This is a genomic window from Cupriavidus sp. 22TCCZM01-5 (assembly GCF_057798915.1).
In genome coordinates this window covers 1-57,671 of record NZ_JBYOJR010000012.1, presented here as the reverse complement: position 1 = coordinate 57,671, position 57,671 = coordinate 1, and the positions used below count along the sequence as shown (strand labels likewise).

The following is a 57,671-nucleotide window of genomic DNA, read 5'->3' as shown; positions in this document are numbered from 1 at the left end:
GTCTCATGCATGCGCGTGAAGTGTTCGTACAGGAAGGAGATATTGCCCTGGTCATTGAGCTGCAGCAGCGTCTCGCGCGCCAGCGCTTCAGGCGTGGCGTCGTCCTGCAGCAGCTCGGGCACGACAAAGCGCCCGGACAGGATATTGGGCAAGCCCACGTAAGGCAGGTAGCCTTGTCGCTTCATGATCTGCGCGGTAAGCCAGGGCACCTTGTACGAGATCACCATGGGTTTCTTGTAGAGCGCAGCTTCCAGCGTCGCGGTACCGCTGGCCAGCAGCACCACATCAGCCGCCTCCATGGCCAGGTGCGAGTTGCCGTCGACAATCGTCAGCCGAAGCTCCGGGTACTGCTGGTGCAGGCTCTCCACGATGGCACGCAACGGGGCGCTCGCCGCCGGAAGCACGAATGCCAGGTTCGGGTCCATGCGCTGCATCCGTGCCATGGCGGCAAAGAATGTGGCACCGAGATTGCGCACCTCGGACTGCCGGCTGCCCGGCAGCACCGCTACCACACGGTGGCCGCCCGGCAGGCCCAATGCCGCGCGCGCGCCTGCGATATCGGGCACCATCGGAATCACGTCGGCCAGCGGATGGCCGACATAGGTGGCCGGGATGCCAGCCTTGGCATAGATCTCGGGCTCGAACGGAAACAGGCAGAGAATATGGTCGACCGCGCGCGCGATGGTGCGGATGCGCCCGCCCCGCCATGCCCAGATCGACGGACTGACAAAATGGACCACCGGAATCCCGGCACGGCGCAGCGGCACCTCGAGCCCGAAATTGAAGTCCGGCGCGTCCACGCCGATGAAACACATCGGCGGATTCGCCAGCAGCGAATCACGGACGGCGCGGCGCGTCGCCAGGATCTCGCGCAGCGAACCCAGAACCTCGACGTATCCATTGACCGACAGCGTCTCCATCGGCCAGTGCGAAACAAAGCCCTCCGACATCATGCGCTTGCCGCCAATGCCGGCATAGCTGACCGTATCGCCCAGCCGGGCCTTGAGTCCGCCCAGCATCAACGATGCCAGCAGGTCGCCCGATGCTTCGCCAGCCACCATGGCAATGGTGCCACGCTGACTGGCATTGGTTCCGGTACCGGCGGGCAGCGAGCCCCGAATCGCGGCGTCGACCATGTCCGGGCCAGTCTCAGCGTACGATGCCGCGCTGGGTCGCGGCAATGAAGTCGAGGAACGCCCGCAGCGGTTCGGCGGCGCTCGCGTCGGCCTGGGCCAGCAGGCCGCCGATTTCATTGCGCGCGTCGTCGAAGCTGAGATCCGACTTGTACAGCAGCTTGTAAGCCTGGCGCAGCGCTGCAATCTGCGCGGCGTCGAAGCCGCGGCGGCGCAGGCCTTCCACATTGATGCCGTGCGGCGTGGCCTTGTTGCCGCTCTTGTCGCTGGCCGCGATCACAAACGGGGGCACGTCCTGCACCAGGGCCGACGCGCCGCCCAGCATGGCATGGGCACCGATGCGCACGAACTGGTGCACGCCGCTCATGCCGCCAAGAATGGCCCAGTCGCCCACTTCCACGTGGCCGGCGATCTGTGCGTTGCTGGAGAACACCGTGTGGTTGCCCACCGTGCAGTCATGCGCGATGTGCACGTAGGCCATGATCCAGTTGTCGCTGCCGATCGTGGTCACGCCGCGGTCCTGCACCGTGCCGGTGTGGATCGTGGTGAATTCACGGATCGTGTTGCGATCGCCGATGTCGAGTCGTGTCGGCTCGTTGCGGTACTTCATGTCCTGCGGCACGCCGCCCACCGATGCGTAGGGCCCGATATTATTGCCCTCGCCGACCGTGGTATGGCCCTCCACCGTGGAGTGTGCGCCAATCTTGGTGCCGCTGCCGATCCGCACATTCGGGCCGACAATGGAAAACGGGCCAACGGTCACGTCGGCCGCAAGTTCTGCTTTCGGGTCGACCAGTGCGGTGGGATGGATTTGCGTCATACGTCCTGTCCTGTTGGTCTGGTGTCTGGGGGCCGGGAGCGGGGCCGCCCCGGCCCAGGCGTGGCGGCAGATAGCCGCCGTGCCCGCGGACCTGCCGCGGGCGGGTGGACTCAGGCGTCAGCCTGCTTGACGGTGCACATCAGCTCCGCCTCGCATGCCACCTTCTCGTCCACCGTGGCGAACGCCTTGAACTTCCAGATGCCGCGGATATAGCGTTCCACGGTCACGTTCATATGCAGCTGGTCGCCCGGGTAGACGACCTGCTTGAAGCGCGCGCCGTCGATGCCCACAAAGTAGTACAGCGCGCCTTCCTTGCGCTCCATGTCGGCGCCAAAGGTCAGCAGGCCGGCCGACTGCGCCAGCGCTTCCAGGATCATCACGCCGGGCATCACCGGCTGCTCGGGAAAATGCCCCTGGAAGAACGGCTCGTTGATAGTGACGTTCTTCAGCGTCTTGATCCGCTTCTGCGGTTCGAATTCCAGCACGCGGTCCACCAGCAGCATCGGATAGCGATGCGGCAACAGCTTGAGGATCTGGCGGATGTCGATTTCGGCGGCGATCATGATGATTCTCTTAGTCTTGTGAGGTTTGGGTCCCGGCTGACTGGCCGCGCAGGCGGCGCTCCAGTTGCATGACGCGTTCACGCAGCCTGGTCAGGCCACGCACGATCGCGGCGTTGCGTTCCCATTCGCCATGCGGCAGGAACGGGAACACGCTGGTGAAGTGGCCACCGGGCTTGGTAATGGATTTGGTGATCGAGGTCCCGCCCGACACCGTGGTGCGATCGGCAATCGTCAGGTGCCCCGAGAAATTCGCGGCACCGCCGATCACGCAGAAGCGCCCGATGCGCGTGCTGCCCGAGACCGCGGCACAGCCTGCAATCACCGTATGCGCGCCGACCCGCACGTTGTGCGCGATCTGGACCTGGTTGTCGATCTTGCAGCCGTCTTCGATCACGGTATCGGCCATCGCGCCGCGGTCGATAGCGGTATTGGCGCCGACTTCGACATCGTTGCCAAGTACTGCCCGGCCGGTTTGCGGAATCTTCACGTACTCGACGCCGGCGGGACCGATGTCCGGCGCAAAGCCGAACCCATCGGCACCGATCACGACGCCGCTGTGCAGGATCGCGCGCGCGCCGACCACGCAATGGTGGTAGATCGAGACGTTGGCGTAGATCAGCGAATCGTCGCCGATCTCCGCGTTGGCGCCGACGAAGCTGTTGGCCAGGATACGCACGCGCTCGCCAATGCGCGCCCCGGATTCGATGACCACGTTCGGCCCGATAAAGCACGAAGCCGGAACGGTAACGCCCTGGGCAATACTGGCGCGCGGGTCGATGCCCGTGCGCGCGTCGCTATTGGCCTTGTCAAAGCGCTGCGCGATCCGGGCGAAGCAAACATAGGGATTGCGTGCCACGAGCCAGTTGCGGCCATCGGCCTGCCCTTCGGCGCGGATGCGCTCCAGGTCCGGTGCCGACACGATCACCGCGCTTGCCTTGGAAGCCAGCGCCTGCAAAAGGTAGAGCGGATTGGAGAGAAACGAGAGTTCGCCGGGACCGGCCTGGTCCAGCGGAGCCAGGCCGACGATCGCGAGGTCGGGATCACCCACAACCTGCGCGCCGTTCTCGGTGGCGAGCTGCCCCAGTGTGGGTGTCTGCATGGCGGTACTTCCTAAAAAAAAACGGACAGCGGCTTACTTGCCGCCAGCGTTCAGCGCCTTCATCACGTCGTCGGTGATGTCGATGCGCGGGTTCACATACACCGCTTCCTGCACGATCAGGTCGTACTTGCGCTGCTCGGCAAGCGAGCGGATCACCCGGTTGGCGCGCTCGAGCACCTGGGCCAGTTCCTCATTGCGGCGCTGGTTCAGGTCCTCGCGGAACTCGCGTTGCTTGCGCTGGAACTCGCGGTCCAGGTCCGCGACTTCACGCTGACGACGCTGGCGGTCGGAATCGGCCAGCACGGCCGTGTCCTTGTCCAGCTTGTCGGCCATGCTCTTGATCTTCTGGGCCATGTCCTGCAGTTCGCGGTCGCGCTTGGAGAACTCTTGCTCCAGCTTGACCTGCGCAGCCTTGGCGGGCTGCGAATCGCGCAGGATGCGCTCGGAATTCACGGCGGCAATACGGGCTTCCTGGGCCGTGGCCGGTGCCGCGGCGCACAGTGCCGCAGCGGCCACGGCGGCGGCGCTCAGGGTCTTGACCAATTTAGATTTTGTATTCATGAAACAGATCCTTTTACAGAATCAGAACGCGGTGCCAATCTGGAACTGGAAGCGCTGAACCTTGTCGGTTACATCCTTCTTCAGCGGGAAGCCCATGCTGATCTTGAGCGGGCCGATCGGCGACAGCCACGACATGCCGAAACCGGTGGAGTACTTCAGCTCGCTGAACGACAGCGGCGCGCCTTCCTGGTAGACGTTACCGAAGTCAAAGAAGGTGAACAGGCGCAGCGTGCGGTCCACGCCCGAACCCGGCAGCGGGAAGATGAATTCCACGTTACCGATCATCTTGGACGCACCACCCACCGGGTTGCCGTTCTGGTCCTTCGGGCCCAGCGTGCTGGTCTGGTAGCCGCGCACCGAACCGATACCGCCGGCGTAGAAGTACTTGTACACCGGGAACGGCGTATTGCCATAGCCGTGGCCATAGGCGACTTCACCGTTAAGCGCGAGCGTAAAGGCCTTCGAAAGCGGATAGAAGTACTGCTGCTGCACGCTGGCACGGTAGTACTGCACGTCCCCGCCCGGGATCCCGACTTCCAGGTTCGCCTGGGTGTAGGGGCCCTTGGTCGGAACCAGCGCCGAGTCACGGCGGTCACGCGCCCAGCCGATCGTGAACGGGAAGTTGTTGATCGGCGAGGCCGTGCCCACGGTCTGTCCGGCCGGGAGCTTGTTGATGTCGTGAAGGAACTTCACGTACTGGCTCGGCGTATTCGGCGAGACCGAGATACGGGTCCATTCGTAGCCGATGCCGAAGAACACGGTGTCGACTTCCGAGAACGGCACGCCGAACTTGAAGCCGCCACCGGCCGTTTCGATCTTGTAGTCCTGGTCGCCGGTGTAGTACAGCGGGCGGGACGTACGGTAGTAGATATCGGTCGAGCGGCTGATGCCGTCCACCGTGAAGTACGGGTCGTACTGCGTCAGCGCGATGGTACGGAAAGACTTGGCCGTGTTCACGTCCAGACCCAGGCTGGTGCCCGAGCCGAACACGTTGTCCTGGCGCAGGCCTGCCTGCAGCACGAGCTTGTCCGTGGACGAGAAGCCCACGCCCAGGCTGATCTGGCCGGTCGGCTTTTCGGTCACATTGACGTTCACATCGACCTGGTCAGGCGCGCCCGGCACGTCTTCCGTGGTGATGTTGGTGTCGGTGAAGTAGCCCGTGCGGTTGATACGCGCCTGCGACTGCTGCAGCTTTTCGCTGTCGAACCAGGAGCTTTCCATCTGGCGCATTTCACGGCGCACCACTTCGTCGCGGGTCTTGCTGTTGCCAACCACATTGACGCGGCGCACGTACACACGGCGGCCCGGGTCGACCATCAGCGTCAGCGCGACTTCGCGCTTTTCCTGGTCGATCTGCGGCTGCGGGTTGATCGTGGTGAACGCATAACCATAGGTGCCGAGCAGGTCGGTAATGGACTTGGTGCTAGCCGTCAGCTTCTCGGACGAGAAAATATCGCCCTTCTTCAGCTGCAGCAGCTTTTCCATTTCCTCCTGCTTGCCGAGCAGTTCGCCGGCCAGGCGGATATCGGACACCTTGTACTGCTCGCCTTCCTTGATGTTCAGCGTCAGGTAGATGTCCTTCTTGTCCGGCGTGATCGACACCTGGGTCGACTCGATGGAGAATTCCAGGTAGCCGCGGTTCAGGTAGTACGAGCGCAGCGCTTCCAGGTCAGCCGTGAGCTTCTGCTTGGAGTAGAGGTCGTTCTTGGTGTACCAGGACAGCCAGTTCGGCGTGGACAGCTGCATCTCGTCGCGCAGCGTGCTTTCCTTGAATGCCTTGTTGCCGACGATATTGATCTGCTTGATCTTGGCGACCGGGCCTTCTTCCACGTTGAACACCACCGACACGCGGTTGCGGTCCACCGGCGTCACCGTGGTCTGCACGTCGGCCGCATAATAGCCACGGGCCACGTACTGGCGCTTGAGTTCCTGCTCGGCCTTGTCGATCAGGGCCTTGTCGTAGTAGCGCGCTTCGGCAACGCCCACGGCTCGCAGCGAGCGGCGCAGCGTGTCCTTGTCGAATTCCTTGATGCCGACGAATTCGAGCTGCGAAATGGCCGGGCGCTCTTCCACCTGGACGACCAGCACGCCGTCTTCGGCGCGGATCTGCACGTCCTTGAAGAAGCCGGTGTTGTACAGGGCGCGGATGGCATCGGCACCCTTGTCGTCGGTGAACGTCTCGCCGACGCGGACGGGAAGGTAGCCAAAGACCGTACCCGGTTCCACGCGTTGCAGGCCCTCAACGCGGATGTCCTTGACAACGAACGGATCGGCGGCCCAGCCCGCCGGGCTCCAGGCCGAAATAATGGCACTCGCGAGCAAGCCCAGCGAGATGCGCTTATGTCTGATCAACTTTGATCCCCTCTTTGATTCCATCCAGGATTGCGCTCCGATGCTTCGTGGGACTGCGCCTGTCAATAGCATCCCGGGGCGACGGTGTCGGCAACACGATCGCCCTGTTTGCCGATATCTGTCCCTAGCCATTGGCCAGGAACATCCGGCTGACGTCATTGAACAAAGCGAGCGAAGTCAGGAGCAAGATGCAGGCGATGCCTACCTTCTGCAGCATTGCCTGCCAGTGGTCTGGGACGGGCCTGCCAGTCAAAAATTCCACGCAATAATACAGCAAATGCCCCCCATCCAGAACCGGAATAGGTAACAAATTCAGCACGCCGAGGCTGACGCTGACCAGCGCCAGGAAGCTGACGAAGGCCTGCACCCCGAGGTGGGCGGCACGTCCCGCGTAGTCCGCGACGGTCAGCGGGCCGCTCAGATTCTGTAGCGAGGCCTGTCCGACCAGCATCTTGCCGAGCAGCTTCAGCGAAAGGACGCTGGTGCTCCAGACTTGCCCGGCAGCGCGGGCCAGGGCCTGTGCCGGCGCATAGCGCACGGTTTCCATCTGCACCGCCTGGCTGAGCGCGGCGCCAAGCTTGCCAGCCGGCGCCGTTCCCGGGGCCTCGCCCTCGCGGGGACGCGCGCTGTCGAGCGTTACCGGAATATCCAGGCGCTGGCCGCTGCGCTCGATGCCCAGCGACACGCGCTGGCCCGGCTGTGCACGCACCGCCTTGATGAGCTCCGTCGCCTGGGTGAGTGGCGCGCCCTGCCATGCCACCACCCGATCGCCCGGCTTCAGGCCGGCTCGTTCCGCGGCGGAACCGGGCAGGACTTCGGTGATCGTCACGGGGCCGCCCTTCAGCGACAGGCCCAGCACGGCAAGTGGATCCAGCTCAGGATTGCTGCCGGTACTGGGCAGCCGAGCCAGCGTCAGGTCGCGCTCGCGGCCGTCTGCACCGCGCACGCGCAGCACGGCCCGCGCATCCCCAAAGCCTTCGGCGAATACCGCCATGCGCAGCTCGTTCCAGGAACGCACGGCTTCTTCGCGCCCGTTGGCCTCCAGCGACAGCACCCGATCGCCTTCGCGCACGCCCGCTTGGGCAGCCATGGTCCCGCTTGCGGGGGCGGCAAGGATCGGCGCGGGCTCACGCATTCCGCCGGCAAATAGAGCGAAGTACAGGACGATCGCCAGTGCGAAATTGGCCAGCGGCCCCGCAGCGACAATGACAAAGCGCTTGGCCACGGGCTGCCGGTTGAAAGCGCGCGGCAGCTCGGCCGGGTCGATCGGCGCATCATGCGCGGGATCCCGCTCGCGCTCGTCCAGCATCTTGACGTAGCCGCCCAGCGGAATGGCAGCGACGGTCCATTCCGTGCGGTCTCTTCCCTTGGAAATCCAGCGCAGCAGCGGCCGGCCGAAGCCGATCGAGAACCGCAGCACCTTGACTCCGCAAGCGCGCGCGGCAAGGTAGTGGCCCATCTCGTGCACGAAGATCAGTACGCAGAGGGCGACGACAAAGGCGATTACGGTTTGCATGGCAGGGTCGTCAGGAAAGTTGGCCGGGCTGGCGTTGGCCAGGCCGCGCGGCCGGCCGCCCCTTCATGGGCGTCGACCGCCGCGGCACTGCCATTGTCGCAGATGCCACTGACCGCGCCGTCAGCGCGGGGTCCTTGTTGTCAGTTCCTGCAGACATGCGCGAGCTGCCTGTCGCGCCCTGTGGTCCGCATCCAGCACGCTTTCCAGCGAATCGGCCACGCTGTTAGGTGTACTTTCCAGCACGTTGCCAACCACCCGTGCGATGTCGGTAAACCGGATGCTGCCCTCGAGGAATGCCTCGACAGCCACCTCATTGGCGGCGTTCAGCACCGCAGGCGCCACGCCGCCCGCGCGCAGTGCGTCGAAGGCTAGCGCCAGACACGGGAAACGCGCCAGGTCGGGCTTCTCGAAAGTCAGGGCACCGGCCAGTGCCAGGTCCAACGGGGAAACGCCGGCATCGATCCGCTCGGGGTAGGCCAGGCCATAGGCGATCGGCGTGCGCATGTCCGGATTCCCCAACTGCGCGAGCACCGAACCGTCCCGGTAGGCAACCATCGAGTGCACGATGCTTTGTGGATGAATCAGCACTTCGATATGCTCGGCCGGCGCCGCGAACAGCCAGTGGGCCTCGATCACCTCTAGGCCCTTGTTCATCATGGTTGCCGAGTCCACGGAGATCTTGCGACCCATGACCCAGTTGGGATGGGCGCAGGCCTGGTCGGGGGTGATGTCATGCAGCGTCGACGGATCACGCGTACGGAACGGACCGCCCGACGCAGTCAGCACGACCTTGGCCACGCCGGCCCGATAGCGCTGATCGCTCGCCGGCAGGCACTGGAAGATGGCGTTGTGCTCGCTGTCGATCGGCAGCAGCGTGGCACCATGTTCGCGCACCGCGTCCATGAAGATGCGCCCGGACATGACGAGCGCTTCCTTGTTTGCAAGCAGCACGCGCTTGCCCGCCCGGGCCGCCGCCAGGGTCGGACGCAGACCCGCCGCGCCGACGATCGCCGCCATGACCGAGTCTGTCTGCGCGTCGCTCGCGACCGACTCCAGTGCGGCCTCGCCGTGACTGACTTCGGTCGTGACACCGGCCGCGCGCAGCAGCCCTTCCAGCTCCTTCGCGGCTTCCGGCGTTCCCACGACGGCGCGGGCGGGCCGGAACTCGATGCAACTCGCCGCCAGCTTCTGCACCTGCCGGTGCGCGGTCAGGGCATGCACGGCATACCGGTCGGCATGGCGCCGCACCACGTCAAGCGTGCTTTCACCAATCGAGCCGGTAGCGCCGAGGATGGTAATTCGATGCATATCAGAACAGAACGGCTTCAGAAATAGGTCACCATCAAGGCCGCCAGCGGAAACACCGGCACCAGGGCGTCAATGCGGTCCAGCACGCCACCATGTCCCGGCAACAGCCGGCTGCTGTCCTTCATGCCGACTTGCCGCTTGAGCAGCGATTCGAACAGGTCACCGATGATACTGGCGGCCACCAGCAGCGTGGTCAATAGCGCGACCAAAGCCAGGCCACCATGGTCGGCCATGACAGAGAACCAGGTCGGCGCAAACGCATGCGTCGCCGCCAGGCTCAGGCCGATCAGCATGGCCAGCAGCCAGCCGCCCATCGCCCCCTCCCAGGACTTGCCCGGGCTGATAGACGGAGCGAGCTTGCGCCGCCCGATGGCCTTGCCAACGAAATAGGCGCCGATGTCGGCCGCCCACACCAGCACGGCCGCCGTCAGCAATACGCCAATACCGGCACCACGCAGGATCATGGTCGCGTGTCCGAATGCCGGCAGCATGATGAGGCCGAGAATAGCGCCCAGTACCGTGAACCCCGCCGTTGCCCTGCGCACGCCGCGCGCGAGCAGTACCAGCGCAACACCCCAGCAGGCCACGGCTGCCTGCAGCAGCCAGTCCAGGCCATGACGGGCCGGCAGGTCATGCCAGGCGATCAGGGCCACCAGGCAGGCCACAGCATAGACGTACGGCCAGGGGCCGCGCAGGCCGATCAGCCGCCCGAACTCCCAGCCGCCGAGCAGCACGATCACCGCGACGAGGCCGGCCAGCCCCGAAGGCGGCGCCAGGAACAGGATCGGCAGAATCAGCAGCAACAGGCACAGGGCGGTGATGACGCGGGTGAGAAGCATGCGCTGCTAGTCCCGTGGAAAGATGGATTGGCCTGCCGCTCAGGCAGTGCCGGACAGCCCCGGCGCAACCAGCTGGGCGCTGGTACGGCCGAAGCGGCGTTCACGCTGGCGGTACGAGGCAAAGGCCTTGTCCAGCTCGGCGGCGTCGAAGTCCGGCCAGTAGACGTCGGTGAAATAGAGCTCGGAATAGGCCAGTTGCCACAACAGGAAATTGCTGATGCGCTGTTCGCCTCCGGTACGGATGAACAGGTCCGGCTCCGGCGCATAGGACATGACCAGGTGTGGCGCCAGCACCGACTCGTCGATCGAATCGGGGTCGAGCATCGGCGCGCGGGCCAGCATCTTGCGCATGGCCTGCAGCAGGTCCCACCGGCCGCCGTAGTTGGCGGCGATGGTTACGGTCATGCCGCTATTGCCCGCCGTGCGCGCTTCGGCATCCTTGATCAGCTGCTGGATGCGCGGGCTGAAGCGGCTCAGGTCCCCTACCACGCGCACGCGGATATTGTTTGCGTGCATCTTGACCACTTCGCGGCGCAGAGCGGTCATGAACAGGCGCATCAGGAACGAAACCTCGTCCGCGGGACGGCGCCAGTTCTCGGAGCTGAACGCAAACAGTGTCAGGAATTGCACGCCGCGGGCGGCGCTGGCTTCCACGACGGCGCGCACGGCGTCCAGCCCGCGGCTGTGACCGGCCACGCGCGGCAGATGGCGCTGCGTCGCCCAGCGGCCGTTACCATCCATGATGATGGCAACGTGGCGGGGCACATAGGTGGTGTCAGGGACGGCGAGCGTAGAACTGATGTGCTGCATAGCGGCAAACGATACTGGAGACCCGGGCGGCAAGGCGCCAGGCGGTCCTCAGACCGTCATGATCTCCTTTTCCTTTTCGGCGACCATCTTGTCGATTTCGGCCACGAACTTGTCGGTCAGCTTCTGCACGTCGTCCTGGCCGCGGCGCTCGTCGTCTTCGGAGATGGCCTTGTCCTTGACCAGCTTCTTGAACTGCTCGTTGGCGTCGCGGCGCAGGTTGCGCACCGCCACCTTGGCGCCTTCGGCCTCGCTCTTGACCACCTTTGTCAGCTCCTTGCGGCGCTCTTCGGTCAGCGGCGGCATCGGCACGCGGATAACTTCGCCCATGGTGGCCGGGTTCAGGCCCAGGTCGCAGTCGCGGATGGCCTTCTCGACCGCGCCAACCATCTTCTTTTCCCAAGGCTGGACGGTAATGGTGCGGGCATCTCCCAGGCCGATGTTCGCCACCTGGCTGATCGGTACCATCGAACCGTAGTAATCCACCTGTACGTGGTCGAGCAGGCCGGTGTGGGCACGGCCGGTGCGGACTTTGGCCAGATCGGCCTTGAAGGCCTCGATCGACTTCTGCATCTTCTGCTCGACGCTCTTCTTGGTTTCGGCGACGCTCATCATTACCTCCGGAAATCAGCTACCAGGATCCCGGCAATCCGGGATCGAAAATGAACCATTCTACCCTTTGCCGGGCCGCGCACCAGATTTGGCGCCCGGCACCCGCATCGAGACATCAGACGTGGACCAGCGTACCCTCGTCCTCGCCCAGGACCACGCGCTTGAGCGCGCCCGGCTTGACGATCGAGAAGACCTTGATCGGCAGCTTCTGGTCGCGGCACAGCGCGAAAGCCGTGGCGTCCATGACCTGCAGGTTGCGCGAGATGGCCTCGTCGAACGAAATCGTGCTGTAGCGCGTGGCACTCGGGTCCTTCTTCGGGTCGGCCGTGTACACGCCATCCACCTTGGTCGCCTTGAGCACGATCTCGGCGCCGATCTCCGCGCCGCGCAGCGCCGCGGCCGTGTCGGTGGTGAAAAACGGGTTGCCGGTGCCGGCGGCGAAGATCACCACCTTGCCCTCTTCGAGCTGGCGGATGGCGCGCGGGCGGATATAGGGCTCGACCACCTGGTCCATGCGCAGCGCGGACTGGACGCGGCCTTCGATATTGGCGTGGCGCATGGCGTCCTGCAGGGCCAGCGCATTCATCATGGTGGCCAGCATGCCCATGTAGTCGGCCGTGGCGCGATCCATGCCGGCGGCACCGCCCGCGACGCCGCGGAAGATATTGCCGCCGCCGATCACGACCGCCACCTGGACGCCGAGCTTCACGATCTCGGCAATGTCATTGACCATCCCTTCGATGGTGGCGCGGTTGATGCCGAAGGCATCATCGCCCATGAGGGCTTCACCGGAGAGTTTCAGTAGGACGCGCTTGTAGGCTGGCATATTCACCCTCGGACAGGAGCAAGTCGCTCGATTTGAGACGTATTGTTTTGTTACACCCGCGCGGCCAGGCCGCACGGGTGCCGGAGAACCGGTTTTCGGGGTCACCCGCGACAGACGGATGACGCCGGAAACTGGCTGTCGCAGCGCACACGGCCGGGGCCGGATGCTGCTGCTTCGATCCTACTTACACAGAGGGGCACCTCGCGGCGCCCCTTCGGCATTATAGGCGGCGTGCCAACCCGGAAGGGAGGCACCGGCCCGCCCCGGACATCAGCCCTTCTGTGCAGCGGCCACCTGGGCAGCCACTTCGGCAGCGAAGTCGTCTTGCTTCTTCTCGATGCCTTCGCCCACCACGTACAGGGTGAAGCCCTTCACGGTCGTGTTGGCAGCCTTGAGCATCTGCTCGACGGTCTGCTTGTCGTTCTTCACGAACGGCTGGTTGAACAGCGACACTTCCTTCAGGTACTTCTGGACCGAACCTTCCACCATCTTGGCGGCGATTTCGGCCGGCTTGCCCGACTCGGCAGCCTTCTGCTCGGCGATGCTGCGCTCCTTGGCGATCAGGTCCGCGGGAACCTGGTCAGCCGACAGCGACACCGGCTTCATGGCGGCCACGTGCATGGCGACGTCCTTGGCGGCGGCTTCGTCGCCGTCGAACTCGACCATCACGCCGATGCGGGTGCCGTGCAGGTACGAAACCAGCTTGCCGCCATTGGCGTAGCGGACAAAGCGGCGGATCGTCAGGTTCTCGCCGATCTTGCCGATCAGGGCGGTACGGGTGGCCTCGACGCTCACGCCGTCGATTTCCAGCGCCGACAGCGCAGCCACGTCGGCCGGGTTCTGCTTGGCGATCAGCTCGGCGACCTTGGCCGAGAACGCCAGGAAGTCGTCGTTCTTGGAGACGAAATCGGTCTCGCAGTTCAATTCGACCAGGACACCGGTGGTGCCGTCGATGAACGAGGCCACCACGCCTTCAGCGGTCACGCGCGACGCGGCCTTGCTGGCCTTGTTGCCCAGCTTGACGCGCAGCAGCTCTTCGGCCTTGTTCAGGTCGCCTTCGGCCTCGGTCAGGGCCTTCTTGCATTCCATCATCGGCGCGTCGGTCTTCGCGCGCAGTTCAGCCACCATGCTTGCGGTAATTGCCGCCATTTGTCACTCCTTGAATGGTTCGCGCCGGGTGCCCCAGTTTCCTGTCTGGCAACCGGCCGGGGGGTGTACAGCCTCACCCGCGGCAGATCTTGCCTGCGGCGGATGACAACAATCCAGATACTGCAAATTCAAAAAAAGGGGGCGCCGGATGTGCCCCCTTTTTCTTTTCGCCTTGCCGAGGCCGGTCTTGACCGGCTCCGCGCAACGCCCCGCACCTTTTGTCAGGTCCGGTGGCCGATGCCTTGTGGTCGTTCCGTGGCGATGCGCGTGATCGGGGTCCTCTCGGCAGCCGAAATCAGCCTTCCTGCACTTCGACGAAGTCGTCACCGCCGCGAGCGGCTTCAACGACTTCCTGAACGGCGTTGGCACGGCCTTCCAGGATCGCGTCGGCCACGCCGCGCACGTACAGGGCCACAGCCTTGGACGAGTCGTCGTTGCCCGGGATCACGTAGTCGATGCCTTCCGGCGAGTGGTTGGTATCGACCACGCCGATCACGGGAATGCCCAGCTTCTTGGCTTCGGTCACGGCAATCTTGTGGTAGCCGACGTCCACCACGAAGATGGCGTCAGGCACGCCGCCCATTTCCTTGATGCCGCCGATCGACTTTTCCAGCTTGATCATTTCGCGCTCGAACATCAGCGCTTCCTTCTTGCTCATGGTTTCCAGCGCGCCGGCTTCCTTGGCAGCTTCCATGTCCTTCAGGCGCTTGATCGAGGTCTTGACCGTCTTGAAGTTGGTCAGCATGCCGCCGAGCCAGCGGGCATCGACGTAGGGCATGCCGGCGCGGCCAGCTTCTTCAGCCAGGATTTCACGCGACTGGCGCTTGGTGCCCACGAACATGATGGTGCCGCGATTGGCGGCCAGTTGACGCACGTACTTCAGTGCGTCCTGGAACATCGGCAACGTCTTTTCGAGGTTGATGATGTGAATCTTGTTGCGATGACCGAAGATGAAGGGGGCCATCTTCGGGTTCCAGAAGCGGGTCTGGTGGCCGAAGTGGCAACCGGCTTCCAGCATTTCGCGCATGGTAACGGACATGTAATTCTCCAATAGGGTTAGGCCTGAAGTCCGCCCCGACATTCCTGAAGAGGAACACCCCGGATGGGCGGACCAGCGATTTCACGACTTCAAAACGACTGACAGCAGCAAATGCTGCACTGCAAACAAGTCAGCCCGCTATTCTAGCAATAAATGCCCGTATCACTCAAGCGGACCGCAACACTGCCGCTACAGGGACGGAGGCAGCGGGAAATGCCTTTCATCTGACCCCGTTTGCAGGCCAAGCGCTGCGATCCAGCCCCGATGGTGCGATAATCCCACATTCCCTATCCGATTCTGGCGCGGCCCGTGGCCTCGCCGTCACTTTTTCTGGCGAAGCAGCATGAGCATCCACCTGAACACCGCCGAAGACATCGCCCAAATGCGCGTGGCTTGCCGCCTTGCCTCCGAAGTCCTCGACTACATCACCCCGTTCGTCAAGCCCGGTGTGACGACCGGCGAACTCGATCGCCTGTGCCATGCCTACATGCGTGACGTACAAGGCACTGTGCCGGCGCCGCTGAATTATGCGCCGCCGGGCTATCCGCCCTTCCCCGGCGCCATCTGCACCTCGGTCAACGACGTGATCTGCCACGGCATTCCCGGCGACCGCGTGCTCAAGAGCGGCGACGCCATCAACCTGGATATCACGGTCATCACCAAGGAAGGCTACTACGGCGACACCAGCCGCATGTTCCTGGTCGGCGAAGCGTCGATCCTGGCCAAGCGGCTGGCGCAGGTGACATACGAGTGCATGTGGAAGGGCATCGCGCAAGTGCGCAACGGCGCCCGCCTGGGTGATATCGGCCACGCCATCCAGGTCCATGCGGAAGCCGCGGGCTACAGCGTGGTGCGCGAGTACTGCGGCCACGGCATCGGCAAGAACTTCCATGAAGATCCGCAGATCCTGCACTACGGCCGCGCGGGCACCGGCGCCGAGATCAAGGCCGGCATGATCTTCACGGTCGAGCCGATGATCAACGCCGGCAAGCGCGATATCCGCACCATGCCCGACCAGTGGACGGTCAAGACGCGCGACCGCAGCCTGTCGGCGCAGTGGGAACATACCGTGCTGGTAACCGAAACCGGCTACGAGGTGCTGACAGTGTCCGCTGCCACGCCAGCGCCGCCCGCGTTCATCACGGAGTCGGTCGCGGCCTGAGCCGCAATTTAGTTGGGGGCGCCTGACAGGCGCCTTTCTTTTTCCAGCCGTGCCCACGAACCATTCTGCCCTGCCTATGGACACCACGCCGGAGCTCCTGCTCGCCGCACGCGTTCGCGACCAGTTGAAGGCCGACAAGCAGGCCCTGTTTGCCGATTTCAGCCTGACGGCCCAGGTCGGCACGCTCATCACGCGCCTGCGCCGCGCCGTGGACGCCGCGCTCGTCGAAGCCTGGCGCGGGCTGGGCATGCCCGCCGACGCTGCGCTGGTCGCCGTCGGCGGCTACGGCCGCGGAGAGCTGTTCCCGTATTCCGACGTGGACGTGCTGCTGCTGCTGGCGTCCGAGCCCGATGCCGGCACTGCGAGCCGGCTCGAACGGTTCATCGGCATGTGCTGGGACCTGGGGCTGGAGATCGGGTCCTCGGTCCGCACCGTGGATGACTGCATCCGCGAAGCCCGCGCGGACATCACCATCCAGACCTCGCTGCTCGAGGCGCGCCTGCTGACCGGCGAGCGCAAGCTGTTCGATGCGCTGCGCACACGGCACCAGGCCGACGTGGACCCGGCCGCCTTCTTCCAGGCCAAGCTGCTGGAGATGCGCCAGCGCCATGCCAAGTACCAGGACACGCCCTACTCGCTCGAGCCGAACTGCAAGGAAAGCCCGGGCGGACTGCGCGACCTGCAGGTGATCCTGTGGATGACCAGGGCCGCCGGCCTCGGCGACAGCTGGAAGGAACTGTTCGAGAAGGGCTTGCTAACGCAGCGCGAGGCCCAGGAACTCGCCCGCAACGAACGCCTGCTGAAGACCATTCGGGCGCGCCTGCATATCATCGCCGGGCGCCGCCAGGACGTGCTGGTATTCGACCTGCAGACCGCGCTGGCCGAATCGTTCGGCTACCGCCAGAACGACAACAAGCGCGCCAGCGAGCAGCTCATGCGCCGCTACTACTGGGCCGCCAAGGCGGTGACCCAGCTCAACAGCGTGCTGCTGCTCAATATCGAGGCGCTGCTGTTCCCGTGCGAATCACAGGTGACCCGCGTCATCAATGAGCGCTTCGTCGAGCGCCAGGGCATGCTGGAAATCACCAGCGACGGCCTCTACGAAAGCGATCCGCACGCGATCCTCGAAACCTTCCTGCTGTACGAACGCACGCCGGGCATCAAAGGATTGGCCCCGCGCACGCTGCGCGGCCTCTACAACGCGCGCACCGTGATGGATGCGCGCTGGCGCAACGACCCGGAAAACCGCCGCCTGTTCCTGGCCATCCTGCAGGAGCCGCAAGGCATCACCCACGCGCTGCGCCTGATGAACCAGACCAGCGTGCTGGGCCGCTACCTGATCAATTTCCGGCGCATCGTCGGCCAGATGCAGCACGACCTGTTCCACGTCTACACCGTGGACCAGCACATCCTGATGGTGGTGCGCAATATGCGCCGCTTCGCGATCGTCGAGCACACGCACGAATTCCCGTTCTGCAGCCAGCTCATGGCGAGCTTCGACAAGCCATGGGTGCTTTCGGTCGCAGCGCTGTTCCACGATATCGCCAAGGGCCGCGGCGGCGATCACTCCAAGCTTGGCACCGTCGATGCACGCCGCTTCTGCAAGCAGCACGGGATTGCGCGCGAGGACGCCGACCTGATCTGCTGGCTCGTGGAGCACCACCTGACCATGAGCCAGGTGGCACAGAAGCAGGACTTGACCGACCCCGAAGTCGTCCACGCCTTCGCGCGCGTGGTTGGCGACGAACGCCACCTGACGGCGCTGTACCTGCTGACCGTGGCCGATATCCGCGGCACCAGCCCCAAGGTGTGGAATGCGTGGAAGGGCAAGCTGATCGAAGACCTGTACCGCATCACGCTGCGCGTGCTGGGCGGCGCGAAGGTCGACCGGCATTCCGTCTGGGCGCAGCGCCAGGAAGAAACCATCGCGCAACTGCGCCTGAAGGCCTTCGATCCCGAACTGGGCAAGCCCCTGTGGGCGCAGCTCGACGTGGCCTTCTTCCTGCGCCACGATTCGCGCGACATCGCCTGGCTGACCCGCCACCTGTTCAACAAGGTGGACAGCCCGGTGCCCGTGGTGAAGGCGCGGATCTCCCCTGCCGGCGAGGGCCTGCAGGTGGCGGTCTATGTCAAGGACCAGCCCGACCTCTTCGCCCGCATCTGCGGCTATTTCGAGCGCAAGGCGTTCTCGATCCAGGACGCCAAGATCCACACCACCCGCCACGGCTACGCGCTGGACACGTTCCAGGTGACCGACCCCGGCATGGTCGGCGACGGCGGCAACTATCGCGACATCCTCGCGCTGGTGGAACATGAACTGGGCGACCGCCTGCAGCAGCAGGCCGCGCTGCCGGAGCCCAGCCAGGGCCGGCTGTCGCGCCAGTCGCGCAGCTTCCCGATCAAGCCGCGCGTGGACCTGCGGCCCGACGAACGCGGCCAGTATTACCTGCTGTCGCTGTCGGCCAACGACCGCACCGGCCTGCTCTACGCGATCACGCGCGTACTGGCGAAACATCGCGTGTCCGTGCATACGGCGCGCATCAATACCCTTGGCGAACGCGTCGAAGACGTGTTCCTCGTCGACGGCAGCCGTCTTGCCGCCGACAACCGATTGCAGATTCAGCTTGAACAGGACTTGCTCGCCGCGCTGGAAATCTGACCCGGCCGCGCAGCATTGAAGATATGACCGACAGTAATTCCCCGAAGCGCAGGACGCTCGGCATCAAGCCGCCCGACGGCACCGCCACCCGCAAGCCGGCCGGCAACCGGCCCGTACGCGTTTCGGACCTGAACCGCAAGCGCGTGCAGGCCGTGGCCGAAGGCATCCGGCGCGCGCAAGGCGGCGCTGGCAACAAGTCCGCCAAGGGCCCGATGCCGCCCGCCGACGCCGCCACCGGCCGCGCACCGCGCCAGGGCCGCCCGGCCGACGGCGAGCGGCAGGCGCGTCCGCGCCGCTTTGGCGACGACGATCGCCCACCACGCCGGTTTGGCGACGATGAGCGTCAGGCCCGTCCACGCCGCTTTGCCGATGACGACGCGCGGACCCGGCGTTTCTCCGATGACAATCGTCCGCCGCGCCCGCGACGCACCGAGGGTGGCGAAGCGCCGCGCCGGTTCCGCGACGACGAGCCGCGCCCACGCCGCTTCGGTGATGACGACAACCGCCCGCGCCGCTTCAGCGACGACAACCGCCCACCGCGCCGCAACGACGGCGGTGAATCGCCGCGCCGCTTCGGCAATGACGACGCACGCCCCCGCCGTTTCAGCGACGACAACCGTCCGCCCCGCCGCAATGAGGGCGGTGAGGCGCCGCGCCGCTTCGGCAATGACGACGCACGCCCCCGCCGCTTCAGCGACGACAACCGTCCGCCGCGCCGCAATGAGGGCGGTGAAGCGCCCCGCCGCTTCAGCAATGACGATGCACGCCCGCGCCGCTTCAGCGACGACAACCGTCCGCCGCGCCGCAATGAGGGCGGTGAAGCGCCCCGCCGCTTCAGCAATGACGATGCACGCCCGCGCCGCTTCAGCGACGACAACCGTCCGCCGCGCCGCAATGAGGGCGGTGAAGCGCCCCGCCGCTTCAGCAATGACGATGCACGCCCGCGCCGCTTCAGCGACGACAACCGTCCGCCGCGCCGCAATGAGGGCGGTGAAGCGCCGCGCCGCTTCGGCAATGACGACGCACGCCCCCGCCGTTTCAGCGACGACAACCGTCCGCCGCGCCCGCGCCGCTATGGCGATGACGACAACCGTCCGCGCCGCTTTGGCGACGACGACCGCCAGCGCCGCGCGCCGGACTCCGGCGGCCGGCGCGGCGATGCGCCGGCGCGCCGCTTCAGCGACGCCGCTGACCGCACGCGCCCGCCTCGCGCCGACAAGCAGCCGTCCCACACCGGCGGCGATGCCCATGAATCCGGCCACGATGACGGCCTCGTCCGCCTGTCCAAGCGCATGTCCGAGCTGGGCCTGTGCTCGCGCCGCGAAGCGGACGAATGGATTCCGCGCGGCTGGGTGCTGGTCGACGGCAAGCCCGTGACCGAGCTTGGCTCGCGCGTGCGGCCCGACGCCAGCATCGAGATCCTCCAGGCGGCCCGCTCCGAGCAAGGCGAGCGCGTCACGGTCCTGATGAACAAGCCGGTGGGCTATGTCTCCGGCCAGGCCGAAGACGGCTACGAGCCGGCCGCCGTGCTCTTCACTGCCGAGAACCAGTGGTCGGAAGACCCCACGCGCAAGCGCTTTGCGCCGTGGCAGCGCAAGAGCCTGGCCCCTGCCGGCCGCCTGGATATCGACTCGACCGGCCTGCTGGTCCTGACCCAGGATGGCCGCGTGGCCCGCGCGCTGATCGGCGAGGATTCGACCATCGAGAAGGAATACCTGGTGCGGGTGCAATGGCACTCGCCCGAGGGCGTGGTCGAGCGCAATGTCAGCGCGGTCTTCCCGGAAGAGAAGCTCGAGCTGCTGCGCCACGGCCTGTCGCTCGACGGCGTGACCCTCAAGCCGGCCAAGGTCAGCTGGCAGAACGAGGAGCAGCTGCGCTTCGTGCTGCGAGAAGGCCGCAAGCGCCAGATTCGCCGCATGTGCGAACAGGTGGGCCTGGAGGTGGTCGGGCTCAAGCGCGTGCGCATGGGCCGCGTCGTGCTGGGCGACCTGCCGCCGGGACAGTGGCGCTTCCTGGGGCCGTTCGAGAAGTTCTGAGGCATTGCATCACTGCCGGCGAGCCGACCTCGCCGGCAGGCACCAATGCAAACGGGGCGCCAGATGGCGCCCCGTTTACATGGGTGTCACGACCCCTTCAATCGTCGCCGTTCGGCGGCAATTCCGGGAACAGCACCTCGGTAAAGCCGAAACGCGTGAAGTCACGCACGCGCATCGGGTACAGGATCCCTTGCAGGTGGTCGCATTCATGCTGCACCACGCGCGCGTGAAAATCCTCGGCGACACGTTCGATGCGGCCGCCCATCAGGTCATAGCCGCTGTACTTCAGCCGCTTGTGGCGCGGCACCACGCCACGCAGCCCTGGTACCGACAGGCAGCCTTCCCAGCCGTCTTCGATCTCATCGGACAGGTCCTCGAGCACCGGGTTGATCAGTACCGTCTTGGGCACCTTGGGCGCATCGGGATAGCGTGGATTGCGGTCGAAGCCGAAGATCACCACCTGCAGGTCCACGCCGATCTGCGGCGCCGCCAGGCCCGCGCCGTTGGCATGGTCCATGGTGTCGAACATGTCTTCGACGAGCGTGCGCAGCTCGGGCGTATTGAAGCGCTCCACCGGCCGTGCCAGCTGCAGCAGGCGCGGGTCGCCCATCTTGAGAATCTCGCGGATCATTGCTGTTTCCCCGGTTGGCCTGCACCGACACTGTCCAGCAGCGCCAGCATGCCGGCTTCATCGAGCACTGGCACGCCCAGCGCCTCGGCCTTGTCGAGCTTGCTGCCGGCTTCCGCGCCGGCCACCACGTAGTCAGTCTTCTTCGATACCGACCCGGCCACCTTGGCACCGGCGGCCTCGAGCATTTCCTTGGCGGCCTCGCGCGACAGCGTCGGCAAGGTGCCGGTCAGCACGAAGGTCTTGCCGGCCAGCGGCGCCGGTGCCCTGGCGGCGGGCTCGCTCTCCGGCCAGTGTACGCCAGCCGCGCGCAACTGCTCGATGACCTCCACGTTGTGCGGCTCGCCGAAGAAGTTGACGATCGACTGCGCCACCACCGGGCCCACATCGTTGACTTCGAGCAGCGCGGCCTCGTCCGCCGCCATGAGCGCGTCCAGCTTGCCGAAATGGCGCGCCAGGTCCTTGGCCGTGGCCTCGCCGACATGCCGGATACCCAGCGCAAAGATAAACCGGTTCAACGTGGTGCTGCGCGATGCCTCGATGGCCGCCACCAGGTTGCCGGCCGACTTGTCGGCCATGCGGTCCAGCGCGGCCAGCTTGGCCACGCCGAGCTTGTAGAGATCGGCCGGCGTGTGGACGATGCCCTGGTCCACCACCTGCTCCACCACCTTGTCGCCCAGTCCCTCGATGTCCATGGCCCGGCGCTGCGCGAAATGCAGCAGCGCCTGCTTGCGCTGCGCGGCGCAGATCAGGCCGCCGGTGCAGCGCGCGATGGCCTCGTCCTCCAGGCGCTCGATATGCGAACCGCAAACCGGGCACTTGGCCGGCATCACGAAGGCCCGCGCACCTTCCGGACGCCGCTCCGGCACCACCGCCACGACCTCCGGAATCACGTCGCCGGCACGGCGCACGATCACGGTATCGCCGATATGCACGTCCTTGCGGCGCACCTCGTCCTCGTTGTGCAGCGTGGCATTGGTCACCGTCACGCCGCCAACGAACACCGGCTGCAGGCGCGCTACCGGCGTAATCGCACCAGTGCGGCCGACCTGCACTTCGATGTCCTCGACGATGGTGGTCATCTCCTGCGCCGGGAACTTGTGCGCCAGCGCGAAGCGCGGCGCGCGCGACACGAAGCCGAGCTGGTCCTGCTCGGCCAGCGCGTTGACCTTGTAGACCACGCCATCGATGTCGTACGGAAGCTGGTCGCGCTGCTCGCCCACCTTACGGTAGAAATCGAGCAGGCCCTGCGCGCCCTTCACCACGGCGCGCTCCTGGCAGACCGGAAGCCCCATGGTGGCAAAGCCGTCCAGCATGGCGCTGTGCGTGGCGGGACGCTCCAGGCCCTGCAACTCGCCAAGGCCATAGGCGAAGAACGACAGCGGACGCTTCGCGGTAATGCGCGGGTCGAGCTGGCGCAGGCTGCCGGCAGCGGCATTGCGCGGGTTGACGAAAGTCTTTTCGCCGGCCTCGGCCTGGCGCGCATTAAGTTTGTCGAAATCGCGCCGGTACATAAAGACTTCGCCGCGCACTTCGAGCACCGGCGGCGCCACGCCACGCAGCTTGAGCGGAATTGCCTTGATGGTGCGCACATTCACCGTCACGTCTTCGCCGGTCTCGCCGTCTCCGCGCGTCGCCGCCTGCACCAGCCGGCCGTCCTCATAGCGCAGCGACATCGCCAGGCCGTCGAACTTCAGCTCGCACGAGTACTCGACGGCTTCCGCGGCACTGAACAGATCCTGTACGCCGGCCGCGGCGCTACGCCCGAGCCCTTGCGCGCAGCGGCGGTCAAAGCCGATCACGTCCTCGTCCGAAAAGCCGTTATTGAGCGACAGCATCGGCACGCGGTGGCGCACCGTATCGAACGCCGACAACGGTGCGCCGCCCACGCGCTGCGTCGGCGAATCGGGCGTCAGCAGTTCCGGATGCTCGGTTTCCAGTGCCTGCAGCTCGGAAAAGAGCGCATCGTATTCGGCATCAGGAATCGTCGGCGCATCCAGCACGTAGTACTGGTAGTTGTGGCGATCCAGTTCCTCGCGCAGCCATTGCACGCGTTCGGCTGCGGCTGCGGGCGGCAAGCCGCCAGCCGGTGCGGAGGCATCAGCCTGCGCACCGCGATGGGTTGCGTTCATGACAGGCTCCGGCTAGACGCTGAACAATCGTACCGCTACCGGCGAACCGGCGGGCATGCCGCGCGCCTCCAGCTTCTGGTAGAGGGCCTCGAGCTGGTTGAAGATCGCGACGAACGATGCCTCGGTCAGCGGCCGCATATTGTCGTCGACCAGTTGCGCGCCCATGCGCTGGGCCAGCGAGTAGCCGTATTCGCAAACGGTCTTGAACGGCTTGCCCCCCTGGTCGGCCTGCGGCACGTCGAGCAGCAGCGTGATCTGGCCACCGCCCTTGACGGTCAGGTCGTCGCGCAGGAAGTTCGTGTCGCCGAACTGCAGCGCGAACAGCGGGCGCTGCACGCCCTCGGCGTTGGCCAGGTAACGGATGAAGCGCGTACCGTCGCGCGACAGCACCAGGCCGTCCTGCGTCGCCACGTTCTGCACATAGGCAGCCGACCACGGCGCGCCGTCCGAGATCACATTGACGCCGAGCTGCACGTCGCAGCTTGCGGCGAAACTATCCAGCTCGCGCGCGTTCGCGACGGTCTCGCCCATGTCCGGCAGGTCGGCCGAGGCGTCCAGCGACTCGGCCAGCGCTTCCACCGCGTTCACGAATTCGGAGAACTCCAGCGCATTGAGCGGGCCGCTGCGGCTGGCGAGCTGCACGGCCACCTGCAGGTCCTCGTACTGGTGGCCGGCGGTCACCGGCTCCCAGGCATTGGCTTCCACACGCAGGCCCTCGATATGGATCTGCTTGGTGCCGGCGCGGCGCAGCCGCCCCGTGAGCGGCAGGATGCGGTCGCCCGAGGCCTTGCGCTCCAGGTGCAGCGGCACGATGCAGTCGATCAGCGGATCGATCGTGGCCGGCTGCGGCTGGCCGTCGGGCACCACCGGCTCAGCCACCTTGGCCGGCGGCACCACCTCGGCTTGCGCGTGGCGACCGGCTTCTGCTTCCGCTTCTGCTTCCGCCTCGGGCTCGGCCACGGCGGATGCGGACGGTGCCGCCGCCAGCGCCACCTCATCTGCCACGGCCTCGTCGGCGTCCGCCGAACTGGCCGCGACGGAAGCGGCCACCGCCGCCACTTCATGCTGTGCAGGGCGCGTGGCCGGCGTCAGGGTAGGCTCGCGCCGCTCGACGTGCTCCGGCGGCGGTGCCTCGTGCAGCTTGGCGGCCACTTCCGGCTTGGTGGCCTCGCCAACCACAGGCTCGCGCATCGGCGGCAGATCATCCTCGGGGCGCAGCTCGCGCGGGCGGCGCGCCTTGCGGATCTGCCACTGGTTGTAGCCGAACAGCAGGCCCAGGAAAACAAGACCGGCGACGATCAGCGCGGTCTGAAGGTCCATGTTGACACTCATGCTGCCTCCGCCATCGACACCGCCGCATCCATGTCCACCGCCACGATGCGCGACACGCCCTGCTCCTGCATGGTCACGCCGATCAGCTGGTGCGCCATTTCCATGGCGATCTTGTTGTGCGAAATGAAGACGAACTGCGTCTTGTCCGACATGCGGGCCACCATATTGGCGTAGCGCTCCGTATTGGCGTCATCGAGCGGGGCGTCCACCTCGTCCAGCAGGCAGAACGGGGCCGGATTGAGCTGGAACATGGCAAACACCAGCGCAATCGCGGTCAGCGCCTTTTCGCCGCCCGACAACAAATGAATGGTTGAGTTCTTCTTGCCCGGCGGCTGCGCCATCACCTGCACGCCGGCGTCGAGGATTTCCTCGCCGGTCATGATCAGGCGCGCCTGGCCGCCACCGAACAGCGACGGGAACAGCTCGCCGAAATGGTGGTTGACCTGGTCGAACGTGCCTTGCAGCAGCGCGCGGGTTTCCTGGTCGATCTTGGCGATGGCGTCTTCCAGCGTGGTGATCGCATCGTTCAGGTCGGCCGACTGTGCGTCGAGGAAGGTCTTGCGTTCGCGCGCCGCCGCCAGTTCGTCGAGCGCGGCCATGTTGACCGGGCCCAGCGCATTGATGGCGTTGTTGATGCGCGTGACTTCGCCCTGCAGGTAAGACGGCTTGAGATCCCCTGTCAGCTTGTCGGCCAGCGCCGCCTCGTCGACCTGCGCGGCGCTCAGCTGCTCGCTGAACTGCTCCTGGTTCAGGCGCGCGGCCTGCTCCTTGAGCTGGCATTCGGTGATGCGGTCGCGCAGCGGCTGCAGGCTGCGTTCCGCGGACAGGCGTTGTTCGTCGTGCTGGCGCAGCTGCGCCGACAGCGCATCGAGCTCGATGCGTGCGGCACCGAGTTTCTCTTCCTTCTCGGCGCGCCGTTCCAGCGCATCCTGCAGGCCGGTGTGAGCGGTCTGCTCATTGATCGTCTCGAGTTCCGCGCGTGCGTTCTCGAGCGATTCGGCAATGCGTTCGGCCTGGTCGCTGGCGACCTGGATATTGCGGTGCAGCTCGTCGATGCGGCTGGCCAGGTTGCGCTCGGCAAAGACCGCCTCCTGCGCCGCGCGCTCGAGGTCGCGCAGCTGGTGGCGCGCCGACGACAGCTTGCTGTCCAGCGCCTCGAACGCCATCTGCTGGTCTTCATGCGTGGCCTGCATCTCGGCCAGCGCGGCATCGTGCTGCTCGAAGCTCGCTTCGGATTCGGCACGGATGGCGCGTTGCTCGTCGATCTGTGCGCCGATTTCGTCCAGTTCCTCGCGGATCTGGCCACTGCGTGCGGCGTAGCGCTCCATCGCCTGCGACAGCTTGAGCACGTCCATCTGCAACGCATGCGCGCGGCGCGTCGCCTGCTCGCCGCGCGTGCGCGCCTCGGCCAGTGCCTGGCTCGCTTGCGTATAGGCGGCTTCGGCGCGCACGGCCTGGCTCTTGGCCTCGTCCGACAGCAGCGCCTGCGCACGCGCCTGCTTCTGCAGGTTCTCGATCTCCTGCTCGCGGGCCAGCATGCCCGCCTGCTCGGAATCGGCCGCGTAGATCTGGATGGCGTTGCGGCCGATCAGGTGCCCTTCGGCCACCACGAACGACGCCCCGTCGGGCAGCGTGTTGCGCGCGCCCAGCGCCTGCGCCATGTCCGTGGCCGTATAGATATCGGCGAGCCAGTCCTGCATCACCGCGCGGATGCCTGGCTCGGTGATCTGCACCAGCGACATCAGCGGACGCAGGCCTGCGGGCGCTTCCATCGGCCGCGCCGCGGGCGGCGGCGAATAGAACGCCAGCTTGGCGGGTGGCGCGTCCGACAGGAAGGCCTTGACCCAGTCCAGGTTCGACACCTCGAGCGCGGCGAGCTTTTCGCGCAGCACCGATTCCAGCGCGTTTTCCCAGCCCGGCTCGATATGGACCTTCTTCCACAGCCGCGGCAGTTCGGACAGGCCGTGCTTGGCCAGCCACGGCTGCACCTTGCCGTCGGTCTGCACGTTTTCCTGCAGCTGCTTCAGCGCGGACAGCCGCGCTTCCAGCGCAGCGATCGCGGAGGCTTCGCTCTGCACGCGCTCCTGCGCGGCACGGCGCTCGCCGTCGAGGCGCGGCACGCTGTCCTCGGCATCGGCCAGGATGGCCTGCGCTTCCTCCAGGACCGCTTCCTGCTCGGCCAGTTCGGCACGCGCCTGCTCCAGCCGCGTCTCGTCTGGCCGGTCCAGCCCCTTTTCCTCGGCGGACAGGCGTTCGCGGCGCTGTTCGAGCTGCTGCAGCATCTGGTCGGCGCTGCGCTGCTGCGCGGCTTCGAGCTTGAGCGCCTGCTCCGCCTGCATGATGCCGGAGCGCTGCTCGTTGAGCAGTTGCTGCGCATCGCGCCACTGCGCTTCGAGCGTGGGCAGCTCTTCATTCTTCTGGGCCACCGCTTCCTGCGCTTGCACGGTGCGCCCTTCGGACACGGCCAGGTCTTCCTCGGCCTGCGCGATTTCGTCGCTGGCCTGCTCCGACTTGGCCTGCCACTGCTCGCGCTGGGCCGTCAGCGCCGCGATCTGGGCCTGCACGCGGTTGCGCGACTCGACCACGTAGCGGATCTCGGCTTCCAGCTTGCTGACTTCGGCATTGGCCTCGTACAGCGCGCCCTGCGCCGCGTGCATGCCGTCGGAGGCCGCATAGTGCGCGACACGCATGGTTTCGAGTTCGGCCTCGACGTGGCGCAGCTGCGCCGTCTGGGCTTCCAGGTCGATCTGGGCCTGTTCGATGGCGCGCTGGTGGCGCTCCTGCTCGACCTGCGCCTCGCGCTTGCGCAGCAGCCACAGCAGTTGCTGTTTCTCTTCGCCATCGGCCTGCAGCGTCTTGAAGCGCTGCGCGACCTCGGCCTGCCCTTCGAGCTTGTCGAGGTTGGCGCCGAGTTCGCGCAGGATATCTTCCACGCGGGTCAGGTTCTCGCGCGTGTCGGACAGGCGGTTCTCGGTCTCGCGGCGGCGTTCCTTGTACTTGGATACGCCGGCGGCCTCTTCCAGGAAGATCCGCATGTCATCGGGCTTGGCCTCGATGATGCGCGAGATCATGCCCTGCCCGATGATCGCGTAGGCGCGCGGCCCCAGGCCCGTGCCCAGGAAGATGTCCTGGATATCGCGGCGGCGTACCGGCTGGTTGTTGATGTAATAGGACGAGGTGCCGTCGCGCGTCAGCACGCGCTTGACCGCCACCTCGGCATACTGGCTCCACTGGCCGGCGGCACGGCCCTCGGCATTGTCGAAGACCAGTTCGACGCTGGCCCGGCCAGCCTGCTTGCGGGCCGTGGAACCGTTGAAGATGACGTCCTGCATGGATTCGCCACGCAGCTCGGACGCACGTGACTCGCCCAGCACCCAGCGGACTGCATCGATGATGTTGGATTTACCGCAGCCGTTGGGACCTACGATCCCGACCAGTTGGCCGGGCACCTGGAAATTGGTCGGATCGACGAATGATTTGAAGCCCGCCAGCTTGATCGAAGATAGTCGCACGGTTGTCGTGTGGTATCGGCGCTGATGGCAGCGCGCGCAGCATTAGAGCGTTCAGGAATGAGCGGCGCACGCGGACGGGCGGACGCGGCGTGCCGCCAGCGTCCCTTCTCGCCCCCCGTGCCCGGAGAATTGGCGGTAATCATACCATCGCAACCCGGCGTTCCGGCCACTCCGGCAGTGGGCTTCACGGCATTTTTCCGGAGCACTTTCCCTTTGCGGACAGTCATTTACGAGCGTCTCTGCAAGCACCTCTCGAGCGCCCGCCCAAAGACCATATCGCAACAGTTATGTAACAACCGGGAAACCAACTAGGGTAAATGCTAGTCTCTCAGACATGCCAGCGTGACGCCGAATGCTCTCCGGACCACAGGTCCCAAGCGGCGTCCGGCGCTTTGCGGAGGATCCAGCATGACCCAGCCGTCAGCGGCAAGCCTGCCGTGGTCTGTCAGCGAGATTGATTACGGGGCAATCCAGTCCGAGCGCGTGCGCGGCAACCGCGACCTGTTCTACCTGCTGGTGTCGGCATCGTTTATCGAGAGCGGATCCGACACCTACGCCGGCAACCTTGCGACCTACTACGCCGCGGTGCCGGAAGCCGCCGGGTGGCTGTCCGACCACTGGGAAGCCGAGGAACTGCAGCATGGCCTGGCGCTGCGCCGCTATGTCGAGCATGTCTGGCCGGAATTCGACTGGGAACGCGGCTACGAACGCTTTTTCGAGGAATACAGCCTGACCTGCTCCATCGACCAGTTCGAGCCAACCGAAGCACTGGAAATGGCCGCCCGCTGCGTCGTCGAGACCGGCACGGCGGCCTACTATCGCGCGCTGGAACAGGCCAGCGACGAACCGGTGCTGCGCACCCTGACGCGCCGCATTGCCAACGACGAGGTCCGGCACTACAAGCACTTCTACCGCTTCTTCAACCGCTTTGCCGAGTCCGAGCGGCTTGGCCGCGCCAGGGTGCTCGGCGCCCTGGCGCGACGGCTGCTCGAAATCAAGAACGAGGATGCGGCCATCGCGCTGCGCAATGTGCTGCGCATGGAGCTCGGGCAAGAGGACATCCCGGAACACGAAGTCAGGGCGCTCAACTCGCGCGTCAGCGCCGTGGTCCGACGCCATCTGCCTGTGGAAATGACCGTGAAAATGCTGCTGCGGCCGCTGAACCTGCATGCCACGCTGGAACGCGCCGTACGCAGGCCGCTGGTGGCCGTCGTGTCGCGGGTCATGCTCCACTGACCCGCAGCCGTCCCGCTCAGGCCGCGGCTTCGGCGCCGGCCGCCACGGCTTCCGGTGTGCGGCGACTGCGATGCACCAGCCCCGAGAGCGCGCCGGCGGCAACGATGCAGAGGCCGCCCGCGGCCTCCTTCCAGCTCAGCGTCTCGGTTGCCAGCCACCAGGACGACACCGCGGCCACCACGATCTCGAACAGCATCAGCAGCGACACGCGATTGGCGGGCAAGCGCTGCAGCCCATACTGGACCACGGAATTGCTCACCACCAGCACCGCCGCCAGCCCGGCCACCAGGGCCGCCACGGCGGCGCCCGCGCCTGGCACGATCACCGCCGATGGCGCATCGAGCAGCAGCGCGCAAGGCACGCCGACCGCCGTACAGCCCAGGTAGACCACGACCGTGCGCAGCCGCGCATCCATATCGGGAAACCGCTGCCCGGCCCGCCGCGACAGCACGTTGTTCACGGCGAAGCCCATGCCGCCAACCAGCCCGGACCATTCCGCGGCACTCCCCGGCAGGGGCACGCCGACCTCGGGTGTCCACAGCATCAGGCCGGCGCCGGACAACGCGAGCGCAATCAGCGCCAGCCCGCCCGCCGACAGCCGTTCGCCCAGGAACACCCGCGCGAACAGCGCGGTCCAGACCGGGGTCAGGTAGAACAGCAGCAGCACGCGCATGACGTGCCCGTTCACGCTGCCCCAGACAAAGCCCGCGTTGGTCACGCCCGCGGCCAGGCCAATCGCCACGAACAGCCATGACGCGCGCATGCCGCGCAGTTGCTTGCGGAATGCCAGCAGCGACACGATGGCCGCAGCGCTACTCACGAGCGCCGCGGCGCTCATGCCACCCAGCCCCCAGCCAGCCAGCACGCGGTATGGGAACCAGGCGATGCCCCAAACCGAGGCACCGATCAGGATCGAAAGCGAAGACTTGACCGAATGGCGGTCGGCGGCGCCATGCTGCGCCGCAATATTATTCTTGGTCATTTGAAAATCGTTACAGGTGGCCGGCCTGACAGGCAAAACCCGCGCATCCGCCGGCGGCATCACATGCCGGTGATGCCCGGCATCCACACACCGGATGCGCCGCGCGGGCCGCGCCATCGCGCGGGAAAGCGCGCCATGCCCTTATAATGCTGGGTTTCAACCGGCCCCATCCAGAACGTGAATCCGCGCCTCGACCTGCTCCAGCCCTACCCCTTCGAGAAACTGCGGGTGCTCTTCGCGCAAGTGAAACCGGCCGAAAAGCGGGCGATCAGCTTCGGCATTGGCGAGCCCAAGCACCCCACGCCCGAGTTCATCAAGCAGGCGCTGGCCGGGTCGCTGGCGGGGCTGGCGAATTATCCCACAACGGCCGGTTCCGATGCACTACGACAGTGCATCGCCGCCTGGCTGGAACGCCGGTACGGGCTGCCCAAGGTCAACGCGGCAACCGAGGTGCTGCCGGTGACCGGCTCGCGCGAAGCGCTCTTCGCCTTCGCGCAGACCGTGGTCGACGGCACCCGCCCCGGCGCGCTGGTGCTGTGCCCGAACCCGTTCTACCAGATCTATGAAGGCGCCACGCTGCTCGCGGGCGCAACGCCGGTGTTCGCGAACAGCGACCCGGACCGCAACTTCGCGCCGGCGTTCGACCGCATTGCCGACGAGGTCTGGCAGAAGGTGCAGCTGCTGTTCGTCTGCTCGCCCGGCAACCCGACCGGCGCGGTGCTGTCGCTCGACGACTGGAAGCAGCTGTTCGCGCTGTCGGACAAGTACGGCTTCGTGATCGCCTCGGACGAGTGCTACTCGGAGATCTACTTCGACGAGAGCCGCGCGCCGCTGGGTGCACTCGAGGCCGCCCACAAGCTGGGCCGCGGCTTCGAACGGCTGGTGATGTTCTCGAGCCTGTCCAAGCGCTCGAACGTGCCGGGCCTGCGCTCTGGCTTCGTCGCCGGCGATGCCGCCCTGCTCAAGAAATTCCTGCTATACCGTACCTACCACGGCGGCGCGATGAATCCGGCCGTGCAGACCGCCAGCATTGCCGCCTGGAACGACGAGGCGCACGTGCGCGAGAACCGCGCCGCCTATGTGCGCAAGTTCAGCGAGGTGACGCCGATGCTCGCCGAGGTACTCGACGTGGCGCTGCCCGACGCCGGCTTCTACCTGTGGGCCGATGTCTCGCGCACGGGCCTGACCGACGTCGAGTTCGCCGCGCGGCTGCTGGCCGCGCAGAACGTCACGGTGCTGCCAGGCAGCTACCTGGCACGCGAGGCCGGCGGCATCAACCCCGGTGCGAACCGCGTGCGCATGGCGCTGGTGGCCACGCCGGAGGAATGCCTGGAAGGCGCACGCAGGATCGTGGAATTCTGCAAGTCGCTGGGCTGATCCGTCGGGATCCAACGCATACCGTGGCGCGGCCTGACGGCCGCGCCTTCTCCAAACAACCACTGAAGAAACCCAAATGACGCAAGCTCTGCAAGCCCTGATCGACCAGGCCTGGGAAGACCGCACCAGCCTGTCGCCCAAGTCCGCCCCCAACGATATCCGCGAGGCTGTCGCCAACGTCATCGGCCAGCTCGATGCCGGCACGCTGCGCGTGGCCGAGAAGCAAGGCAAGGACTGGATCGTCAACCAGTGGGTCAAGAAGGCCGTGCTGCTGTCGTTCCGCCTGGAAGACAACGCGCCGATGAGCGCCGGCGGCTTCGCCCAGTTCTACGACAAGGTCCCGACCAAGTTCGCCAACTGGAGCGCCGACGACTTCGCCAAGGCCGGCTTCCGCGTAGTGCCGCCCGCCGTGGCCCGCCGCGGTTCGTTCATCGCCAAGAACGCCGTGCTGATGCCGTCGTACGTCAACATCGGCGCCTATGTCGATGAAGGCACCATGGTCGACACCTGGGCCACCGTCGGTTCCTGCGCGCAGATCGGCAAGAACGTCCACCTGTCGGGCGGCGTGGGCATCGGCGGCGTGCTGGAGCCGCTGCAGGCCAACCCGGTCATCATCGAAGACAACTGCTTCATCGGCGCCCGTTCGGAAGTCGTGGAAGGCGTGATCGTCGAAGAGAACTCGGTCATCTCGATGGGCGTGTACCTGGGCCAGTCGACCAAGATCTACGACCGCGAAACCGGCGAGATCCACTATGGCCGCGTGCCGGCCGGCTCGGTCGTGGTGGCGGGCAACCTGCCGTCCAAGGATGGCAAGTACAGCCTGTACTGCGCCGTGATCGTCAAGAAGGTCGACGCGCAGACCCGCGCCAAGACCAGCCTGAACGACCTGCTGCGCGGCGACTGATCGCCCGCGGCCGGCCCGGCCCGGCATGCTCCGCCACGCGCGGGGCGGCCTGCCGGGCCATCCCTTGCATCACCCCGCCGCTCCGCCACACCGCCCGCGACGTGCCTTCCCTCCGCAAGCGACTCATGGCCCTGGATCCCACCACCGTCAGCACTGTCCTCTCCCTCCTGCCCACGATCCTCGAACAGGCCAACAAGACCATCGACAAGATCAAGAAAGGCCGGCGCAAGGACGACGCCACGGAAGGCGGCGCGCCGGAAACGCGCGACCCGGCCGCACGCATCGCGGAACTGGAAGCCGCCGCCGTGCAGCAGGCCGAGGCGGTCAAATTGCTCGCCGAGCAGCATGCCATCACCATCGACGCGCTGCGCAAGGAAGCGGCACGGCTGGACCGCCGCCTGCGCCTGATGACGACCGTGGCCATGGCCGGCGTGGCGCTTGGCCTCGGCGGCCTGGTGATCGCCCTGAACCTGCTTTTCCGTTGAATCGCTGAATCGCTGAACCGCTGAACCCCAGCACAAGACCCGACACGCCATGACCGTCCTGCTCTACGGCATCCCGAACTGCGACACCGTCAAGAAGGCCCGCACCTGGCTGGACGCCAACGGCGTTGCCTACACCTTCCACGATTTCAAGAAGCAAGGCGTCGATGAAGCCATGCTGCGCGGCTGGCTGAAGCACGTGCCGCTGGCGACCCTGCTCAACCGCAAGGGCACCACCTGGCGCGCGCTGTCGGACGCCGACAAGGCCCGCGCCGAGGAAGAGGCCGGCGCCATCGCGCTGATGCAGCAAAGCCCTTCGCTGATCAAGCGCCCGGTGCTCGCGCACCATGGCAAGGTCTCGGTGGGTTTCTCCGCCGACCAGTACGCCAGCCAGTTCTGAACCTCTCCGTCCTCCCATGACTGCCACCCTTGCCCTCACCGAAGACCTGATCCGCCGCCGCTCCGTCACGCCCGCGGACGAAGGCTGCCAGGCCGTGCTGGAAACCCGCCTGAAGGCGCTCGGCTTCGCCTGCGAAGCCATCGTCAGCGGCCCCGACGATTTCCGCGTGACCAACCTGTGGGCCGTCAAGCGCGGCACGCAAGGCAAGGACGGCAAGCTGCTGGCCTTTGCCGGCCATACCGACGTGGTCCCGACCGGCCCGCTCGAGCAGTGGAACTCCGATCCGTTCGAGCCGACGCACCGTGACGGCCGCCTGTTCGGCCGCGGCGCGGCGGACATGAAGACCTCGATCGCCGGCTTTGTCGTGGCGGTCGAGGAATTCGTCAAGGCGCATCCCGACCATGCCGGTTCGATCGCCTTTCTGATCACCAGCGACGAGGAAGGCCCGGCGCATGACGGCACCATCAAGGTCGTCGAAGCCCTGAAGGCGCGCGGCGAGCGCCTCGACTACTGCGTGATTGGCGAACCGACGTCGGTCGACACGCTCGGCGACATGGTCAAGAACGGCCGCCGCGGCTCGCTGTCGGGCAAGCTCGTGGTCAAGGGCGTGCAGTGCCATATCGCCTACCCGCACCTGGGCCGCAACCCGATCCACGAAGCTGCCCCCGCGCTGGCCGAACTGGCCGCCGAGGTATGGGACCAGGGCAACGAATACTTCCCGCCCACGAGCTGGCAGATGTCGAACATCCACGGCGGCACCGGCGCGACCAACGTGATTCCGGGCCACGTCACGATCGACTTCAACTTCCGCTTCTCGACAGCGAGCACGCCCGAGGGCCTGAAGTCGCGCGTGCATGCGATCCTGGACCAGCACAAGCTCGAATACACGCTGGACTGGACGCTCGGCGGCGAACCGTTCCTGACGCCGCGCGGCGACCTGTCCGACGCCCTGTCGGCCGCGATCGAGGCCGAGACCGGCGTGAAGACCGAACTGTCGACCACCGGCGGCACCTCCGACGGCCGCTTCATCGCCAAGATCTGCCCGCAGGTGATCGAGTTCGGCCCGCCCAACGCGACCATCCACAAGATCGACGAGAACGTCGAAGTCCGTTTCATCGAGCCGCTCAAGAACGTCTACCGTGGCGTGCTGGAACGGCTGATTGCCTGATCGCCTGCCGATCGCTTATTTTCGACCACAGGATTCCACGACCATGGCAACTCCCTCCCCGCTGCGCACCGTGCGCGACCTGCTGCGCCTGGCGGTATCGCGCTTCACCGCGGCCAAGCTGTCGTTCGGCCACGGCAGCGCCAACGCCTATGACGAGGCCGCCTACCTGGTGCTGCACACGCTGAACCTGCCGCTCGACACGCTCGACCCGTTCCTCGACGCGCGCCTGCTGCCCGAGGAAATCGACGCGGTGATGCAGGTCATCGACCGCCGCGTCAACGAACGCGTACCGGCCGCCTACATCACGCACGAGGCCTATATGCACGGCCTGCGCTTCTACGTGGATTCGCGCGTGATCGTGCCGCGCAGCTTCATCGGCGAGCTGCTGCAGGAAGGGCTGGAGCCCTGGACTGGCGACACCATCGACGTCGGTCCGGTGCTCGAGCTGTGCACCGGTTCCGGCTGCCTGCCGATCCTCGCCGCGCATGCCTGGCCCAATGCGCAGATCGACGCGGTCGACATCTCGCCCGATGCGCTCGCCGTGGCGCGCCGCAACGTGGCCGACTACAAGATGCAGGAGCGCATCCACCTGTTCGAGGGCGACCTGTACGCGCCGCTGCCGCCGGGCGCCACGTACGACGTGATCCTGACCAACCCGCCGTACGTCAACGAAGCCTCGATGCAGGCGCTGCCGCCCGAATACCTGGCCGAGCCGCGCATTGCGCTGGCCGGCGGCGATGACGGCATGGACGTGGTGCGCCGGATCATTGCAGGGGCCAAGGCACGCCTGAACCCGGGCGGCGTGCTGGTGGTGGAGATCGGCAACGAGCACGCCAATGTGGAAGCGGCCTTCCCGGACCTGGAAATCGTCTGGCTGCCCGTCAGCGCGGGCGACGAGCAGGTCTTCCTGCTGACCTACGACGCGCTGCCCGGCTAAGCAGACGTGGCACAGGGCGCGGCAAGCCGCCGCGCCTGCTGTCGTGATGCCCTGAATTCGCAGTACCCATAACAAGAACAATGACCGGAGACGATCTCCAAGCGCTGCCTGGCGGCAGCACCGTTCCAGCCAGCCATGCCGCGGTGCGCGGCATCGCCGTACTGACCTTCGCCTTTGCGCTGAGCCAGTTCTTCCGCTCCTGCCTGGCGGTGATGGCGCCCGAGCTGCAGCATGATTTCGGCCTGTCGCCGGCTGGCTTCGGCGCCCTGTCGTCCTCGTTCTTCCTTGCCTTCGCCGTAGCGCAGATCCCGGTCGGCATCGCCTTCGACCGCTATGGCGTGGGCAGGCCCACGGCCGGGCTGCTGGCGGTCGGCGCGGTATCGTCGATTCTGTTCGTCGCGGCGCCCAACGGCACCGTGGCCACGTTGGCGCAGGTCGGGCTTGGGCTGGCCTGCGCCCCCGTATTCATGGGCCTGCTGCATTTCGCCTCGGAACAGCTCTCCGAGCGCGACTACACGCGCGTGGTCAGCAAATCGAACGCCATGGGCATGATCGGCGCATTGTGCGCGACCGCGCCGCTGGGCTGGGCGACCGAACTGGTGGGCTGGCGCCCGTCGATGGCGGTCTCGGCACTGGGCATGGTCGCCGCCGCGTGGGGCGTCTGGCGCTTCGTGCGCGATACCGGCCACGCGGAGGCGCGCAGCGCCTCGTGGCCGTCGATGCTGACGCAGAGCGTCCGCCTGCTGGGGCTGGCGCCACTGTGGCTGCTGATCCCGCTGTGCGTAGCCATGTCCGCGGGCACGGCCTTCCGCAACGCGTGGAGCGGGCCATACCTCGCCGATGTCTACGGGCTCAGCTCGGCGTCCCGCGGCGTGGCGCTCACGCTGCTGAGCGTGGCCGGATTCCTCACCGCCTTCCTGCTGCCCGTGCTGGTACGGCGCAGCACGCTCAAGACCGCCATCTTCGCGTGGTCCTGCGTGTCGATGTCCGCTGCCGTGATACTGACGCTGTGGCCCGCCCCCGGCGTGGCCAGCGGCGTGGCGTTGATGGCCCTGCTCTCGACCATCGGCATGCTCCATCCGCTCGTGATGGCGCAGGGCCGCGGGCTGATCCCGCCGTCCAGGCGCGGGCGCGGGCTGGGGTTGCTCAATACCTTCGTGTTTCTTGGCTCCGCGCTCACGTCGTGGGGCTATGGGCTGATCGCCAATATCGGACATCTGCGGCACTGGGGCGAGCCCGCGACGTATGCTGCGATCTTCCTCTCGGCGGCCGTGCTGGTGGCTGCGGCACTGGTGCCCTACTTCTTCAGTCCGGCGCAAGGCAATCATTAGTTCCGGGCTTCGATCAGCCGGAACGTAACCGCCCGAATCCACAAGCTCTTCCATCTGCGGGGGCGCCGACGGTGAACCCGATCCACGCTCCCAGTCTTTCCGCCTGCAGGCATGCAGGCTCCTGTACACGAATTCTCTCCCTATTACGTTAAGCCTCCGGAAGCGGATCAGCCAGGGCTCCATGCGGACCCCGGGCCCCTGCTGGTACAGACCAAAAACAACCGGAAAACGTGAGAAAGAGCCTCCTCGCATTCGCCGCGACGTCCGCCATCGTCGCGGTTTGCGCCCGCATTGACAGCGCTGGTGCCACCCCTCCAACCATCGTCGCAAACCTGTCCGGTACGCCGGCCCTCGGCAAGGAGCACGCTGCTTCTGCCGCCGCAACCACACGCAAGGCCTCTTACCTCCGGACCGACCCTCGCCTCGAATTCTTCAACGCCCTCAACGCCCTGCGCATCGCCATGGGAGTAGGCGCGTTGCGGCAAGACCCCGCGCTCGACGCCGCGGCGGAAAACCACCTCGAGTACATGAAGCTCAATGCGGTGATGAGCCATACGGAGATTTACGGGAATCCTGGCTTCACCAGCCCCGATCCGTACCACCAGGTGCTTGCCGTGGGCGGCTCGCGCCAGCAATGGGTCGGACAGAATGCCTACAACGGCGATATCGGCCGCTGCCTTGCCTCGCTGGCGAACTCCGTTTACCACCTGCAGGGAATCACCAGCAATCAGGAGACCATCGGCCTCGCCATGCGTGACAACTACTGCGTGGCAAACTTTGGCGTGGTGACCTCGGCAGGAAGCGGAGGCTATGGCCTCGCCCAATGGGGCGGCCAGCAACTGTCGCCCGGCACTGGCGCCCACTACCCCCCCAACAACGCCAGCGTCCACGGCCTGTTCGTTCCGGCTGACGAGACCCCGAATCCGGCGCCCGACCTGGCCACCGCCGGTACCCCGGTCATGTTCCGGGTCAACGTGGAAAAGCCGGGTGACGTGCTGACGGTTTCAAGCTTCACGCTGACCGGTCCACGCGGCGAATCCGTGCCCGCCCGCATCCTGGTGCCTGCCGAATCCAAGGCTGGCTCGGTGGCTTCGGCTATTGCGGACGCGGGCCTGTATCGAGGCGTGGTGTTCCTGCTTCCCACCCAGCCCATCGCTGCGGGCACCTATATCGCGAGCTTTGTCGGGGCGCGGAACGGCATGGCAATCAGCAAGTCCTGGCGCTTTACGGCTTACTGATCAGGATCCTCCCGCCGGGGCGGCCCGACTGCGGACCGCCCTGCCACCATCACGGCTCCTGCAATGTCACCCCGTGGCTGGCGAAGATGCGGGCCAGTTCGCCCTTGCGCCGCAGCGCCTCCAGTGCGTTTTCCAGCGATTCGGCCAGCGCCTGGTCGCCGGCCTTGATGGCCATGCCAATGGCCCATCCGCGCGGCGGCAACAGCGGTGAAGCGATGTCCGACGTGGCAAAGCGCGAAGCGGACTGGTTTGCGGTTTTCAGTGCGCTCTCGTATTGCGCGCGGGTCACCATGGCAGCGGCGATATCACCGGAAAAAAGCGCGCGCAGCGCGTCGTCGGCTTCGGGGTAGATCTTCACTCTGTCACGCAAGGCGCCGCCGGCGCCGGACAACAAGGCGTTGGCGCCGGCCGAGCCGGCGGCTGCGCCGGTGGCCTGGCCCGCCAGGTCATCCAGACCGCGCACGTCCGGCACCCGCTCGCGGTCGCGCACCAGCACAAAGGTCTCGCGATAGTAGGGAGCGAAGATCAGGGCCTTGTCGTTGGCTCGCATGAAGGCACGGTCGACCGGCACGTGCAGCATCACGTCCGCCGGGCCGTAGCCGAGGTAATGGCCGCGCCATACCATCGACCGCAGGTCGTCGGCCATGTCATCGTCGGCATCGAATGGCAACAGCGACACCTGCAAGCCCAGCTCGCTGGCCAGGGCCCTGGCCAAGGCCACGTCGATGCCGGCGTACTGGCTGCCCGCGACCGCCGAGAACGGCGGCAAACCCTTGTAGACCGCGACCTTCAGCGTACCGTTCTGGCGGATCCGGGCGAGGTCCGCCAGCGCCGGCCGGGTGCAGAGCAACGCGCCGGCCGCCAGCAAGGCGCCGCAAAACCTGCGCCGGGTGCCGGCCGGCTCGGCCGGGGTCGGACAACGCCTCGGTGACATGGAATTTCTCCTGAACGTGGGAAACGACGAATCTGAAAAATGGGGTTCGCTTGCGGGACTGCGCGGCCTTACTCGCGCCGCGATTCCAGATAGGTCTTGATCGCCCACACGGCTTCCTGGCTCAGCACGCCGTCAAACGGCGGCATGTAGACACGGCCATCGCGGGTCCGGCCCTTGCGCACGGTGGTGGTGAAGTACTGCGAGATCTCGCCGATACAGGCCTGCTTCTTCCTGGCATCGGCCAGCGACATGCAATCGCCGTCGATCTTGCGCAGGTCCGGGGCGATGCCGCCGGATACCGCTTCCAGGCCGTGGCAGCGCGCGCAGTTCTGGTTGTAGGCCGAGCTGCCGATCCGCTGGGCCTCCTGCTGTTCGCTGCCGCGATAGGGGTTGTCCGGACGCCATTCGTCGCCAAGCTGCGGCAAGGACTTGGTATCGACCGCTTGGGGCGTGACATCGCCGTGGGCCCATGCGGTTCCGGCCGGGGTGGCGCCCAGCACGGCACATAGCGAAAGCAAGGCAAGCAGGCGGCGCTGCGTTTTCATGGATGTCTCCTACAGTGGTGGATGAGGTTTTTGTTTGCCACCATTTCCGCAAAAGCCATACCAGCGGGCCGGAACGGGCGCCGCACCGCCTGGCAGCAGGCTTTTCGGCCCCTGCTCCGGCGAGTGCAGTGCACCATCGCCACGGCGGTGTCCCGGAATGCCACATACTGGCAAGCGTTTTGCTACATGACGCAACACTGTTGACGCCACGCCAGGCCATGGCAAGGAAGGCGCCGACTGTGACCCGCGCAAAGATCGCGGGCGACTATTCACAGGAGACACAGACATGACCATCCCAGCGGAGCCTGTTCGCCCTGCCGCGTCCGGCAATACAGGCGATATGGCCGGCCAGCCAGAGCGCGCCGAACTGATTGCCCTGGCCCACCAGCGTTCCGCCTCGTATGGCCTGCGCCCTTATGAGTCGCCGGACTTCTGCCCGGTGCTGCAAAGCGAACTGAAGACACGCATCGAACGCAGCCAGTCCCTGTTCACGTACGCGCTGCCGGTGATGGAAACGCTCTACGACCAGATCGTGAATACGCAGAGCATGGTGATCCTGACCGACGCCGACGGCCTGATCCTGCACTCGCTGGGCGACGACGATTTCCTCGCCCGGGCCGACAAGGTGGCGCTGCGCGCGGGCGCGGACTGGTCCGAGGAGAGCCGCGGCACCAATGCCATCGGCACCGCGCTGGCCGAAAACCGCGCCACGCTGGTCCACGGCGCCGACCATTTCCTGGAGGCCAACCAGTTCCTGACCTGCTCGTGCATGACCATCCTCGACCCCTACGGCAAGACCGTGGGCGCGCTGGATGTGACGGGAGACCAGCGCGGCTTCCACAAGCACACCATGGCGCTGGTGCGGATGTCGGCGCAGATGATCGAGAACCAGCTGTTCGGCAACGCCTTCCGCGACATGGTGTGCATCCGCTTCCATTCGCGCGCGGAGTTCCTGGGCACGCTGGTGGAAGGGATTGTCTCGTTCACGCCCGGGGGGCGCTTCCTGTCGTCAAACCGCAGCGGGCAGTTCCAGCTTGGCATGTCCAATGCGGCGCTGCAGGCGCATACCTTTTCTTCGCTGTTCGGGATGCCGATGTCCCTGCTGTTCGACGCGGTGCGCGGCGCGCCGGCCGGCATCGTGCAGCTGCAGCTGCCGAGCGGCGTCAAGGTCAGCGCGCGCGCGGAATGGAAATCCAGTTCCGCCTCGATGCCCGGCACGGCCGCGGCGGCCGCGAGCACCCCGGATGCCATCACGGCGCCGCGCCGCCTCTATGCAACCCCTGCCCGGGCCGAGGGGCTGGCCGACCTGGACACCGGCGACGCGCAGATCCGGACCGTGATCGGCAAGCTGCGCAAGGTCATCGGCAAGGACATACCGGTGATGGTGCTGGGCGAAACCGGCACCGGCAAGGAGCTGATGGCGCGCGCCATCCATGCCGACAGCCCGCGGCACGCGGGGCCCTTCATCGCGGTGAACTGCGCCTCGATCCCGGAAAACCTGATCGAGTCGGAGCTGTTCGGTTACGAGGAAGGCGCTTTCACGGGCGCCCGCAAGAAGGGCGGCATCGGCAAGATGCTCCTGGCCAACGGCGGCACCCTGTTCCTCGATGAGATCGGCGACATGCCGCTGCACCTGCAGGGGCGGCTGCTGCGCGCGCTGCAGGAACGCGCCGTCCAGCCGCTGGGCAGCAGCAAGGTGATCCAGGTGGATGTGATGGTGGTGTGCGCGACCAACCGCAACCTGCGCGAGATGGTCGCCAGCGGCCAGTTCCGCGAAGACCTGTACTACCGCCTGAACGGCCTCGTGGTGCGCCTGCCGGCCCTGCGCGAGCGCAGCGACCTCGACGTGGTGGCGGGCAAGCTGCTGCGCCAGGACCAGGGCCAGGCCGGCGGGGAACCGCCTCGCATTGGTGACGCCGTAATGGAACTGTTCCGCCGCTATCACTGGCCGGGCAATCTGCGCCAGCTAGGCAACCTGCTGCGCACGGCGCGTTTGATGGCGGAAGGCGAAGCCGAGATCACCGAGGACCACCTGCCCGACGATTTCCTGGACGACCTGCGCGAGCGGCAAGCGCCGGCGGCGGTGCCCGGCGGGCAGGCGCTGCGGGGAGTGCCGGTATCCGTGACTCCTGCCGGGCAGGCGGGCACGCCGCCGACCCGACTGGCCGAGGTCGAGGCACAGCTCATCGTCGCCACCGTCAACGCACACCACGGCAATATCTCGGCCGCGGCCAAGGCACTGGGCATTTCGCGCAATACGATCTACCGGAAGATGGAGGAGGCGCGCGGGCTGCCGCAACCTCCGGGCTGATCCCTTCGGTTTCAGTGCTGCCGTCATCCTGGCTGCCAGCGCGCCGCGACGATCGCGGCGGCCAGTGCCTTGCCCAGTTTGCCTGTGGCGAGGTGCCCGCCATCGACCCACTCCAGGCGCGCGCCAGGCATGGCGGCCTGCAGGCGCCGGGCATTGGCGGGACGGCAGACCGCATCGGCACTGCCGTGCAGCACTGTCACCGGCAGGCCATGTGCGGCAATCGTCCGCGCCGCGCGCAGCAGGCCTGGCTTGCCCAACCCGGCCCGGTTGCGCAGATAGTGCGCCTGGATGCGGTACTTGGCGGCCATCGCCTCCCGCATGCGCAGCGGCCGGCTGCGCAACTGCTGCCGCGCGGACAGGCCCAGCAATTCCCGTTCACTCTCGCGCCACGCCGCGGCGGTGTGCCATTTCTGGACAGGTGTTCCACTTTGCAACAGTCGTGACACAGTGAGCAACTGGGCCCGTGCATCCGGCAGGCGCTCGCCGCGCGGCTTGACGCGTTGCAGCATGCGCCGGCCGCCGAGGCGCGGTGCAAACAGCCTGGCGATGTCGTCGCGGCCGGTCAGGAACGTACCCCGCAATACCAGCGCCGCGACCGCATCCGGGCACTTCGCCGCATAGGCCAGCCCCAGGGCCGCGCCCCAGGAGCCACCGACCACGCCCCAGCGCTCGATGCCCAGCGCCTGGCGCAACTGTTCGAGGTCGGCCAGCAGCGCGCCCACGTTATTGCGGCGCAGGGAACCCGCCGGCCGGGACTTGCCGGCACCGCGCTGGTCCGGCATCACGACACGGTGCCATGCCGGATCGAACCACGCCGCCATGGCCGCCGAGCAACCGCTGCCGGGACCGCCGTGCAGCACCAGCCATGGCTCGCCATCCGGTGGCCCGGCCAGCCGTACATGCAAGCGCTGCGCGTCCGGCGTACGCAGGTAGAAGCAGTCGGATGCGAGCGGAACCTCGGGCATGGATGTTGCCTTGAAGGGACGCGGCAGCCAGCCTGCCGCGCCAAGATGATATTCACTAACCATGCCACAAAGGAGAGAGACATGACCTGGACCACGCCTGCCTATACCGAGCTGCGGCTGGGCTTCGAGATCACGATGTATATCGCCAACCGCTGAAGCTTCCTGCGCGCGGCGGCATGTCAACGTCCCTGCATCACCGCCGCGATCGCAGGCGCAAGGCACGCAGGCGGATCGCAAGAACCGTGAAGCAGGGCAGGCATCGGATCCGGCGTACCGGTCCGCGCGCCTGCCCCTGGCAACCATGACCAACCTAACTCGCTCGCGCCATGACAACCATCCGGGTACTCGGATCGGCCGCCGGCGGCGGCTTTCCGCAGTGGAACTGCAACTGCCACAACTGTGATGGCGTGCGCCGCGGCACCGTGCGGGCCACGCCCCGCACCCAGTCATCGATCGCCCTGTCAGGCAACGGACCGGACGCGATCCTGGTCAATGCCTCTCCCGACATCCTGCAGCAGCTGCGCCAGACGCCGGCGCTGCAACCGGCACGCGCGCCGCGCGATACGGCGATCGCGGCCGTGTTGCTGATGGATGCCCAGATCGACCACGTCACCGGCCTGCTGATGCTGCGCGAACACCGCCAGGCCTTGCCGCTCTACGCCACGGCCGCGGTGCTCGACGACCTGGGCACCGCCTTCCCGCTGACCCGCATGCTGTCGCACTACTGCGGCTTGCAGACACATACCCTGCCCGGCGACGGCACACCGTTTTCCGTGCCGCCGCTGGACGACATCCTCCTTACCGCCGTGCCGCTGCAAAGCAAGGCGCCGCCCTATTCGCCCGGCCGCCACGCGCCGCGCGTGGGCGACAACATCGGCCTGCGCATCGAAGACCGACGCAGCGGCCGCCGCGCATTCTATGCACCGGGCCTTGGCAGCGTCGACGACCACGTCTTCGCCGAGCTGCACGGCGCGGACATTGTGCTGGTCGACGGCACCTTCTGGCGCGAGGACGAGATGCAGTCGCTGGGCTTCTCCGCCAAGGCAGCCGCCGACATGGGCCACCTGCCCCTGTCCGGCCCCGGCGGCATGATCGAGATCCTCGACCGGGTGCCGGCGAGCCGCAAGATCCTTATCCACATCAACAATACCAACCCCGTGCTGGTGGAAGACTCGCCGGAGCGCGCCGTGCTGGCGCGGCACGGCATCGAACTGGCGCACGACGGCATGGAGATCGCGCTATGACAGATTCCACCGCATCAAGCCCCGCGGTGTTCGAGGCCCGGTTACGCGCAAAGGAAAGCGGGTACCACATTCACCACCCGTTCAACCAGCGCATGGCGGCCGGCCTGTGTTCTCCCGGGCAGATCCGCGCCTGGGTCGCGAACCGCTTCTACTACCAGGCCAACATCCCGCTGAAGGACGCTGCCATCCTTGCCAACTGCCCAGACCGCGACACGCGCCGCGAATGGGTGGTACGCATCCTCGACCACGACGGCACCGACACCCGGCCCGGTGGCATCGAGGCCTGGCTGCGGCTGGGCCAGGCCACGGGGCTCGAGCGCGAGTCCTTGCTCGACCATCGGCACGTGCTGCCGGGCGTGCGCTTCGCCGTCGACGCCTATGTCAATTTCGCACGGCGCGCGCCGTGGCAGGAAGCCGTGTGCTCCTCGCTCACCGAGATGTTCGCGCCCGAGATCCACAAGGAGAGGCTGGCCGGCTGGCCCACGCATTACCCGTGGATCGAGGCCGCCGGGCTGGACTATTTCCGCTCGCGCATCCCGCTGGCGCAGCGCGACGTCGACCACGGCCTGCGCGTGACGCTGGGCTACTTCCGCACCGCGGAGCAACAGCAACGCGCCCTCGACATCCTGCAATTCAAGCTCGACGTGCTCTGGTCGATGCTCGATGCGATCCAGCTGGCCAACCCATGACAACCAATCCGCCAGAACTCGCCCGTCCGGTCCTGCACCGGACCTTCCGCCTGCAATGGGAAGAGGCCCAGCAGAGCTGGGTGCTGCTGTATCCGGAAGGCATGGTCACCCTCAACGACAGCGCTGCCGCCATCCTGCAGCGCTGCGACGGCGGCCATACGCTGGATATGCTGATCGACGACCTGCAGGCTGCTTTCGGCGTGCAGGGCATCGCCCCGGAGGTACATGCCTTTGTCAAACATGCAACCGAACGCGGCTGGCTGGTCTGATCGTCCGGCCGCCGCGCAGCCCGGCCCGCCGCTGTGGCTGCTGGCCGAGCTGACCTACCGCTGCCCGCTGCACTGCGCGTTCTGCTCCAACCCGGTCGACTATGCCCGGCACACGGCTGAACTCGACACCGCGCAATGGTGCGACGTATTCACCCAGGCGCGCGCGCTCGGTGCGGTGCAGCTCGGCCTGTCCGGCGGCGAGCCGCTGCTGCGCAAGGACCTGGAACACCTGGTGCGGCATGCGCATGGACTGGGCTTCTACACGAACCTCATCACCTCCGGCGTGGGCCTGACCGATGCCCGGCTCGCCGCGCTGCGCGAGGCCGGCCTGGATCATATCCAGCTGTCCTTCCAGGACTCCACGCGCGAGCTCAACGACTTCCTGTCCAGCACCCGCACGTTCGACCTGAAGCAGCGCGTGGCGAGGCTGATCAAGGCGCATGGCTATCCGATGGTGATGAACTGCGTGCTGCACCGGCACAACCTCCCGCATGTCGGCACCATCATCGAAATGGCGCTGCAGATGGGCGCGGAGTATCTGGAACTGGCCAACACGCAGTACTACGGATGGGCATGGCACAACCGTCTGGCGCTGATGCCGACGCAGGAGCAACTGCTTGAAGCCGAGGCCGTGGTCAGGCAATACCGGGCGCGCATCGGCAAGCAGTGCCAGCTCCTGTTCGTCGTGCCCGACTACTTTGAAGGCAAGCCCAAGAAGTGCATGAACGGATGGGGCACGACCTTTCTTGGCGTGGCACCGGATGGGACCGCGCTGCCATGCCATGCGGCGCGGATGCTGCCGGACCTGGCCTTGCCGAATGTCACTACGCACGGACTGCGCGAGATTTGGCGCGACAGCGACGCGTTCCGCCGCTTTCGTGGCACGGCGTGGATGCAGGAGCCCTGCCGGTCATGTGACCATCGGGAGGAGGACCATGGCGGTTGCCGCTGCCAGGCTCTGCTGCTGACCGGCGACCCCGCGGCGACGGATCCGGTGTGCGAGCGCTCCGGCGAGCATGGCCGGGTCACGGAGATTGTGTTGCAGGGCAGGCTCGCCACGTTGCAGGCGCACGCCGGGGCGCAGCCGATGGTGTTTCGCAGCGATGGCAATTCGCTGCGGCTAAGCAGCGGCAACCAATGATGTGGCTGGTCCTGGCACGACAGACGCCACTGTAGTGCCAGGACCAACGCAAACCTCACCCCACGCTTAACACCCACTCCGCCAGCTTCCTCGCATCCGCCTCGCCGAGGTTCCCATGCGCCGGCATGGGAACCGGCCCCCAGACACCCTTGCCACCCTCGCGGATTTTCCTGCCGAGCCGCTCGGCCGCCTCGCCGTCCCCCTTGTACTTCGCCGCCACCTCGGCAAACCCCGGGCCTACCACTTTCGTTTGCATGCCATGGCAGGCGAAGCATCCATTCTTGTCAGCCAGGGCCTGCATACCGGCCGCATTGTCCGCCTGAGCCACGCAAGGCAGCAGCAAAGCCGCCGCCAGCGCCATCCATTCCTTCTTCATACCTTGGTCCCGCTGTTTCGTGTAGCAAATTCGCCGGCATCGGCTCAGCGATGCCGGCGTCTCCGGAGCATCAATTGGTCTGCGTTCAGCCCTTATGCAACTTGAACACCCACACCGAGCCGCCCTGCTCAAGGAAGTTCACCCGCTTGGCGACTTCCCCGCCCCACAGCGGCACCGCGCCGCCCCATCCCGACACCACGGCCACGTATTGCTCGCCGTTGTCTTCCCAGGTGACCGGCGGCGCCACCACGCCACTGCCGGTCTGGAACTTCCACAGCTCCTTGCCGGTCCTGGCGTCGGCGGCCTTCAGGTAGCCTTCCGGCGTGCCCCAGAACACGAGCCCGCCGGCGGTGGTCATCGCCCCGCCCCACAGCGGCGCGTTGTTCCTGACCTCCCAGACGATCTTGCCGGTCCTGGGGTTGATCGCGCGCAGCGCGCCGATGTAGTCCTCGTTCAGCGGATGGATGGTGAAACCGGCGCCCAGGTAGGCTGCGCCCTTCTTGTAGCTGACCGGCTCGTTCCAGATGTCCATGGCCCACTCGTTGGCCGGCACATAGAACAGGCCGGTCTGCGGGCTGTAGGCCATCGGCTGCTGGTTCTTGCCACCCAGGAAACCGGGCGCGGCGAGTACGGACTTGCCCTTCTTCGGGTCGTCGCCACTGGCCGGGTCGCCGGGGCGGCCTTCGTCGATGTAGTTGGGCCGGCCGGTCTTCAGGTCGATGCCGGTGGCCCAGGTGATCTTCTTCACGAACGGGAAGGCATTGACCAGCTTGCCGCTGGCCGCGTCGTTGACATAGAAGAAGCCGTTGCGATCGGCCTTGCCGCCCATGCGCTTGCCGTCCAGGTCGAAGGTCACGAACTCATTGACGCCATCAAAGTCCCAGCCATCGTTCGGGGTGTTCTGGTAGTGCCAGACGATCTTGCCGGTGGCCGGATCGATCGCCACCGTCGACGCCGAGTAGAGGTTGTCGCCCTTGCGGATATGGCTGTTCCACGGGCCGGGGTTGCCGGTGCCGAAGTAGACCAGCCCCGTGGACGGATCATAGGTGCCGCCAAGCCAGGTAGCGGCGCCGCCGGTCTTCCAGGTCTCGCCGGGCCAGCTGGCGTTCTCGGTGCCGGTCACGCCGTTCTCGGTCTTGTTGCCGTCCTTGTCGTACTTGTAGCCCATGTGGCCTTCGACCACCGGGCGCGACCACACCAGTTGCCCGGTCTTGGCATCGCGCGCCTCGACCCGGCCGACCACGCCGAACTCGCCGCCCGAAATGCCGGTGAGCACCATGCCTTTGACGATCAGGGGCGCCGCCGTGTACGAATAGCCCGCGGCATAGTCGGCCAGCTTCTCCTTCCACACCACCTTGCCGGTCTTCTGGTCGAGCGCGACCAGTTGTGCATCCAGCGTGCCGAAGATAACCAGGTTGTCGTAGAGCGCCGCGCCGCGGTTGACCACGTCGCAGCACGGCATGATGCCTTCGGGCAGCCGGTGCTCGTACTTCCACAGCTTGCTGCCGGTCTTCAAGTCGAGCGCGTAGAGGCGAGAGTACGACGCGGTGACAAACATCTTGCCATCGTGGATCAGCGGCTGCGCTTCCTGCCCGCGCTGCTTTTCGCCACCGAACGAGAACGACCACGCCGGCACCAGGTTGGCGACGTTCTTGGTATTGATGCGTGTCAGCCCGGAATAGCGCTGGCCTTGCGGTCCCATGCCCCATGACAATACGTCGCCGGGGCTCTTCGCATCGTTCTCGATCATGGCATCGGTCACTGCCGCCTGCGCGGCCAGGGTGGCCACGGCAGTCGCGACTGCCATCACTAGTCGTAACGTCCTCATTGTCATCTCCTCTTTATTCTCGGTTTCCACCGGCGCACCACTGCGCCATACACCAGTGACGCTTTTGGCAATTCCCATGCCAGTCGGATTGCCGCGCAAACACGCCGGTTGCAGACGCATGACGCCGTGGCGGCCGTGTCAGCACGCAACATTGCGTTGCATCTGCTCCAGAACTGAACAACCGCCGGTGGCCTGGGCAGTCAGCCAAAGCGGTCGCGCCAGCGCATAGCGCCCCGAGGTACGGAACCTGCTCTGTCTCCCTCAGCCAGTTCAGGTCCGGTCGTTGCCCAACGCAGGCAGCCACCCCTAATCCGGAGGAGACGCAAGATGCCAACCAACCCGTTCCCTGCGCCGCCACCGCAGGCCATCCACCACACCCGCGCGCGGCGCCGCAAGCGCTGCCGCCGTGCGGCCACGGCGATTGCCATGGCCGTAGCGGTGCTGGCGCAGCGGCCCGCTGTTGCGCAATGGGACACCGCTGCGCCAAAGCAGGACAGTGCCGTCCTGCCAGAAGTGCTGGTGGTGGCGGCCGCGCCGCTGCCCGGCATCGGCGTGGACGGCAACCTGGTGCCCTACACAGTGCAGACCGTCCGCGGCGATGACCTGAACGGTACGCGCGCCAGCAACCTGGCCGACTACCTGGGACGCAACCTGGCCGGCGTCAACGTCAACGATATCCAGGGCAGCCCCTTCCAGAGCGACATCACCTACCGCGGCTACCGAGCCTCATCGATCGCGGGCGTGCCGCAAGGCCTGTCGGTCTACCTCGATGGCATCCGCATCAACGAGCCGTTCGGCGATGTGATCAGCTGGGACATGATCCCGGAGGCCGCCCTGGAAAGCGTGTCGCTGGTCTCCAGCGCCAACCCGGCCTATGGCCTGAACAGCCTGGGCGGCGCGCTGGCCATGACCACGCGCTCGGGCCTGGACTCGCCCGGCTTCACGGCCGACCTGTCCTATGGCAGCGGCAACCGCAAGCGCGCCGACCTGTCGGACGGCGTGCGCAGCGAAGGCGGCTGGCACGCCTTCGCCGCCGGCACGCTGTTCCAGGAGCATGGCTGGCGGGACGACTCGTCAGGGCAACTCGGCAACGTCTTTGCCAAGGCGGGCTATGCGGGCGAGACCGACAGTTTCGACGTATCGCTGCTCCATGGCCGCAGCACGCTGACCGGCAATGGACTGGTACCGGCCTACCATGCCAGCGGCAACGGGACTGAGCCCGACATCTACCAGTTGAACCGTCGCGCGGTCTATACCTACCCGGACCAGACGCGCAACCAGGTCACCCAGGTCGCCATCAACGGCCGCCACTGGTTCGACGACAAGACCAGCGCGGCCGCCCTTGCCTACGTGCGCAACAGCCGGCGCGACACCACCAGCGGCGACGTCAGCCCCGACTACGAGGCCTATGCCGAAGCCTGTGCGGACGGGTTCAACGCCGATGGCAGCCCGCGTGGCGACGGCTGCGGCGTAACCCGTGCCGAAGGCGCGGCGCTGCACCCGGCCGTGGTCAATACCAGCCATATGCGGCAGCAGACCGTAGGCGTGGCCCTGAGCCTGGCCAGGGAGACCGAACACCACGTGCTGAATGCCGGCATCAGCCTGGACCGAAGCCGGCTGACCTATTCCCAGTACGCCCAGCCGGGCACCTTCACCGACGACCGCGGCGCCGTGGCCGATGCCGGTGCGCCAAATAACCTGGTCTCCGGCGTCAGCGGCAACGCCCGCACGTTCGGCATGTACCTGTCCGACACCTGGACCCTGACGCCCAGCACATTCCTGACGGCGTCGGCACGATGGAATCTCGCCACGGTGAGCAATACCCTGCAAAACAGCGACGGCAGCGAGCAGCCGCGCGAGAGCTTTACCTACCACCGTCTCAATCCCGCGCTGGGCCTGGTGCAGAAGCTGGGCGGCGGGGTCTCGGTGTTTGGCGGCTATGCGCAGAACAACCGCGTGCCCACGGTGCTCGAACTGGGCTGCGCCGACCCGACGCAGCCGTGCCGCCTGCCCGCCGGGCTGCAGGCGGACCCTTACCTGAAACAGGTCGTCTCGCACGCCTTCGAAACCGGTGTGCGCTGGCGCCCCGGCAAGGACACCGACGTCACCGCGACGCTCTACCGCATCGACAACCACGACGACATCCTGTTCCTGCGCGCGCCCAATACACAGATGGGCTACTTCGCCAACTTCGACCGCACCCGCAACCAGGGCCTCGACCTCACCGCCCGCCAGCGCGTCGGCGATGTCACCTTGCGCTTTGCCTACAGCTACCTGCAGGCCACCTACCAGGCGAGCGGGCAGCTCGCGGTCGGCGAGCGCACCATCGACGTCCGCCCCGGCATGCGCATGGCAGGCCTGCCACGCCACACATTCAAGTTCGGTGCGGACTGGCAAGCGCTGGCGGGGCTGACCTTGGGCGCCGACCTGGTAGCCGTGTCCGACAGCCCCGCCAGCGGCAATGAAGACGGACTGCGCGGCGACCCCCAGCCGGGCCAGCCGCCCAAGGCGGCCAACTGGCACGTGCCCGGCTACGCCACGGTCAACCTGCGCGCGGCGTACCAGGTCAACAAGCACTTCGAGGTCTATGCCCGCGTGGCCAACTTGTTCGACCGCCGCTACGAGACCTACGGCCAGGTCGCGAACAATGTGTTTCCCGGCGGCACCCTTGTGCAGCCGCATGTCGCGCCAGGCGACAGTGCGACGGCGTTGTTCGTGGCTCCGGGGGCGCCGCGCAGTGTCTGGCTGGGTCTGGTGTACCGGATGTAGCAGCCGCCTCAGTGGGACTGAACAGGCGTTTCAATCCTGATTCAATCCTGGCGCGGCGACTCTAGGCTGTTTTCCTGATAGGCCCAGGCGTGTTGGTGTACTACGCTCGAAAAAAATGAACACGCCACTGAAACCGGGGGGAATCATGGGTGAGCGGATTTCGCGCGTGCAGCACGCGCCGGCTGGCCCTGCGCTATTTGAGATGCCTGCCGCCGCAACGGCCCGGCAGTCGGGCGCGGAGGATCCACTGCTGGGTTGCCTGCTGTTGATAAACCGGGCCCGACAGCGGCCGGTGTCGTCCATCGCCCTGCAGGAATGGCTACCTCGGCAAGGGGGGAACCTGACATTGTCGCTGCTGGGCACCGCAGCGGAGCATTTCGGCTTGTCGACCCAGCTGGTGGATTACAGTCTCGACGAGATCTCGGACACCATGCTGCCGGCCATCCTGTTGCTGGCAGGGAACAGGCCTTGCGTGCTGCTCCGGCGCGGCGAATACGGACGGCTGACCGTCGCCCTGCCAGGTTGGGGCGGCGGGGTGCAGGAAGTCGGCTACGATGAATTGCAGGCCCAGTACAGCGGGCACGCAGTCTTGGCACAGCCCGCGCCAAAGCCCGAATTTCCCGCCACGACAGAACTTCCGCAGCCTTGCCCGCCGTCCAGCATGGTGTTGCAGCCAGCAAGGCTCGGCCATGGCGAGCGACTGCTTGCCTCGACACTCAAGGTGCTGCGCCTGGCAGGCCGCCGGCTGAAAATGTGGCCCGCACTGGTTGCCAGCACAGTATCCCGTAAGCAGGTCTGATCACGCAGCCTGCCGCCGGCTTCCATGCGATGGCCGGAGAGCCGGGAATTTGGCGTTCCCGGTCAGCATTGCGCTGAAGCATGTGCTCCTTGACTTTCAATAGACGGAATCTAGGATTCTGAGAGCCGCAGCGACCCGCATGCGAGATTCGTTTCTCCTGCGGAGGAGCCTGGCTGACCAGCCGCAACCATGACGCGCTGGCCATCGCGAATCAAGGCAGACCGACCGACGCACTTGCCGGGCCAGACAAGGCATCTGGGCTGGCGGGATGGCTCATGAGCGCCATACAAAAAGGCGATGCCTGTTGTCGATTCGTGGACCACGCTACCAAAAAACAAGCCGAATAATCGGGATTAGGGGTCAACATGAATTCGATCAAGCGCAAGCGTTGTATTGCGGCTTTGGCCTGCCTGACACTCAGTGCGGGCGCCTTTGCGCAATCCGTCCCCGGACTCCGGGGCCGGTTGCTGGATCAGACAACCACACTACGCGTCAGTGCGGGCGAGCTGGCGAAACTGCTGGGTTCAACCGATGCAGGACGGCAGCTTATGCAGGTCGCCGGTACCCCGGCTTGCGCGCTGGAGATCGTCTATTTCCGCTATGGCACGATCGGCGGCGCGAATGAGATTACCAACGCCAGCGCCGCCCTGATGATTCCCAGTGGCGGGCCGGCCTGCAGTGGGCCGCGCCCGACCATGCTCTATGCCCACGGGACCACGACCTATCGCAATTTCAATATTGCCGATCTGGCGCAAACGGACAAGAGAAACGGCGACGGTGCATCAGAAGGCCTGGCCGTTGCCGCCATGTACGCGGCTCAGGGCTATATCGTCATAGCGAGCAACTACGCGGGATATTCAGGCTCCGGTCTTGCTTATCACCCGTACCTGAATGCGGCGCAGCAGTCGGCCGACATGATCGACTCGCTCGCGGCCGGCCGGGTGGCCATGGGCAAAGCAGCCTCACACAAGCTCACCTGGGATAACGGCAAGCTATTTGTGACCGGCTATTCGCAGGGCGGCTACGTTGCCATGGCCACGCACCGTGCCCTGCAAGCGGCGGGGGTCAACGTGACAGCGGCGTCGATGGGTTCCGGCCCCTATGCCCTCGGGGCCATGGGCGATGCCCTGGTCGCGGGCGAGGTGGACATCGGCGCCACCGTGTTTACGACCCTGATCGCAACAAGCTACCAGCATGCCTACGGGAATCTCTATGGGAATCCAGGCGATTTCTATGAGCCTGCCTACGCGCATAACGTCGAAAAATTGCTGCCGAGCATGACGTCACTGGACGCCTTGATCGAAAAACAAAGACTTCCTGCTACCGCGCTCTTCAGCCTTACAGCTCCTGCCCGGCAGTTTGCAGCGCTGACGCCACCCACGTCATCACCGCTTGCGCCGTCGGACCTGACGCCGATATTTGCCCTCGGCTTCGGCCAGGGCAACCTGGTGCGCAATGAATATCGTCTGAGCATGCTGCAAGACGGACTCGTGAATCCGGACGGCGCATTCCCGAATGCAACGGTTGCGATGGCGCCGGCGGGCAGTCCGGCCCATCCCCTGCGTCAGGCATTCATGCGCAATGACTTGCGCAACTGGACGCCGAACACCCCGGTTCAACTCTGTGGCGGGCACAACGACCCGACTGTCTTTTTCTTCAACGCGACCGTCGAGCAGGCTTACTGGAAAAACGCCAAAGTCCCGCAAACGCTGACTACGGTGCTGGACGTGGATTCCTCAGTCGCCGGGACCAATGATCCCTATGCCGCGATCAAGCAAGGCTTTGCCAACGCGAAGGCAACACTGGCCGCGCAGGCTGTAGCCGGCGGCGCTACGGATGGCGGCGCTTCCGCGGTAATCGAGGCTTACCACGGCGATCTGGTGGCGCCGTTTTGCATGGCTGCGGCACGCACGTTCTTTGGGGGCTTCTGAGGCGTTTGTCAGTTTCCTCAGGCGTGCATAGTCGGAGTATTGCGAGAGCGGGCCGATCCATTTGATGAGCCCGACTCGCAGCCAGACCGGCGAGGCCGAGCCGCACTAGGGCGCGGCTCGGAAGCGGCTGGAAGCGGACAATTTCCCGTTTGCTCTACCCGCCCGTGGTGTGGACTTCAGTCCAGCTGAAAATCCTGGTCATACAACAAGGCCAGCACACTCAGTACCTGCGTCTCGTGCGCGAGCCTGGTAGCGAGGGACAACAGATCCTCGCGCATTTCCTCACTCATGCCTCCGGGGCTCTCGCTCCTGGTGCCGTAGTCGCTGGCCACAAACAGCACGCCATGAAGCTGCGCGGCGCGTTCCGTCGCCAGGCTCAGCGGGTTTTCACCTGGGCGGTGAGCGGTGACGAGCATGCCGGCACCCGTGTGCTCCGCCGTGATGCCGTTGCAGGTGTGGCTATGCATGGTGCACCTCCGTTTGCGAGGCGAACATGCTTTGTGGAACTGCGAAGGTGCCTGAAATTGCCAATGGCCCCGTATGGGCAAACAAAGACCGAATCATAGAACTACCTCCTATCGTGCAGGATCAATACCGCTTTCCCGCTGCTAATCGGGGTGGGCGGACGCAAGGCAGGGTTAGCAGTCCGGCGAAAGGAACCGGCGAGCCCGGAGTGGAGGCTCCCCTGCCAGGGCCCGCCCATGAAGGAGGCGCGCACAGGCACGGTGGACGTGAGAATACCGCCAGAATGCGGTCGTCCAGCCCTTTCGTCCGGGCTGCTAAACCCGGTCGCTTCAGTTGTAAGCGACCACGGCAGTATGGTGTCGCGCCTTGCTGGCGAGAATGAGGATTGCCTCAAAAGTGGGGAGGCGCGGTTGCGCATCGGCCCCGGCCGGCCATTCTCGGTCAGTCGGCCCATGATCGATCAATGACTAAATTGGAGAAGCGGCCGAAACCCCCTCCCATGAGGGCACTGCCGAAGGCCGCGGCAAGGCGATAGTGTCAAGAAAATTCCCCCACCATGCGGGGTAACACAACCAACAGATCAGTCACAAAATGGCCGCTTCGTGAATTTGCCGCACGGCAGAAGGGGAACCCCCTATCACAAGGGATCTGGTCCCAGGCTGATTCGGGGTGCTACCCGAGCCTTGGAGCAGCCTTGATGTCGACGACCCTCCCCGCCTGGCAAGATTTGCGTGAGCACGCCGCCAGGATTCGCGATACCCATATGCGTGACTGGTTCGCGGGCCCGCACGGCCAGGCCCGCTCCGAGCGCCTGACGGCTGAGGCCTGCGGCCTGACCCTTGATTACGCCAAGAACCGCGTCACCGAGGAAACGCTGACCCTGCTGTTCGAGTTGGCCCGCCAGGCACAGGTATGCGAGCGGCGCGATGCCATGTTTGCCGGCGAACCGGTCAACACCACCGAGCGCCGCGCGGCACTCCATATGGCACTGCGAGCCCGCCCCGGCGATGGCTACCGTGCATTGGGTATGCCGGTTGAGGCCGATGTATCAGCCGTCCTCGTGCAGATGGAACTTTTCGCGGATGAAGTGCGCAGCGGCACCTGGACAGGCTTTGACGGCCGCGCTATCACCGACGTGGTCAACATCGGCATCGGCGGTTCCGACCTTGGGCCACGCGTGGTGTGCCGCGCCCTGGAGCAGGATACGGAGCCCGCGCCGCGCATGCATTTCGTCGCCAACGTCGACGGTTGTGACCTGGCGCGCAAGCTGGCTCGCCTGGACGCGGCCACCACGCTGGTGATCGTCTGCTCCAAGACTTTCACCACGCTGGAAACCATGGCCAATGCCCGCACCGCGCGCGACTGGTTCCTGCGCCATGGCGCCAGGCAGACGGATCTGGCCCGCCACTTCGTGGCCGTCTCGACCAACCGGGACGCCGTAGCAGCGTTCGGCATCGACCCCGGCAATATGTTTCCCTTCTGGGACTGGGTGGGCGGGCGCTTCTCGCTGTGGTCGGCCGTGGGCCTGTCGATCGCCGTGGCTGTCGGCTTTGACCGGTTCCGCCAGCTGCTGGATGGCGCACGGGCTATGGACCAGCATTTCGCCAGTGCGCCGCCCGAACAGAACCTGCCGATGATCCTTGGCTTGCTCGATGTCTGGTATCGCAGCCTCTTGGGCGCGGGTAGCCGCTGTGTGGCGCCCTATTGCGAACCGCTGGAATTGCTGCCGGCCTTCCTGCAGCAACTGGAGATGGAGAGCAACGGCAAGTCGGTGCAGCACAACGGCGCCGCGCTCGAAGCCGGCTCTGCCGCGGTGGTATGGGGCACCACCGGTACCAACGGCCAGCACGCCTACTTCCAAATGGTTCACCAGGGTTCGCAGCTGGTGCCCGTGGACTTCATTGCCTGCTTGCAACCGCACAGCGACCTGCCCGGTCACCACACCAAGCTGCTGGCCAATTGCTTTGCGCAGAGCGAAGCACTACTGCGCGGGCGGACCGCCGAAGAGGTGCGTGCCGAAGGCCAAGTTGATGAAAGGCTGGTGCCACATCTCGTGTTCGAAGGGAATCGTCCCAGCAATACCCTGCTACTGCAGCGGCTGGATGCTTTCCACCTGGGCGCATTGCTCGCCATGTGCGAACACCGTGCATTCGTGCAGGGCACGCTTTGGAATGTAAACTCCTTCGATCAATGGGGAGTGGAACTCGGCAAGAAGCTGGCTGGCCCAATCGAGCGCGAACTGGAAGGCGCACCGGCGCAGCCGCATGACGCATCGACAGCCGCGCTGATCCGCCGCGTATGCCGCGCCAGAGCCATGACACCGGACTGACTCACGCTATGCGAGCCCGAGATGTATCCTTGGCAACTGATCTCCCGCCTCGGCGAGAGCGCATATTTGTTGCCCAGCGCGCTGTTTATCGCGCTGTGGCTATGCTACCGCCGTACACCCGGCAGCGCATTGCTTTGGCTGGCGGCCGTCGCGGTCGCCGCGGGCCTCACGCTCATATCGAAGCTCGCGTTCATGGGATGGGGCATGGGCATCCCCGCACTCGATTTCACCGGCGTATCCGGCCATAGCGCGGTGTCCGCAGCTGTCCTCCCCGTACTGCTATATTTGTCCGCCCCAACAACACGCCACGGGCTCGCGCGATTCAGCGCGTACTGCGGCGTTGGGTTGGCACTTTTGATTAGCTGGTCCCGCCTGGTCCTGCACACGCACTCCTTGTCCGAGGTGTTAGCCGGGGTGACGTTGGGGCTGGCCGCTAGCCTGACTTTCCTCAACTGGCGGAGGGCCAACGCACTACCGCGGAGCGTGGCGCCGCTGATCGGCGCCCTGGCATTCTTCTCCGCCATACACGGATTGCCCGTCCCCTACCTCGTCGACAATACCCATTACTGGGTCGAACGTACCGCGGTTCGCCTATCGGGGCGTGATTTCCCCTACCGCCGCGGCGAACGCAGCTAAATCGCGCGCTGGATGCATTAGCGATGTCGTGGGCGCTTGCAAGTTCGGCCGGCCAGGGCAGTTCGCGTTCGGAAGGCTTTAATTAGGTTCTTCGCTGGATTGCGGGGGAATTCCTTGGCAGGCGCCGCTGTTTTGCCGGCGTAGCCGGCGGTGGGTTTGTGGCTGTGACTGGCTCGTCGTGCTTGGCGGGCGCCGCTGTTTCGCCGGCGTAGCCGGCGAGTCACTTTTTGTCCGAGTCCCTCCATGTCAGGATAGTTGTCGCCTCGCCGCCTTTCGATGAAGGACAATGGAGGGCGGAAG

General features: G+C 66.0%; 48 protein-coding genes (1 of these 48 running past the window's edge). 23 read left to right on the top strand and 25 right to left on the bottom strand.

Annotated elements, in window-relative coordinates; translation table 11 throughout:
- The 14 genes from lpxB to rpsB all read right to left on the bottom strand — a co-directional run.
- Positions 1-1,136, bottom strand: the 5' portion of a protein-coding gene (gene lpxB / locus AC3FNH_RS13855) for a lipid-A-disaccharide synthase (protein ID WP_488720436.1). Its footprint begins 73 nt before the window's first position; 1,136 of the gene's 1,209 nt are visible here — the first part of the coding sequence; the start codon lies at positions 1,134-1,136; its stop codon lies beyond the left edge, outside the window.
- A gap of 13 nt (positions 1,137-1,149) precedes the next feature.
- Positions 1,150-1,953, bottom strand: a complete 804-nt coding sequence (lpxA, locus tag AC3FNH_RS13850; protein ID WP_488720435.1) for an acyl-ACP--UDP-N-acetylglucosamine O-acyltransferase — start codon at positions 1,951-1,953, stop codon at positions 1,150-1,152.
- Positions 1,954-2,063: 110 nt separating this feature from the next.
- Positions 2,064-2,516, bottom strand: coding sequence for a 3-hydroxyacyl-ACP dehydratase FabZ (gene fabZ, locus AC3FNH_RS13845; protein WP_276100356.1), 453 nt, complete (start codon positions 2,514-2,516; stop codon positions 2,064-2,066).
- A 10-nt stretch (positions 2,517-2,526) separates the two neighbouring features.
- Entirely contained in the window at positions 2,527-3,615 is a 1,089-nt protein-coding gene (lpxD, locus tag AC3FNH_RS13840; RefSeq protein WP_488720434.1) for a UDP-3-O-(3-hydroxymyristoyl)glucosamine N-acyltransferase, read from the bottom strand.
- A 33-nt stretch (positions 3,616-3,648) separates the two neighbouring features.
- Entirely contained in the window at positions 3,649-4,176 is a 528-nt protein-coding gene (locus AC3FNH_RS13835; protein ID WP_276100353.1) for an OmpH/Skp family outer membrane protein, read from the bottom strand.
- A 21-nt stretch (positions 4,177-4,197) separates the two neighbouring features.
- A complete protein-coding gene (gene bamA, locus AC3FNH_RS13830; RefSeq protein WP_276100352.1) occupies positions 4,198-6,552 on the bottom strand; it encodes an outer membrane protein assembly factor BamA in 2,355 nt (784 codons plus the stop codon).
- A gap of 100 nt (positions 6,553-6,652) precedes the next feature.
- Positions 6,653-8,044 (bottom strand): RIP metalloprotease RseP, encoded by a 1,392-nt coding sequence (gene rseP, locus AC3FNH_RS13825; RefSeq protein ID WP_488720433.1) that lies wholly within the window; start codon positions 8,042-8,044, stop codon positions 6,653-6,655.
- A gap of 120 nt (positions 8,045-8,164) precedes the next feature.
- The gene (ispC, locus tag AC3FNH_RS13820; protein WP_488720432.1) at positions 8,165-9,352 is read right to left on the bottom strand and encodes a 1-deoxy-D-xylulose-5-phosphate reductoisomerase; all 1,188 of its coding nucleotides are present in this window, start codon (positions 9,350-9,352) and stop codon (positions 8,165-8,167) included.
- Between the two features lie 17 nt (positions 9,353-9,369).
- Positions 9,370-10,191: a phosphatidate cytidylyltransferase gene (locus tag AC3FNH_RS13815; RefSeq protein ID WP_488720431.1), complete on the bottom strand. Its 822-nt coding sequence runs from the start codon at positions 10,189-10,191 to the stop codon at positions 9,370-9,372.
- 39 nt (positions 10,192-10,230) lie between these two features.
- Positions 10,231-11,001, bottom strand: a complete 771-nt coding sequence (gene uppS, locus AC3FNH_RS13810; RefSeq protein ID WP_276100347.1) for an undecaprenyl pyrophosphate synthase — start codon at positions 10,999-11,001, stop codon at positions 10,231-10,233.
- Between the two features lie 48 nt (positions 11,002-11,049).
- Positions 11,050-11,610, bottom strand: coding sequence for a ribosome recycling factor (gene frr / locus AC3FNH_RS13805; protein WP_276100346.1), 561 nt, complete (start codon positions 11,608-11,610; stop codon positions 11,050-11,052).
- A 115-nt stretch (positions 11,611-11,725) separates the two neighbouring features.
- The gene (pyrH, locus tag AC3FNH_RS13800) at positions 11,726-12,436 is read right to left on the bottom strand and encodes a UMP kinase (RefSeq protein WP_276100344.1); all 711 of its coding nucleotides are present in this window, start codon (positions 12,434-12,436) and stop codon (positions 11,726-11,728) included.
- Positions 12,437-12,706: 270 nt separating this feature from the next.
- Positions 12,707-13,585 carry a translation elongation factor Ts gene (tsf, locus tag AC3FNH_RS13795; protein ID WP_276100342.1) on the bottom strand — a complete coding sequence of 293 codons (879 nt, stop codon included), beginning with the start codon at positions 13,583-13,585 and terminating at the stop codon, positions 12,707-12,709.
- Between the two features lie 295 nt (positions 13,586-13,880).
- The gene (gene rpsB, locus AC3FNH_RS13790; protein WP_276100341.1) at positions 13,881-14,624 is read right to left on the bottom strand and encodes a 30S ribosomal protein S2; all 744 of its coding nucleotides are present in this window, start codon (positions 14,622-14,624) and stop codon (positions 13,881-13,883) included.
- 343 nt (positions 14,625-14,967) lie between these two features.
- Between rpsB and map the strand changes: the two genes are divergently transcribed.
- The 3 genes from map to AC3FNH_RS13775 all read left to right on the top strand — a co-directional run bounded on the left by map (position 14,968) and on the right by AC3FNH_RS13775 (position 20,481).
- Positions 14,968-15,786 carry a type I methionyl aminopeptidase gene (gene map, locus AC3FNH_RS13785; RefSeq protein ID WP_276100340.1) on the top strand — a complete coding sequence of 273 codons (819 nt, stop codon included), beginning with the start codon at positions 14,968-14,970 and terminating at the stop codon, positions 15,784-15,786.
- Positions 15,787-15,862: 76 nt separating this feature from the next.
- Positions 15,863-18,445, top strand: a complete 2,583-nt coding sequence (locus AC3FNH_RS13780) for a [protein-PII] uridylyltransferase (protein ID WP_276100339.1) — start codon at positions 15,863-15,865, stop codon at positions 18,443-18,445.
- Positions 18,446-18,468: 23 nt separating this feature from the next.
- Complete coding sequence (locus AC3FNH_RS13775; protein WP_488720430.1) at positions 18,469-20,481, top strand: pseudouridine synthase; 2,013 nt, start codon at positions 18,469-18,471, stop codon at positions 20,479-20,481.
- 97 nt (positions 20,482-20,578) lie between these two features.
- Here AC3FNH_RS13775 and def read toward each other — a convergent pair whose 3' ends face one another.
- Genes def through smc form a run of 4 tightly spaced genes read right to left on the bottom strand, consistent with a single transcriptional unit; the run spans position 20,579 to position 28,085 of the window.
- Positions 20,579-21,112, bottom strand: a complete 534-nt coding sequence (gene def / locus AC3FNH_RS13770; RefSeq protein WP_488720429.1) for a peptide deformylase — start codon at positions 21,110-21,112, stop codon at positions 20,579-20,581.
- Positions 21,109-23,241, bottom strand: coding sequence for an NAD-dependent DNA ligase LigA (ligA, locus tag AC3FNH_RS13765; protein WP_488720428.1), 2,133 nt, complete (start codon positions 23,239-23,241; stop codon positions 21,109-21,111). The genes def and ligA overlap by 4 nt, the downstream gene beginning before the upstream one ends.
- Before the next feature lie 12 nt (positions 23,242-23,253).
- Positions 23,254-24,573 (bottom strand): cell division protein ZipA C-terminal FtsZ-binding domain-containing protein, encoded by a 1,320-nt coding sequence (locus AC3FNH_RS13760; RefSeq protein ID WP_488720427.1) that lies wholly within the window; start codon positions 24,571-24,573, stop codon positions 23,254-23,256.
- A complete protein-coding gene (gene smc, locus AC3FNH_RS13755; protein WP_488720426.1) occupies positions 24,570-28,085 on the bottom strand; it encodes a chromosome segregation protein SMC in 3,516 nt (1,171 codons plus the stop codon). The genes AC3FNH_RS13760 and smc overlap by 4 nt, the downstream gene beginning before the upstream one ends.
- Before the next feature lie 408 nt (positions 28,086-28,493).
- Between smc and AC3FNH_RS13750 the strand changes: the two genes are divergently transcribed.
- On the top strand, positions 28,494-29,321 hold the full coding sequence (locus AC3FNH_RS13750; protein WP_488720425.1) for a ferritin-like domain-containing protein: 828 nt from the start codon (positions 28,494-28,496) through the stop codon (positions 29,319-29,321).
- A 16-nt stretch (positions 29,322-29,337) separates the two neighbouring features.
- Here the strand turns inward: AC3FNH_RS13750 and AC3FNH_RS13745 are convergent, their stop codons facing one another.
- Complete coding sequence (locus tag AC3FNH_RS13745; protein ID WP_276100331.1) at positions 29,338-30,303, bottom strand: DMT family transporter; 966 nt, start codon at positions 30,301-30,303, stop codon at positions 29,338-29,340.
- A gap of 177 nt (positions 30,304-30,480) precedes the next feature.
- On the opposite strand from AC3FNH_RS13745, the gene dapC reads away from it, so the two are divergent.
- From dapC to AC3FNH_RS13705, 8 genes are all read left to right on the top strand, one after another.
- The gene (dapC, locus tag AC3FNH_RS13740; RefSeq protein WP_488720424.1) at positions 30,481-31,680 is read left to right on the top strand and encodes a succinyldiaminopimelate transaminase; all 1,200 of its coding nucleotides are present in this window, start codon (positions 30,481-30,483) and stop codon (positions 31,678-31,680) included.
- 76 nt (positions 31,681-31,756) lie between these two features.
- The gene (gene dapD, locus AC3FNH_RS13735; RefSeq protein ID WP_276100329.1) at positions 31,757-32,584 is read left to right on the top strand and encodes a 2,3,4,5-tetrahydropyridine-2,6-dicarboxylate N-succinyltransferase; all 828 of its coding nucleotides are present in this window, start codon (positions 31,757-31,759) and stop codon (positions 32,582-32,584) included.
- A 125-nt stretch (positions 32,585-32,709) separates the two neighbouring features.
- On the top strand, positions 32,710-33,069 hold the full coding sequence (locus AC3FNH_RS13730) for a hypothetical protein (protein WP_276100328.1): 360 nt from the start codon (positions 32,710-32,712) through the stop codon (positions 33,067-33,069).
- 49 nt (positions 33,070-33,118) lie between these two features.
- Positions 33,119-33,466 (top strand): ArsC family reductase, encoded by a 348-nt coding sequence (locus tag AC3FNH_RS13725; RefSeq protein ID WP_488720423.1) that lies wholly within the window; start codon positions 33,119-33,121, stop codon positions 33,464-33,466.
- Between the two features lie 16 nt (positions 33,467-33,482).
- Positions 33,483-34,634, top strand: coding sequence for a succinyl-diaminopimelate desuccinylase (dapE, locus tag AC3FNH_RS13720; protein ID WP_488720422.1), 1,152 nt, complete (start codon positions 33,483-33,485; stop codon positions 34,632-34,634).
- A gap of 43 nt (positions 34,635-34,677) precedes the next feature.
- Entirely contained in the window at positions 34,678-35,571 is an 894-nt protein-coding gene (gene prmB / locus AC3FNH_RS13715; RefSeq protein WP_488720421.1) for a 50S ribosomal protein L3 N(5)-glutamine methyltransferase, read from the top strand.
- An 80-nt stretch (positions 35,572-35,651) separates the two neighbouring features.
- Positions 35,652-36,902 (top strand): MFS transporter, encoded by a 1,251-nt coding sequence (locus tag AC3FNH_RS13710; RefSeq protein WP_488720420.1) that lies wholly within the window; start codon positions 35,652-35,654, stop codon positions 36,900-36,902.
- A gap of 230 nt (positions 36,903-37,132) precedes the next feature.
- Positions 37,133-38,140 (top strand): CAP domain-containing protein, encoded by a 1,008-nt coding sequence (locus AC3FNH_RS13705; protein ID WP_488720419.1) that lies wholly within the window; start codon positions 37,133-37,135, stop codon positions 38,138-38,140.
- A 49-nt stretch (positions 38,141-38,189) separates the two neighbouring features.
- Here the strand turns inward: AC3FNH_RS13705 and AC3FNH_RS13700 are convergent, their stop codons facing one another.
- Together AC3FNH_RS13700 and pedF are read right to left on the bottom strand one after the other, a co-directional pair.
- Positions 38,190-39,074 (bottom strand): substrate-binding periplasmic protein, encoded by an 885-nt coding sequence (locus tag AC3FNH_RS13700; RefSeq protein WP_488720418.1) that lies wholly within the window; start codon positions 39,072-39,074, stop codon positions 38,190-38,192.
- Between the two features lie 68 nt (positions 39,075-39,142).
- Positions 39,143-39,619, bottom strand: coding sequence for a cytochrome c-550 PedF (gene pedF / locus AC3FNH_RS13695; RefSeq protein WP_488720417.1), 477 nt, complete (start codon positions 39,617-39,619; stop codon positions 39,143-39,145).
- 286 nt (positions 39,620-39,905) lie between these two features.
- Here pedF and AC3FNH_RS13690 point away from each other — a divergent pair, with 286 nt between their 5' ends.
- Positions 39,906-41,930, top strand: coding sequence for a sigma-54-dependent Fis family transcriptional regulator (locus tag AC3FNH_RS13690; RefSeq protein ID WP_488720416.1), 2,025 nt, complete (start codon positions 39,906-39,908; stop codon positions 41,928-41,930).
- 23 nt (positions 41,931-41,953) lie between these two features.
- On the opposite strand, the gene AC3FNH_RS13685 is transcribed toward AC3FNH_RS13690, so the two are convergent.
- Positions 41,954-42,895, bottom strand: coding sequence for an alpha/beta fold hydrolase (locus AC3FNH_RS13685; RefSeq protein WP_488720415.1), 942 nt, complete (start codon positions 42,893-42,895; stop codon positions 41,954-41,956).
- An 81-nt stretch (positions 42,896-42,976) separates the two neighbouring features.
- Between AC3FNH_RS13685 and pqqA the strand changes: the two genes are divergently transcribed.
- From pqqA to pqqE, 5 genes are all read left to right on the top strand, one after another.
- The gene (gene pqqA, locus AC3FNH_RS13680) at positions 42,977-43,051 is read left to right on the top strand and encodes a pyrroloquinoline quinone precursor peptide PqqA (RefSeq protein WP_012355514.1); all 75 of its coding nucleotides are present in this window, start codon (positions 42,977-42,979) and stop codon (positions 43,049-43,051) included.
- A 170-nt stretch (positions 43,052-43,221) separates the two neighbouring features.
- Positions 43,222-44,139: a pyrroloquinoline quinone biosynthesis protein PqqB gene (gene pqqB / locus AC3FNH_RS13675; protein WP_488720414.1), complete on the top strand. Its 918-nt coding sequence runs from the start codon at positions 43,222-43,224 to the stop codon at positions 44,137-44,139.
- Positions 44,136-44,828 (top strand): pyrroloquinoline-quinone synthase PqqC, encoded by a 693-nt coding sequence (gene pqqC, locus AC3FNH_RS13670; RefSeq protein WP_276100316.1) that lies wholly within the window; start codon positions 44,136-44,138, stop codon positions 44,826-44,828. Before pqqB ends, pqqC begins: the two co-directional genes overlap by 4 nt.
- Complete coding sequence (gene pqqD / locus AC3FNH_RS13665; RefSeq protein ID WP_488720413.1) at positions 44,825-45,097, top strand: pyrroloquinoline quinone biosynthesis peptide chaperone PqqD; 273 nt, start codon at positions 44,825-44,827, stop codon at positions 45,095-45,097. Before pqqC ends, pqqD begins: the two co-directional genes overlap by 4 nt.
- Positions 45,069-46,238 carry a pyrroloquinoline quinone biosynthesis protein PqqE gene (gene pqqE, locus AC3FNH_RS13660; protein WP_488720500.1) on the top strand — a complete coding sequence of 390 codons (1,170 nt, stop codon included), beginning with the start codon at positions 45,069-45,071 and terminating at the stop codon, positions 46,236-46,238. Before pqqD ends, pqqE begins: the two co-directional genes overlap by 29 nt.
- Before the next feature lie 55 nt (positions 46,239-46,293).
- Here pqqE and AC3FNH_RS13655 read toward each other — a convergent pair whose 3' ends face one another.
- The gene (locus AC3FNH_RS13655; RefSeq protein ID WP_488720412.1) at positions 46,294-46,614 is read right to left on the bottom strand and encodes a c-type cytochrome; all 321 of its coding nucleotides are present in this window, start codon (positions 46,612-46,614) and stop codon (positions 46,294-46,296) included.
- Positions 46,615-46,699: 85 nt separating this feature from the next.
- Positions 46,700-48,442, bottom strand: coding sequence for a PQQ-dependent methanol/ethanol family dehydrogenase (locus AC3FNH_RS13650; protein ID WP_488720411.1), 1,743 nt, complete (start codon positions 48,440-48,442; stop codon positions 46,700-46,702).
- 327 nt (positions 48,443-48,769) lie between these two features.
- Here AC3FNH_RS13650 and AC3FNH_RS13645 point away from each other — a divergent pair, with 327 nt between their 5' ends.
- The 3 genes from AC3FNH_RS13645 to AC3FNH_RS13635 all read left to right on the top strand — a co-directional run bounded on the left by AC3FNH_RS13645 (position 48,770) and on the right by AC3FNH_RS13635 (position 53,941).
- Positions 48,770-51,211, top strand: a complete 2,442-nt coding sequence (locus AC3FNH_RS13645) for a TonB-dependent receptor (RefSeq protein WP_488720410.1) — start codon at positions 48,770-48,772, stop codon at positions 51,209-51,211.
- Positions 51,212-51,326: 115 nt separating this feature from the next.
- Positions 51,327-52,010 (top strand): cysteine peptidase family C39 domain-containing protein, encoded by a 684-nt coding sequence (locus tag AC3FNH_RS13640; protein WP_488720409.1) that lies wholly within the window; start codon positions 51,327-51,329, stop codon positions 52,008-52,010.
- A 365-nt stretch (positions 52,011-52,375) separates the two neighbouring features.
- Complete coding sequence (locus AC3FNH_RS13635; RefSeq protein ID WP_488720408.1) at positions 52,376-53,941, top strand: alpha/beta hydrolase family protein; 1,566 nt, start codon at positions 52,376-52,378, stop codon at positions 53,939-53,941.
- Positions 53,942-54,117: 176 nt separating this feature from the next.
- Here the strand turns inward: AC3FNH_RS13635 and AC3FNH_RS13630 are convergent, their stop codons facing one another.
- On the bottom strand, positions 54,118-54,408 hold the full coding sequence (locus AC3FNH_RS13630) for a hypothetical protein (RefSeq protein WP_488720407.1): 291 nt from the start codon (positions 54,406-54,408) through the stop codon (positions 54,118-54,120).
- 695 nt (positions 54,409-55,103) lie between these two features.
- Between AC3FNH_RS13630 and pgi the strand changes: the two genes are divergently transcribed.
- Positions 55,104-56,735 (top strand): glucose-6-phosphate isomerase, encoded by a 1,632-nt coding sequence (gene pgi, locus AC3FNH_RS13625; protein ID WP_488720406.1) that lies wholly within the window; start codon positions 55,104-55,106, stop codon positions 56,733-56,735.
- A gap of 21 nt (positions 56,736-56,756) precedes the next feature.
- Complete coding sequence (locus AC3FNH_RS13620; protein WP_488720405.1) at positions 56,757-57,371, top strand: phosphatase PAP2 family protein; 615 nt, start codon at positions 56,757-56,759, stop codon at positions 57,369-57,371.
- Positions 57,372-57,671 lie beyond the last annotated feature (300 nt).

Excerpts from the sequence above, each read along its gene's own strand:
- AC3FNH_RS13780 (WP_276100339.1), top strand. The coding sequence starts at position 15,863 with ATGGACACCACGCCGGAGCTCCTGCTCGCCGCACGCGTTCGCGACCAG.
- AC3FNH_RS13640 (WP_488720409.1), top strand. The coding sequence starts at position 51,327 with ATGAACACGCCACTGAAACCGGGGGGAATCATGGGTGAGCGGATTTCG.
- fabZ (WP_276100356.1), bottom strand. The coding sequence starts at position 2,516 with ATGATCGCCGCCGAAATCGACATCCGCCAGATCCTCAAGCTGTTGCCG.
- rpsB (WP_276100341.1), bottom strand. The coding sequence starts at position 14,624 with ATGTCCGTTACCATGCGCGAAATGCTGGAAGCCGGTTGCCACTTCGGC.
- pqqE (WP_488720500.1), top strand. The coding sequence starts at position 45,069 with ATGCAACCGAACGCGGCTGGCTGGTCTGATCGTCCGGCCGCCGCGCAG.
- AC3FNH_RS13745 (WP_276100331.1), bottom strand. The coding sequence starts at position 30,303 with ATGACCAAGAATAATATTGCGGCGCAGCATGGCGCCGCCGACCGCCAT.
- AC3FNH_RS13710 (WP_488720420.1), top strand. The coding sequence starts at position 35,652 with ATGACCGGAGACGATCTCCAAGCGCTGCCTGGCGGCAGCACCGTTCCA.
- lpxD (WP_488720434.1), bottom strand. The coding sequence starts at position 3,615 with ATGCAGACACCCACACTGGGGCAGCTCGCCACCGAGAACGGCGCGCAG.
- lpxA (WP_488720435.1), bottom strand. The coding sequence starts at position 1,953 with ATGACGCAAATCCATCCCACCGCACTGGTCGACCCGAAAGCAGAACTT.
- prmB (WP_488720421.1), top strand. The coding sequence starts at position 34,678 with ATGGCAACTCCCTCCCCGCTGCGCACCGTGCGCGACCTGCTGCGCCTG.
- AC3FNH_RS13690 (WP_488720416.1), top strand. The coding sequence starts at position 39,906 with ATGACCATCCCAGCGGAGCCTGTTCGCCCTGCCGCGTCCGGCAATACA.
- AC3FNH_RS13635 (WP_488720408.1), top strand. The coding sequence starts at position 52,376 with ATGAATTCGATCAAGCGCAAGCGTTGTATTGCGGCTTTGGCCTGCCTG.
- pgi (WP_488720406.1), top strand. The coding sequence starts at position 55,104 with ATGTCGACGACCCTCCCCGCCTGGCAAGATTTGCGTGAGCACGCCGCC.
- bamA (WP_276100352.1), bottom strand. The coding sequence starts at position 6,552 with ATGGAATCAAAGAGGGGATCAAAGTTGATCAGACATAAGCGCATCTCG.
- AC3FNH_RS13645 (WP_488720410.1), top strand. The coding sequence starts at position 48,770 with ATGCCAACCAACCCGTTCCCTGCGCCGCCACCGCAGGCCATCCACCAC.
- AC3FNH_RS13835 (WP_276100353.1), bottom strand. The coding sequence starts at position 4,176 with ATGAATACAAAATCTAAATTGGTCAAGACCCTGAGCGCCGCCGCCGTG.
- AC3FNH_RS13685 (WP_488720415.1), bottom strand. The coding sequence starts at position 42,895 with ATGCCCGAGGTTCCGCTCGCATCCGACTGCTTCTACCTGCGTACGCCG.
- frr (WP_276100346.1), bottom strand. The coding sequence starts at position 11,610 with ATGAGCGTCGCCGAAACCAAGAAGAGCGTCGAGCAGAAGATGCAGAAG.
- AC3FNH_RS13655 (WP_488720412.1), bottom strand. The coding sequence starts at position 46,614 with ATGAAGAAGGAATGGATGGCGCTGGCGGCGGCTTTGCTGCTGCCTTGC.
- ligA (WP_488720428.1), bottom strand. The coding sequence starts at position 23,241 with ATGAACGCAACCCATCGCGGTGCGCAGGCTGATGCCTCCGCACCGGCT.
- AC3FNH_RS13700 (WP_488720418.1), bottom strand. The coding sequence starts at position 39,074 with ATGTCACCGAGGCGTTGTCCGACCCCGGCCGAGCCGGCCGGCACCCGG.
- tsf (WP_276100342.1), bottom strand. The coding sequence starts at position 13,585 with ATGGCGGCAATTACCGCAAGCATGGTGGCTGAACTGCGCGCGAAGACC.
- rseP (WP_488720433.1), bottom strand. The coding sequence starts at position 8,044 with ATGCAAACCGTAATCGCCTTTGTCGTCGCCCTCTGCGTACTGATCTTC.
- pedF (WP_488720417.1), bottom strand. The coding sequence starts at position 39,619 with ATGAAAACGCAGCGCCGCCTGCTTGCCTTGCTTTCGCTATGTGCCGTG.
- AC3FNH_RS13650 (WP_488720411.1), bottom strand. The coding sequence starts at position 48,442 with ATGAGGACGTTACGACTAGTGATGGCAGTCGCGACTGCCGTGGCCACC.
- dapE (WP_488720422.1), top strand. The coding sequence starts at position 33,483 with ATGACTGCCACCCTTGCCCTCACCGAAGACCTGATCCGCCGCCGCTCC.
- AC3FNH_RS13620 (WP_488720405.1), top strand. The coding sequence starts at position 56,757 with ATGTATCCTTGGCAACTGATCTCCCGCCTCGGCGAGAGCGCATATTTG.
- pqqC (WP_276100316.1), top strand. The coding sequence starts at position 44,136 with ATGACAGATTCCACCGCATCAAGCCCCGCGGTGTTCGAGGCCCGGTTA.
- pqqB (WP_488720414.1), top strand. The coding sequence starts at position 43,222 with ATGACAACCATCCGGGTACTCGGATCGGCCGCCGGCGGCGGCTTTCCG.
- AC3FNH_RS13760 (WP_488720427.1), bottom strand. The coding sequence starts at position 24,573 with ATGAGTGTCAACATGGACCTTCAGACCGCGCTGATCGTCGCCGGTCTT.
- map (WP_276100340.1), top strand. The coding sequence starts at position 14,968 with ATGAGCATCCACCTGAACACCGCCGAAGACATCGCCCAAATGCGCGTG.
- uppS (WP_276100347.1), bottom strand. The coding sequence starts at position 11,001 with ATGCAGCACATCAGTTCTACGCTCGCCGTCCCTGACACCACCTATGTG.
- pyrH (WP_276100344.1), bottom strand. The coding sequence starts at position 12,436 with ATGCCAGCCTACAAGCGCGTCCTACTGAAACTCTCCGGTGAAGCCCTC.
- dapD (WP_276100329.1), top strand. The coding sequence starts at position 31,757 with ATGACGCAAGCTCTGCAAGCCCTGATCGACCAGGCCTGGGAAGACCGC.
- ispC (WP_488720432.1), bottom strand. The coding sequence starts at position 9,352 with ATGCATCGAATTACCATCCTCGGCGCTACCGGCTCGATTGGTGAAAGC.
- AC3FNH_RS13775 (WP_488720430.1), top strand. The coding sequence starts at position 18,469 with ATGACCGACAGTAATTCCCCGAAGCGCAGGACGCTCGGCATCAAGCCG.
- AC3FNH_RS13630 (WP_488720407.1), bottom strand. The coding sequence starts at position 54,408 with ATGCATAGCCACACCTGCAACGGCATCACGGCGGAGCACACGGGTGCC.
- AC3FNH_RS13730 (WP_276100328.1), top strand. The coding sequence starts at position 32,710 with ATGGCCCTGGATCCCACCACCGTCAGCACTGTCCTCTCCCTCCTGCCC.
- AC3FNH_RS13725 (WP_488720423.1), top strand. The coding sequence starts at position 33,119 with ATGACCGTCCTGCTCTACGGCATCCCGAACTGCGACACCGTCAAGAAG.
- pqqD (WP_488720413.1), top strand. The coding sequence starts at position 44,825 with ATGACAACCAATCCGCCAGAACTCGCCCGTCCGGTCCTGCACCGGACC.
- def (WP_488720429.1), bottom strand. The coding sequence starts at position 21,112 with ATGATCCGCGAGATTCTCAAGATGGGCGACCCGCGCCTGCTGCAGCTG.
- AC3FNH_RS13815 (WP_488720431.1), bottom strand. The coding sequence starts at position 10,191 with ATGCTTCTCACCCGCGTCATCACCGCCCTGTGCCTGTTGCTGCTGATT.
- AC3FNH_RS13750 (WP_488720425.1), top strand. The coding sequence starts at position 28,494 with ATGACCCAGCCGTCAGCGGCAAGCCTGCCGTGGTCTGTCAGCGAGATT.